Below are 48,182 nucleotides of genomic sequence, written 5' to 3'. Positions count from 1 at the left end.
CAACCACTTGCGCTTCTGATCTCTCATCAGCGGGAGGCGAATTCTACAGCGTTACACGCTGCTGTCAACACCTCTTTTTCAACTTCCTTTTGGCTTCGATGAACTGAAGCAACTTACTGCCGAAAACTGCGCAACTCATTGTTTACCAAGGAGTTTTCCGTTTCGACTGCGCCGGAAGTGGGGCGAATTATAGGCTCCCAGAATTTTACGTCAACCTTTAATTTGGTTTTTCTATCAAGTCGCCCACCAACCTTCATGTCCTTCTATATATAGACAGCCACCCGCATAACACTGAGCAATATATTGCTCAATTCCAAGTAGTTAAGCATCATAGCAGCCTCTGCTACTCAAATATGACATCGGACGTACATCCCAATGACCACCTCTCCCCGCAGCCTGGCTTCGGCATTATTTCCTGTCGGCCTGCTGCTGATCGCCATGGCTTCCATCCAGTCAGGAGCCTCGTTGGCCAAGAGCATGTTCCCGATTGTAGGCGCACAAGGCACTACAACCCTGCGCCTAATTTTCGCCAGTGTGATTATGCTGCTCATATTGCGACCATGGCGCGCCAAGCTGACCGCCAAGTCCCTGCGCACCGTGGTCATCTACGGAATGGCCCTGGGCGGCATGAATTTCCTCTTCTATATGTCACTGCGCAGCGTGCCCCTGGGCATCGCCGTAGCCCTAGAATTCACGGGACCTCTTGCAGTGGCCATTTACGCGTCGCGCCGGGCGGTGGACTTCCTGTGGATTGCCCTCGCAATCGTCGGCCTGCTTCTATTGATCCCCATGGGAGAAGCGAGCAATGGTATCGACTTAGTTGGCGCAGCCTATGCATTAGGAGCGGGAGTCTGCTGGGCACTCTACATCCTGTTCGGACAGAAAGCAGGTAACGACAACGGCGTCCAGACCGCCGCTCTTGGGGTGATGATCGCAGCACTGTTTGTCGCGCCCATTGGCATCGTCCACGCTGGCAGTGCCTTGTTGACGCCTGCGCTGATTCCAATAGCCATCGGCGTCGCCACTCTGTCCACTGCCCTACCCTACACCCTGGAGATGGTAGCGCTGACGCGCCTCCCTGCACGAACTTTTGGCACCCTCATGAGCATCGAACCCGTATTCGGCGCGCTCTCAGGCCTACTCTTTCTGCAAGAGTACTTATCACTGGCACAATGGCTGGCCATTACCTGCATTATCCTGGCCTCGGTAGGCGCGACGCTGACGATGCGCAATGACTCGAAACCACTGGTTCCAGCGGATTGAATCATCTTTGAATGTACCTCTGGCATTTGCCGCTCATTTAGGCCATGTTTAAGCGCTAAACGAATGTCATTCATGGAGTTTTTCGACAAGGACAGCGCGAACACTACACTCGAGAGCGAGTAGAGCCGGCTTCAAGTATTGGGAAGTGGCTATTAAGGATGGGAATGAAGCGAATTTTGATAGTGTTAATGGTCGTAGCCATTGCTGGCTGTGCCGCGACTACCAAGACAGAAGTAAAACGGGGAAAAAGAGGACTGCATATCAACTGTTCCGGCCTGTCCTCCTCTTGGGACCAGTGCTACACCAGTGCAACCAACTCTTGCGGTACCAAGGGATATCGGGTCATCGCCAAGTCCGGTGACAATTCCGAGGAACCCGGGGACTATCCCTTTGGCATCAATCCTGCCGGGTACACCAGCCGCAGCATGATCGTTATCTGTAAGTAATCGCCCCCGAGCAGTCATCCTCGACTGCTCATCGTGCCCAATCAGCTCTCGATTAACACTCATCCTTGAACGCCGCTTGCAAGCAGATCGCAGGCGGCGTTTGCTTCAGATCAGATAGCTGCCGTACGCAGTTGCAACCACTCTAGCCCCGCGCCGCTCAGCAACGAGCTCAAGCGCTCACGCACCTGCGCGTGATACGCGTTGAGCCACGCGCGCTCATCCGTGGTGAGCAGCGACGGCTCAAGACAACGCGTGTCGATCGGGCAAAGCGTCAGGGTTTCAAACGACAGAAACTCACCAAACTCGGTCTTGCCCGCTTCGCGGTTCAGCACCAGGTTCTCGATACGCACACCCCAACGCCCCGGCCGGTACGTACCCGGCTCAATGGAAGTGATCATCCCCGGCTGCATCGCCGTTTGCGGAGCGGCGGCGGCCTGATAAGCAATCACTTGTGGACCTTCATGCACATTGAGGAAATAACCTACGCCGTGCCCAGTACCGTGGCCGTAGTCCACACCATCAGCCCATATCGGCGCACGGGCAATGGAATCCAGCAACGGCGATAGAATCCCCCTCGGGAAATGCGCACGGGACAGCGCAATAACGCCCTTCAGCACCCGGGTGCAGTCTCGTTTCTGCTCCTCACTCGGCGTACCGATAGGCACCATGCGTGTGATATCCGTTGTGCCGCCCAAGTACTGGCCACCCGAGTCGATCAACAGCAAGCCATCACCTTCGATCACCGCATGCTCTTCCTCGGTGGCGTGGTAATGGGGCATTGCGCCATTGGCGTTAAAGGCGGCAATAGTGTTGAAACTCAGCGACACATAGTCGGGGCGACGGGTACGGGCTGCGGTCAGGTGTTCATCAATGGTCAACTCCGTGATGCGCTCACGGCCCAGCGCACTGTCCAGCCAGGCGAAGAATTCGCACAGAGCGGCGCCATCCTGCTCCATGGCCCGGCGGATGTGCTCGGCGTCTGCCAGACTCTTGCGTGATTTGGCCAATGTGGTTGGATTCAATCCTTCGATCAACTTGACGCCAGCATCCAGGTTTTCCAGCAAGCCGGCGGTTACGCGGGCAGGGTCGACGTGCAACCCTGCACCCGACGGCACTGCACGCAAGGCATCCGCGACCTCGCTGTAATCGCGCAACGCCACGCCATCCTGTTCAAGCACAGCACGCAGATCCGCGTCGACTTTACTCAGCGCCACGAACAACGTGGCCTGCTGTTGACTGATCAGCGCAAACGATACAAACACTGGGTTAAATGAAACGTCGCCGCCACGCAGGTTGAACAACCAGGCGATGTCGTCCAGGGTCGCGATAAAGTGCCAGTCGGCGCCCTTCTCTTTCAAACTGGCGCGCAGTGCAGCGAGCTTCTCGCCACGACTAACGGTCGCTTGCGGTGGCAGATGCGCATAAATCGGCTGGTTCGGCAGGCTTGGACGGTCTGTCCAAACCGTATCGAGCACGTCGATATCGGTACGCAAGCGCGCGCCGCGTTCTGCCAGCTTGGCGCTCAAGGTGCGCGCCGAAGCGACCGCCATCACTGCACCATCCACCGCCACCACACCGCCTTCCGGAGTTTGCTCGGCCAACCACTCCAGTGGTCCAGGTTGGCCCGGCTGCAGTTTTACTAGCTCGATGCCGCTGCCCTTGAGCTCCTTGGTCGCTTGTTCCCAGTAACGACTGTCGGCCCACACGCCGGCGAAATCTGCGGTGACAATCAGCGTCCCCACCGAGCCATGGAAACCCGATAACCATTGGCGGCCCTGCCAGTAACCCGGCAAGTATTCGGACAAATGCGGGTCAGCCGACGGCACCAGCAGGGCGTGGATGCCCTCGCGGCTCATCAGTTCGCGGGTGCGCGCCAGGCGCTGGGGAACCGTTCCATGGGTCAAAGGCTGCGTGCTCATTGTGTCTCCTGCTAACCACTAATAATTGTTATGTGAAAATCAGACGGCCCAGAAGGCCGGCGCGCTGGCCAGTGCGGCCTTAATCAATAGCACCGCTTGGTCAATATCCTGCTCGGTAGTGAACCGCCCCAGACTCAAGCGAATGGTGCGGCCGGCCGAGCGGGCGTTATGGCCAAGGGCAAGCAACACGTGGGACGGTGCATTGCTCGCAGAATTGCAGGCCGACGTCGCTGAAAAAGCGATACCGGCGCTCAATGCCGCGGCATTGAACTCACCTTCGCCGAACGTAAGGCTCAGGGTGTGGGGAATACGTTGCGTGGCACTGCCATTGAGGCGTACACCGGCGATCGATGCCAACTGATCCAGCAGGCGTTGCCGCAACGCGACGATCACCGCTTTCTCTTCGGTGAACGACTGCGCCGCCAGCGCAAATGCCGTGCCCATCCCTGCAATCTGGTGGGTCGCCAACGTGCCGGAGCGCAAGCCGCCCTCGTGTCCGCCGCCATGAATCTGCGCCAACACCTTCTGTTGCGCCCGAGGCCCGACGTACAGCGCGCCGATACCCTTGGGGCCGTACAACTTGTGCGCAGAAAACGACATCAAATCCACCGGCCATTGCGCCAGATCGATCGCCACCTTGCCTGCTCCCTGAGCCGCGTCCACATGCAGCAGCGCGCCGTGTTCACGCACCCGCGCGCCGATGCCGGGGATGTCATTCAGAGTGCCAAGTTCGTTATTCACCAGCATCAGCGAAACCAGGAAGGTGTCTTCGCGCAACGCCTCACTGACCGCGTCGACGCTGATCAAACCGTCGGCGTCGGGTACCAGATAGGTCACGGCTACGCCGGCTTCCTGCAACTGTCGCGCGGTGTCCAGCGTGGCCTTGTGCTCGATCTGGCTGGTGATGATATGCCCACCGGCCACACCCCGCGCCTGGAACACGCCTTTGATGGCGAGGTTGTTGGATTCAGTGGCGCCGGAGGTCCAGACGATCTGCTCAGGCTGTGCGCCCACCAACTCGGCCACCTGGCGACGCGCCTGTTCAACCGTTTGCCGGGCCGCCTGGCCGTAAGCGTGGGAACTGGACGCGGGGTTACCGAAATTGGCGTTGAAGCCCAGGCACTCGACCATCACCTGGATGACCCGCTCGTCCACCGGGGTGGTGGCGGCGTAGTCGAAATACAAAGGACGTTTATTCATGACAGTTAAGACTCGCAAAGCAGGTTCCCGAGAGCGGCGTCTCAGGAGCATCGGCCGGAACAGAGGTCGTCATGTCTACCGGATCGAATGCCATTAAAGAAGGACAATTTTAAGTAAATGTGCGTAGGAACGCTCCTGAAATTCAGCTTAACAGGCTGAAGTCGCGCCATGGAAAACAAAAAGCCCGAGGTCCTTAAAGGGCGCCTCGGGCTTTTTGCTGCGCAGAACGCGATCAACTAGGACGACCATGAAGTACGACGTCGCGCTCGGCATTCATTTCACCTTGGCGATCAAAGCCGAAGGACTTCTGTGGCTGACCGGTCAGTGCCGCACGCTGCTGTTGATATTCATCGAACGACAAGCCTCGACGACTCAGCGCTTCAAGAGCCAATTGCTTGGTCTCTTCGGCAGAGTAGGGACGTAATTCTGGCGATGGATGGCTCGCACAGCCGGCGAGTACGGCGCTGACAATCAATAAGCAAACGGCGAGGAATCGGTTCATGGCGGCGGCTCTGCAAAGGAGGTTTCGAGTCAATGAACACAGGCTACTCCCGACGTCATTCGGTGAAAAATCACCGTCCGTGATAGTCGCTATCAACCGCCGAAGCCCCCTCCGATAGCCCTCTCATATATTTCTTTATGATCTATAAATATGGAAATACGTTCATTTACGGAATAACAGTAACCCTCTATAACTAGCTCCAATTCTGCCAGGCACTGTTCGCCAAGCAACTGTTGCCCAGGCAACAGCCATTCAACAAATCACCAGGCAGGCAACAGCAACATTTTTCAGCAGTGAGCCACAGCCCAAGCCAATCAAGGCCTGCAGCCGTTGGTACAGCTCTTGCTCAACACCTTGCACCTCACTTGCTATGAACCACTGTTGAAAAAGGAACTGTTCATGACCCGTCCACTGAATGTCGTTGCCCTCTCCGGCGGAACCTGGCGCCCGTCGCGCACCCTGGTGTTGACCCAAGCCGTTCTGGCCGAATTGGCCACCCTGCTGCCAATCCAGACCACACTGATCGAACTGGGCGACATTGCCCGGCCACTGGGCGGTGCACTGTCGCGCGATGAATTGCCCGCCGAAGTCGAAGCCCAACTGTTGGCCATCGAACAGGCCGACCTGCTGATCGTCGCCGCGCCGGTCTATCGCGGTTCCTACCCTGGCCTGCTCAAGCACCTGTTCGATCTGGTCGGTCTCAACTCCCTGGTCAACACCCCGGTGCTGCTCGCCGCCACCGGTGGTAGCGAACGCCACGCGCTGGTCCTCGATCATCAACTGCGCCCGCTGTTCGCCTTCTTCCAGGCCCTGACCCTGCCGATCGGTGTGTACGCCACCGAAGCCGACTTCACCGACTACCAAATAACCAGTGAGCCCCTGAAGGGCCGGATACGCCTTGCGGCAGAACGTGCTGCACCCTTGTTTGCAGCGCACTCCCCTTCTCTGCTGAAAATCGCTTAAGGATTGGTTATGGATGTTTTCTGGTTTCTGCCGACACATGGCGACGGTCATTACCTGGGCACCACCCAAGGTGCCCGGCCGGTCACTCTCAATTATCTGAAGCAAGTCGCCCAGGCGGCTGACAACCTGGGTTACTACGGTGTGTTGATTCCTACCGGCCGCTCGTGTGAAGACTCCTGGGTCATCGCCTCGGCGCTGGTACCGCTGACAGAACGCCTGCGTTACCTGGTGGCCATTCGTCCCGGCATCATTTCGCCGACTGTATCTGCACGCATGGCCGCCACCCTGGATCGCCTGTCCAACGGCCGTCTGCTGATCAACGTAGTGACCGGTGGCGACCCCGACGAAAACCGTGGCGACGGCAGCTTCCTCGACCACGCTGAACGTTACGAAGTCTCCGACGAATTCCTACGGATATGGCGCCGCGTATTGCAGGGTGAATCGGTGGATTTCGAAGGCAAACACCTGCGCGTGCAAAACGCCAAGGCGCTTTACCCACCGGTGCAGAAGCCTTACCCACCGCTGTACTTCGGTGGATCCTCCGACGCCGCCCACGACCTCGCCGCCGAACAGGTGGATGTGTATCTGACGTGGGGCGAGCCGCCCGCCGCCGTCGCGGAAAAACTCGCCGATGTGCGTGAGCGCGCCGCGCGCCACGGGCGTACGGTGAAGTTTGGCATTCGTCTGCATGTGATCGTGCGCGAAACCGAAGAAGACGCCTGGAAAGCCGCCGACAAACTGATCGAGCACATCAGCGACGACACCATCGCCGCCGCGCAAAAATCCTTCTCGCGCTTTGACTCCGAAGGTCAGCGCCGCATGGCCGCCCTCCACGACGGGCGCCGCGACAACCTGGAAATCGCGCCCAACCTGTGGGCCGGTGTCGGCCTGGTGCGCGGCGGTGCCGGTACCGCGTTGGTGGGCAACCCGCAACAAGTGGCCGAACGCATTAAGGAATACGCCGACCTGGGCATCGAGAGCTTCATCTTCTCCGGCTATCCGCATTTGGAAGAGGCCTATCGCTTCGCCGAACTGGTGTTCCCGCTGCTGCCGGAACCCTACGCCAGCCTCGCTGGACGCGGTATCACCAACCTCACCGGCCCGTTCGGCGAAATGATTGCCAACGATGTACTGCCGGCCAAGGCCTGATCGGCGCAGCGGCGGCACCGGCCCGGGCCGCTGCTGCCAATAAAGAGGAAAACCCGTGACAGCCAAACCCCACAGCGTCCTGCCATCTCCCCTGCAGACCGCCAAACTGCTGGCCGCCGAATTCGCCCTCAGCGCCGTCGAACGCGACGAGCGCGGCGGCACACCCAAAACCGAGCGTGACGCCCTGCGCCACAGCGGCCTGCTGGCCCTGAGCATTCCCACCCAATACGGCGGCCTCGGCGCCCGCTGGAGCGACACCTTGGGCATCGTGCGCGAATTCGCCAAGGTCGACAGCTCCATCGCCCACGTCTTCGGCTTTCATCATCTGATGCTGGCCACCGTGCGCCTGTTTTCACGCCCGGACCAATGGCAACCCTGGTTCGAACAAACCGCCCGCAAGAACTGGTTCTGGGGCAACGCCCTCAATCCATTGGACACGCGCACCGTGGTCAAGGACTTCGGCGGCTGGCGCGAATTCTCCGGCAAAAAGAGCTTCTGCTCCGGCGCCAGCGACTCGGAAATGCTGATCGCCTCGGCGGTGGATGAAAATGCCGGCGGCAAACTGCTGATTGCCGCCATCCCCAGTGGGCGCAGCGGCATCACTCTGCACAATGACTGGAACAATATCGGCCAACGCCAGACCGACAGCGGCAGCGCCAGCTTCGAACGGGTGCGCGTCGAAGAGTCGGAATTGCTGCTCGACCCAGGCCCGCTGAGCACGCCGTTCGCCTGCCTGCGCCCGCTGATCGCACAGTTGACCTTTACCCATATGTTTCTCGGCATTGCCGAAGGCGCATTCGAAGAAGCACGCACCTACACCCTCACCGAAACCCGTGCCTGGCACAAATCCTCGGCCGAGGACGTGCGCCAGGATCCTTACGTGCTCCACCACTACGGCGAGTTCTGGGTGGCCCTCCAAGGCGTGCGCCTGCTGGTGGAGCGAGCCGCCGAGCTACTGGACCAAGCCTGGGCCAAAGGGCCAAACCTCAGCGAACACGAGCGCGGCCAACTGGCAATTGCCATCGCCACCGCCAAGGTCGCCGCCACCCGCCGAGGCCTGGATCTGTGCAGCCGTCTGTTTGAAGTTACCGGCGCACGTTCAACCCATGCCTCCCTGCGCCTGGATCGCCACTGGCGCAACCTGCGCACGCAAACCCTGCACGACCCGGTGGACTACAAGCTCCATGAACTGGGGGACTGGGCGTTGAACCAATCCCTGCCGATTCCTACGTTCTATTCATAAAAAAGAGGTGCCCATGCAGCTTCTAACCCTACCGCCCTCGCCCGCCCTTGCGACCTCGATTCGCGCCACGGCCCAGGTCTTCGAAGACCCGAAATCCCAGGCGCTGCTCGACCATATCCAGCAAGTGGCGCCCAGCGAAGCCAGCGTGCTGATCATCGGCGAAACCGGGACCGGTAAAGAGCTGGTGGCGCGCCACATTCATAACCTCAGCGCGCGGCGCAACCGCCCGTTCGTGGCAGTGAACTGCGGCGCCTTCTCTGAATCCCTGGTGGAGGCCGAACTGTTCGGCCATGAAAAAGGCGCCTTTACCGGCGCCCTCAGCGCCAAGGCTGGCTGGTTCGAAGAAGCCGATGGCGGCACGTTGTTCCTTGATGAGATCGGCGATTTACCGATGCCCATCCAAGTCAAATTGCTGCGTGTCCTACAGGAACGCGAAGTCGTACGCTTAGGTTCGCGCAAGAGCATTCCGATTGATGTGCGCGTACTGGCTGCAACCAACGTGCAGTTGGAAAAAGCCATCAACGCCGGGCATTTCCGCGAAGACCTCTACTACAGACTCGACGTGGTGAGCCTGGAACTGAGCCCGCTGCGCGAGCGCCCCGGCGATATCCTGCCGTTGACCCGGCACTTTATCGAGGCTTACAGCCGACGCCTGGGCTACGGCCCGATCACGATCAGTCGCGAAGCCGAACAAAAACTCAAGAGCTACAGCTGGCCGGGCAATATCCGCGAACTGGAAAACGTCATCCACCACACCCTGCTGATCTGCCGTAACGGCGTGATCGAACGGGATGATTTACGCCTGTCGAACATGCGCATTGAGCGCCAGGACGACAGTCAGCACGGCACCGACAACAGCGCCGAAGCCTTGTTGGAGCGCGCCTTCCAAAAGCTCTTCGAAGAACAGGCTGGCGCCCTGCATGAAAAGGTCGAAGACGCCCTGCTTCGGGCCGCTTACCGTTTCAGCCATTACAACCAGGTGCACACCGCCAACCTGCTGGGCCTGAGCCGTAACGTCACGCGCACACGCCTGATCAAGATTGGCGAATTGGCGGTGAATAAGCGTCGGCCGGGGGAGAACGTGCAAGGTGAACGGATGCTGCATTTATCCATATAGACGGCAATGCAATGCATTGTCATGGCTGCGCTCAAAACTGCGCAGCACCTGGAACGAACCAAAGGTCACCGCCGTGGCCTGATGGGCGCGAATCAGTGTCCAGAAGTCTTCCTCACCCTGCTCAAAACGCTTGAACGCTGCCTCACCGTGCGCTCGGGACGTCCACTGCAGGTAATTAAGCACCCGCCGGCCGTCATCGCTGACCTGCACGCTCGCACTGAGAAATCCGTCATGGCCCTGGGCCAAACGCTCGCTTTGGGTGGACAAGGCCGCCACCAGGGCAACTTGCTGCTGAGGCTCGATATGGAACTCGATCAGCTGAGTGAAGCCGTGATTCTTCTCTGATACCTGCATGAATACTCCCCTTCCACTGTAGGCAGAATCTTGCGATTCGATGCCACGCAGGGTAAAACCTCCAGTTAAGTCAAGGTCAAGCGCTTAATCGGAGTTTTCATGATTACCAAGGAACTCACCGTCGGCCAACTGGCCGCCCGTAGCGGCGTGGCCGTCACGGCCCTGCACTTCTACGAAACCAAGGGGCTGATTCAGAGCAATCGCAACGCGGGCAATCAGCGGCGCTATCCGCGGGATGTATTACGCCGCGTGGTGGTGATTAAGATCGCCCAGCGCTTGGGGATTCCCCTGGCGACGATTGGCGAGGCATTACAGACGCTGCCAAATGGCCGCACCCCCACAGCCAAAGACTGGGAACGTTTGTCGGCACTGTGGCGCGAAGACCTGGACGAGCGCATCAACAAAATGATGCTGCTGCGCGACAAGCTCAACGGCTGCATCGGCTGCGGATGCTTGTCGTTGGAAGCATGCCCGCTGCGCAATCAGGATGACCTGCTGGGTGAGCGCGGGCCTGGTGCGCAATTGCTCGAGCCCAGTTGAGCTTTCTCGTCGTAACCGCCGGAGCCCTTGACTGGCGTGGCCTATCGTGAAAGGCCGGACCTGCGCATCGACAATGCCACCGAGGGCATCGAGCGCTACAAGAAAGCCTTCGGCGGCACCCACGCGTGTTTGTCGTAAAGGGTTCTGGCAGTCATTTTGGGCGGGCCGTTCAACGGCCAAGCCCATCCTACGCAGCGCGCCGGCCCTATCAACGCCTGCTCGGTGATAGCTCGGAACATGTTTCGTGTTCGATAAACGGGTAAAAAACCACCGAATGTGAATCCGAAACATTTTCTTTCATATCCGGGTTAGGGATTTCTCATTCTCATCCGTCTTATTTAGATACAGCCTGTCGCGTCAGCAAAAGCTACGACTGGCCTTTTCCGGGCCTCCCTCGCCCCCTCCGATCAAGACCCTCATTTACATGTCGAAGAAGTCACGCTCCAAACTCTGGTTTCTCGTACATAGCTGGCTGGCGTTGCCCATCTGGTTCTTTGTACTGATCGTCTGCGTCACCGGCACCCTGGCGGTGGTCAGCCAGGAAATCGTCTGGCTGGCCAACCCGGATATCCGCGCGAGCAAACCGTCGGATGACGCCGAACTGTTGAGCTACGACCAAGTGATCAGCGCCATCAAGCGTGCCGAGCCCGAGGTGATTGTCCAATCGCTCAGCCGCCCAGATGAGTCGCACTTCGCCCTGAGTGTCGACCTCAGCTACCCCGACGGGCGCTCGCTTGAGGTCTACGTCAACCCTTACACCGGCGCGATCCAGGGCATCAGCCCGTCGTTCAATTTCCGTCAGTTCACCCGTGCGCTGCACGGCTGGTGGCTGGTGCCGTTCACCAATGGCTACAGCTGGGGCTGGTACCTGGTGTCGTTGCTTGGTCTGCCGCTGCTGGCCTCGCTGGTTACCGGGCTGGTGGTCTACAAGCGCTTCTGGAAAGGTTTTTTCAAACCAACCCTGCGGTTTCGCCACGGTGCGCGAATCTTCTGGGGTGACTTCCACCGCCTGAGCGGTATTTGGTCTATCTGGTTTATCGCAGTCATTTCCATCACCGGCACCTGGTTCCTGATCCAGGCGATCCTGGGGGACAACCAGATTTCAATTTCCAGCGAGCCCATCGTCCCGGTGATCGCCCGTGAAAAAGTACCGTCCTCGGCAGCAGGTGTGCCGGCACCGATGATTCCCCTGGATGAGGCCATCACCATTGCGACCCAGCGCATCCCTGGCCTGGAAGCGAGCTTCGTGCGCATGCCCTTCAACGCCTACAGCCACCTGCAAATCGGCGGCCGCGGCTGGTACCCACTGATGTACCAAACCGCCCAACTCAACCCCTATAGCGGCGAAATCGCTGTCTCGCACCTCCTGTCCGACCGCACCGCACTTGAGTTCGTCACCGAATCCATGCGCCCGCTGCACACCGGCGATTTTGGCGGACTGTGGATCAAGCTGATCTGGGCGTTCTTCGGCCTGGTGCTGAGCATGATGGTCTTGAGCGGCTTGCTGATCTGGACCAAGCGCACCGCCTTGGCCACCCTCAATGCCCTCAAGCGCGAGGCCAAGACCCAGCGCAAGCCTGTTTCCACCCCGGCCTTGCAGGCTGAAACTTCGGAGAGCCACTGATGAGCAAGGTCGCAGCGACACCGCCGACTCCCCTGCGGGCTTTCTGGCTGAAATGGCGATTCCATATCAATGTTCTGCTACTGCTGGTGCCCCTGGGCTTCATGCCCAAGTATTTTGCCGATGCCGCACTGTTTCGCGGTGACGCGGGTATCGGCGAGCGGGTGGCCGGAGAAATACAGGTTGGCCCCTGGAGCCTGACCCTCGCCGAGTTCCGCAATGAGGGCCCAAGCCCGGACCCGGCCGGCCCGATGAAGTTCTTCAACGCCGCCCTGTGCGACACCTGTGCCGACCAGGTCAAGGCTACTTACCTGCGCATCGGCAAGCCACGCAGCCTGCGCGCGGCCGGGGTGATCTTCTTTGGCACACCGTACCGCATGGGCGCTGCCCTGCCCGTCCCTGAACGCACACCTGCCGACGCCGAACTGTGGGTCACCATGGAAGGCTGGGACGGCACGATGCACCAGGGTTCCATCCCGCTGAGCCAGGCCTCGCCTGCCACCATTGCCTGGCTGAACAAGCAAGGAGTCAAACCATGATGATCAAGCACCTGTCCCGCGCCGCGCTGTTGCTGTGCGCGGGTTTAAGTACCGTGGCCCTGGCCCACAACCCTATGTGCGAATGCAAGGAAATCCCAGGCGAGCAGATCCAGTGCAAGGGCGGCTTCTCCGACGGCAGCGGGGCGCCCGGCGTGACCCTGGATGTGATCGGCTACGACGAAACCATCCTGGTGCCCGGCAAGCTCGGCCAGGATTCGACCCTGACCTTCAAGAAGCCATCCGCCGAGTTCTACGTGCTGTTTGACGCCGGCCCTGGCCACGTCGTTGAAATCGACCAAGCGGATATCCAGTCTCAATGAGTACGACACACGTTGTACGTCCCGCGGGCGCTGGCCACGAAACCCTCTACGTCTTGCTGCTGTGCCTGATCATCCTCGCGGTCGCCGGCACGGTGGTGGCGCTGCACGGCGAATCCCAGGAAGTGGCCGCCGTGCCCAGCCACCAGTTGGACGCCCGCCGCGACCTGAGCGCCGCCGAGCAAGGCATCTACGCCGACTTGCGGGTGACCCTGGATGAAATCCACTTGCTGCAGCAAGAGCAAAGCGCCCTGCCGACGCCTGGGCAATTGGCCGAAGAAGGCTTCGCGCCGTTCGCCCAGGATGCGAGTTCAGTCAGCCGTGGCGATCACCGCTGGCAGTTACTGGCGCCTGCGGCCTACTTCGGGTTGAGCCAGGCTCCGACCACCAGCGGTTCACTGCTGATGCGCGTACAAGGCACCGAGCCGGATATCTGGCTCAACCGCCGCAAAGACCTGGCCGCCCCCTCCGACCTCACTGACCAGGCGCTGATCGCGGCCGGCTGGCAGCAAGTGGTCGCGCAATTCGATGCCGGCGTTACCCGCCAGCACCGTCACTGAACGAGAAGACCGATTGCCCATGTCTATTTCATCTCCCCTGTTGCGCCTGGTGCTGGTCAGCCTGCTCAGCCTGATACTCGCCCCGCTGGCCAACGCCGAAGCGGCTAAACGCCTGCGTATCGGCATCACCCTGCACCCTTATTACAGCTACGTGGCCAATATCGTCGGCGACAAGGCCGACGTGGTGCCGCTGATTCCAGCCGGTTTCAACCCACACGCCTACGAGCCGCGCGCCGAAGACATCAAGCGCATCGGCACCCTGGACGTGATCGTGCTCAATGGCGTCGGCCACGACGACTTCGCCGACCGTATGATCGCCACCAGCGAGCGCCCGGACATCCCGGTGATCGAAGCCAACGCCAACGTGCCGTTGCTGGCCGCCACCGGCAATGCCGCGCGCGGTGCGGGCAAGGTGGTCAACCCGCACACCTTCCTGTCGATCAGTGCATCGATTGCCCAGGTCAACAACATCGCCCGTGAGCTGGGCAAGCTCGACCCGGACAACGCCAAGACCTACACCGAGAACGCGCGTGCCTATGGCAAACGCCTGCGCCAGATGCGCGCCGACGCCCTCGCCAAGTTGACCAGCGCGCCTAACCCGGACCTGCGCGTCGCCACTGTGCATGCGGCCTACGACTACCTGCTGCGTGAATTCGGCCTGGAAGTCACCGCCGTGGTAGAGCCGGCCCACGGCATTGAGCCCAGCCCCAGCCAGTTGAAAAAGACCATCGACGAACTGCGCGCCCTGGACGTGAAGGTGATCTTCTCGGAGATGGATTTCCCCTCCACCTACGTCGACACCATCCAGCGTGAATCCGGGGTCAAGCTGTACCCGCTGTCGCATATTTCCTATGGCGAATACAGCGCTGAAAAGTACGAAGTGGAAATGACCGGCAACCTCAACACGGTGGTCCGGGCGATTCAGGAGTCGGGCGCATGACGGCGGCACAATCCCTGAAGGTCGCCAGCGTCGGCCCGACACTCGACTTCGACACAGTGTCCCTGACCCTGGGCCGCACCGTGATCCTCGACGGCGTGAGTTTCCAGGTGCAGCCGGGCAGCATCCACGCGCTGGTCGGCCCCAACGGCGGCGGCAAAAGCTCGCTGATCAAGACCCTGCTGGGACAAACGCCGCATCAGGGTCGCTTGAGCCTGCAGTGGCCGACCACGCCGGGCACAATCGGCTATGTGCCCCAGGCGCTGGAATTCGACCGGGGTTTGCCGATGACCGTGGACGATTTCATGGCCGCCATGTGCCAGCGGCGCCCGGCGTTTCTGGGCTTGTCCAAGCATTACGCCGCGGCGATTGGCGAGGCTCTGGAACGGGTCGGCATGCAGGACAAACGCAAGCGGCGCATGGGTGCACTGTCCGGAGGTGAACGCCAACGCGTGCTGCTGGCCCAGGGCTTGATCCCTGCGCCGCAATTGCTGGTGCTGGATGAACCGATGTCGGCCCTCGATGAAGCGGGCATCCAGGTGTTCGAACGCCTGCTCAGTGACTGGCGCCTCGCCGGCATGACCGTGCTGTGGATCGAGCACGACCTCGAAGCCGTAGGCCGTCTGGCCGACCGCGTTACCGGCCTTAACCGCCGCGTGCTGTTCGACGCCACACCACAGGAGGCGCTCACCCCGGATCGCCTGCTGACCCTGTTCTCCACCCACCCTCGGAGCCCGGCGCAATGAGTTATGAAGCGTTTCGCCTGATGGTCCAGGGCTGGGCCTCTGCCGGTTACCTGCCGGAGGCACTGGCCTATGGTTTTGTAGTCAATGCCCTGCTCGCCGGTTTGCTGATCGGCCCAGTGCTCGGCGGCTTAGGCACGCTGGTAGTGGTAAAGCGCTTCGCGTTTTTCTCCGAAGCCGTCGGCCATGCTGCGCTGACCGGCGTCGCCGTGGGCATTTTGCTCGGCGAACCCTACACCGGCCCCTACGGCAGTCTGTTCGGTTACTGCCTGCTGTTTGGCATCCTGCTCAATTACCTGCGTAACCGCACCGGCCTGGCGCCGGACACTTTGATCGGCGTGTTCCTGTCGGTGTCCCTGGCGCTGGGCGCGAGCCTGCTGCTGATCCTGGCGGGCAAGATCAACGTGCACATCCTGGAGAACGTGCTGTTTGGTTCGGTATTGACGGTCAACGGTAACGATCTGCTGGTGCTGGCGATTGTCGGCTCGCTGGTGATGGCTCTGGCGCTGCCGCTGTACAACCGCATCATGCTCGCCAGTTTTAACCCGCAACTGGCGGCAGTGCGCGGAGTGGCGGTGAAGACCCTCGATTATCTGTTCGTAATTCTGGTGACGCTGATCACCGTCGCGGCAGTCAAGGTCATCGGCGCGATTCTGGTCGGCGCCCTGCTGGTGATTCCAGCTGCGGCGGCGCGCCTGTTGAGCCAGTCGCTCAAAGGTTTCTTCTGGGTCTCGGTGGTGATCGCCACCGTCAGTACCCTGTGCGGGATCCTGCTGCCGATCATCTTCGACCTGCCGATTCCTTCCGGTGCCGCGATCATCCTGATGGCTGGTATCGCTTTCGCTTTTGCCGCCATCGCGCGCGGCACCGTGCCCAGCCTCAAAGGGAACTTTGGATAATGCGCTCTGTTCTTCAGCCTCTCGCCTTGGTCATCGCCTGTTTAATTACTCCGCCGCTGATCGCCGCCGAGGCAGTCAAACCGGCTGCCCACGCCGCCAAACCGGTCAAGGTGCTGGCGTCGCTGCCGATCACTTATGGCCTGGCCGAGGTGCTGCTCAAAGGCACCGACGTGCAGCTTGAGCGCGCAGCCCCGGCCAACCTGCCGGGCTCGCGCCAGGTGTCGTACTTCACCGGCCGTGGCGCCTCCGCACTGAGCGCGCTGGCCCAGGACGCCGACGCCGCCATCGGCCTGCGCTCGCTGTGGGCAGATGATCCGCTGTACCCCGTGGCACGGCGCAGCAACATCCGCATTGTCGAAGTCGATGCCGCACGCCCCGTGGACGGCGGGTTGCCGGGGATCGCCGTGCAGCCGGGCGTCGCTGACGGTTTGAACAGCCAACCATGGCAATCGAGCAATAACCTGGGGCGCATGGCCGATGTCTTGTCCACCGACCTGAGCCGCCTGGCACCGGGCGCCAAGGTGAAAATCGACGCCAATCTGGCTGCACTCAAGCAACGCCTGCTCAAGCTCACCGCCGACAGCGAAGCCCGGCTGGCCGAGGCGGACAACCTGAGTGTGGTCAGTTTGAGCGATCACTTTGGGTATTTGGTCAGCAGCCTGAACCTGGAACTGATCAGCACCGATGCGCGACCTGATGCCGAGTGGACGCCTGAGGCGTTGCACACACTCAGTACTGAATTGAAGGACAACGATGTGGCCGTGGTGCTGCACCATCGCCAGCCGAGTGAAGCGGTGAAAGCCGCCATCACGGCAGGCGGCTCGACATTGCTGGTGCTGAATGTCGACGGTGCAGACCCGGTGACGGAGCTGGAAACCAATGTGGATCAGGTGATCAAGACGCTCAGTCACTGATATGGAGGTGACCAGCACCCTGTTTTAGGGCTGCTTTGCAGCCCAGCGCAGGGCAAGCCTGCTCACTACAGAAGCAAGCTCAGCGCCGGGAGAGCGGTGGTTAAACCACATCCACTCCCACATGAATCGCATCATGCCGCCAGAACTCCAGGTCGCAGTCGATCAAGCGCTGGTGCTGGTCATAGTTAACCCGAGCAATCCGCAAACCCGGGCTGCCCACCGACACGCGCAATGCGGCGGCGGCTTCCACCGGCAGTGACGTCGGCACAATCTCGAAGCGCACCCGTCCGTAGTGCAAGTCGTATTTGCGCACGTACAACTCGGTCATCGACTGATTCAGGTCGCACTCAAGAATCCCCGGGAAATATTGCGGGTTCAGGTAGTGCTCCACATACAACACCAGTCGCCCATCGATCCGCCGGCTTCTGCAAATCTGGATCACGCTGGACAACGCCGGCAGTTGCAGCCATGCACACACCGCCGCCGATGCAGGTTGCAGGCGCGCCGAAATCACTTCGGTGGACGCCACGCGGCCCTGGTCGTTGACCATCGCGTGAAAGTGGCTGCGCTGCATCAGGTTGTAGGCCAATCGTGGCGGCGACACGAACCAACCCCGGCGTTCCTCGCGATAAATCTGCCCTTGGGCCTCAAGTTGTAACAAGGCTTCCCGCACGGTAATTCGGGTGGTACCGAACAACTCGCTGAGCTTGCGCTCGGCGGGCAGTTTGCTTGCAGGCGGCAAAAGTCCATGGTCGATCTGCTCTTGCAGCGCCAGGCCGATGGATGTCACCGCCTTGATTGCCTCATCACGCATCAACGTTACCTATCTGGACTAGACCAGCACCGTTCAGGTGCATAAAAGCTCCGCAATCGGGCCCTTGCGACTGCGTGCAAGCGTAGGCATTGCAGATGACCGACAGATGACAGCCCGCCTCAAGTGCATGCCGCACCTCTTGCAATACACCGGCCAAGTCCAGAGCCTACGGGCACTTGGGCATGGTCTACGCTCAGCCTGTGCCGAGCGACATCGGCGCGTTAAAAACGACAACGACATGAAACTGTCATCCATCGAGCCTAAATTGGCTCAGGTATTGCTCTGACCTAGACCAACACCACCGCAAACGTTCATAAAAACGCAGCGTTGAAAACGCCCAAAGGAGCTTCGGATGAAACAGCTTTTCCTGGCATCACTGTTAGGCTCGACCATTGCCATGTGCACCGCCGCCATGGCCGCTGATACCGATCTAAAAACCTTGGAAGCCGCCGCGAAAGCGGAAGGCGCCGTCAACAGCGTCGGCATGCCCGATGACTGGGCCAACTGGAAAGGCACCTGGGAAGACCTGGCCAAGACCTACGGCCTCAAGCACATCGACACCGACATGAGCTCGGCCCAGGAGATTGCCAAGTTCAAGGCCGAGAAAGACAACGCCAGCGCCGACATCGGCGACGTCGGCGCAGCGTTCGGTCCGATTGCGGTGAAGCAGGAAGTCACCCAGCCGTACAAACCGTCCACCTGGGCTTCGGTGCCGGACTGGGCGAAAGACAAAGACGGTCACTGGGCCCTCGCCTACACCGGCACCATCGCGTTTATCGTCAACAAGAAGCTGTTGCACGGTTCCGAAGTCCCCACCAGTTGGGCCGACCTGCAAACCGGCAAATACAAAGTCTCGGTGGGTGACGTGAGCACCGCAGCCCAGGCCTCCAACGCCGTGCTGGCGGCGGCCATCGCCAACAAAGGCGATGAAAAGAACATCGCGCCAGGCCTGCAGTTCTTCACCAAGATCGCCCAGCAAGGCCGGCTCGGCCTGTCCAACCCGACCATCGCCACCATGGAAAAAGGTGAAGTCGAAGTAGGCATCGTCTGGGACTTCAACGGCCTGAGCTACAAAGCCAAGATGGCCAACCCGGATGACTACGTGGTGCTGATCCCCTCGGACGGCTCGGTGAAATCCGGCTACACCACCATCATCAATAAATACGCCAAGCACCCGAACGCCGCCAAGCTGACCCGCGAGTACATCTTCAGCGATGCCGGCCAACTCAACCTGGCCAAGGGCAATGCGCGTCCGATCCGTGCGGAAACCGACCTGAAACTGCCGGCTGAAATCGCCAAGAACCTGATTCCGGGCGAGCAGTACACCAAGGCCAACCCGCAACCGATCAAGGATGCCGATGCCTGGGAAGCGACTTCCAAGAAGCTGCCGCAGCTGTGGAATGAGCAAGTCATCGTAGAGATGAAGTAAGGGTTTTATCCCACATTGGAGCTCCAGTGGAGATCCAATGTGGGAGGGGGCTTGCCCCCGATGACGGTGGATCAGCTAACAAATCCGTTGCATGACACACCGCTATCGGGGGCAAGCCCCCTCCCACATTTCTGACCCCGTTCCTCCAGAGGAATTGAGCCAAGTCAATCGTTGCGGAGCGCTCTCCCCCATGAAGCACACTGTCATCCTTGTCGTGCTCGACGGCCTGAACTTCGAGGTTGCCCGACACGCCATGGGGCACTTGCAGGCCTATGTCGGCGCAGGACGCGCAGCCCTCTACAATCTGGAATGTGAACTGCCCTCGCTGTCCCGCCCGCTCTATGAATGCATCCTCACCGGCGTGCCACCGATCCAGAGCGGTATCGTGCACAACCAGGTCGCGCGCCTGTCCAACCAGCGCAGCATTTTCCATTACGCCACCGACGCAGGTCTTAGCACTGCGGCTGCGGCTTACCATTGGGTCAGCGAGTTGTATAACCGCACGCCCTTTCTCGCCGCTCGTGATCGCCATACCGACGACACTACGCTGGCGATCCAGCACGGACATTTCTACTGGAATGACCATTACCCCGATTCCCACCTGTTCGCCGACGCCGAAAGCCTGCGACTCAAGCACGCGCCGGACTTTCTGCTGGTGCACCCGATGAACATCGACGACGCCGGCCACAAGCACGGCCTCGACAGCGCGCAATACCGCAACAGCGCACGCTCGGCCGACATCATCCTGGCTGACTACCTGCAAGGCTGGCTCGACGCAGGCTGCCAAGTGCTGGTGACCGCCGACCACGGCATGAACAACGACCGCTCGCACAACGGCCTGCTGCCGGAAGAACGTGAAGTGCCGCTGTTCGTCCTCGGCGATGCCTTCAGCCTGGATGCCAACGCCACGCCGAAACAGACCGACCTGTGCGGCACCGTCTGCGAACTGCTGGGCGTGCCCCACGACAAACCTGTATGCCGGGAGCTATTGAAGTGAATGCCATGACTCGCGGCAAATGGCTGGCATTGCTGTGCCTGGTGCCCTTCGCGCTGTTCTTTATCGTGTTCGAGATCGCACCGCTGGTGTGGGTGCTGATCAACAGCCTGCAAACCGAAGAGGCCGGCTGGGGCCTGGAAAACTTCACCCGGATCTTCAGCTCGAAGTTCTACCGGCAAGCGATCCAGTTCAGCCTGGAGATCAGTTTTTACTCCAGCATTTTCGGCATCATCATCGCCACTCTCGGCAGTTATTCGCTACGCCGCGTCGATGGGCCGCTGCGCAACTTCGTTACCGCCTTCGCCAACATGACGAGCAACTTCGCCGGCGTCCCCCTGGCGTTCGCGTTCATCATTTTGCTGGGGTTCAACGGCAGCATCACTCTCATGCTCAAGCAGGCCGGGATCATTCAGGACTTCAACCTGTATTCCAAGACCGGGCTGATCATCCTCTACACCTACTTCCAGATCCCCCTCGGCGTGTTGCTGTTGTACCCGGCCTTCGATGCGCTGCGTGAAGACTGGCGCGAGTCCGCGTCGTTGCTCGGCGCGAATGGCTGGCAGTTCTGGCGGCACATCGGTTTGCCGGTGCTGACGCCTGCGCTGCTGGGCACCTTCGTGATCCTGCTCGCCAATGCCTTGGGCGCCTACGCCACGGTCTACGCCTTGACCACCGGCAACTTCAACGTGCTGCCGATCCGTATCGCGGGGCTGGTCTCCGGCGATGTGTCCCTGGATCCGAACATGGCCAGCGCCTTGGCCGTTGTGCTGGTGGCGCTGATGACCGTGATCACCGTGGTCCATCAACTGCTGCTCAAGAGGAGCTACCATGTCTCGCGCTGAAGCCGGCCCGGCCTCCCTCTACCACCGCGTGGTGGTGTACCTGCTCTTTGCAATCCTGGTATTGCCGTTGGTGGGCACGTTCGTTTACTCGATTGCCAGTAGTTGGTCGGCAACCATCCTGCCGGCGGGCTTCACCGTGAAGTGGTACGTGCAGCTCTGGAGCGACCCGCGCTTTCTGATGGCCTTCGGGCAGTCGCTGCTAGTGTGCGTGGGCGCGTTGATCCTGTCGGTGGTGCTCATTCTGCCGCTGCTGTTCGTGGTGCATTACCACTTTCCCAAGCTCGACGCGCTGATGAACATCCTGATCCTGCTGCCCTTCGCGGTGCCGCCAGTGGTGTCATCGGTGGGCCTGCTGCAACTCTATGGTTCCGGGCCGTTGGCAATGGTGGGCACGCCATGGATCTTGATCGGCTGCTACTTCACCGTGGCGCTGCCGTTCATGTACCGGGCGATCACCAACAACCTGCAAGCCATCAACTTGCGCGACCTGATGGACGCCTCTCAACTGCTGGGCGCCAGCACTTGGCAAGCGGCGATCTTCGTCGTGCTGCCCAACCTGCGCAAAGGCTTGATGGTGGCGCTGCTGCTGTCGTTCTCGTTCCTGTTCGGCGAGTTCGTGTTCGCCAACATCCTGGTGGGCACCCGCTACGAGACCCTGCAGGTGTACCTCAACAACATGCGCAACAGCAGCGGACACTTCACCAGTGCCGTGGTCATTTCCTATTTCTTCTTTGTGCTGGTGCTGACCTGGGCCGCCAATATCTTGAACAAGGACAAAAGCCAATGAGCTTCGTCAGCGTCCAACACTTGCAAAAGGGCTACTCCGGTACGCCCGTGTTTAGCGATATCAACTGCGAAATTGCCAAAGGCGAGTTCGTCACCCTGCTCGGCCCGTCCGGGTGCGGCAAGTCCACGCTGCTGCGCTGCATTGCCGGTCTGACCTCGGTTGACAGTGGGAAAATTCTGCTTGATGGCCAGGACATCGTTCCGCTGAGCCCGCAGAAGAGAAACATCGGCATGGTCTTCCAGAGCTACGCGCTGTTCCCCAACATGACCGTGGAACAGAACGTCGCCTTCGGTCTGCGCATGCAAAAGGTCAACGCCGACGACAGCCACAAGCGCGTGCAGGAAGTACTGCAACTGGTAGAGCTCAAAGACCTGGCCGGGCGCTACCCTCACCAGATGTCTGGCGGCCAGTGCCAGCGCGTGGCCCTCGCCCGCTCCCTGGTGACACGCCCACGCCTGCTGCTGCTGGATGAGCCGCTGTCGGCGCTGGATGCACGCATTCGCAAGCACCTGCGTGAGCAGATTCGCCAGATCCAGCGCGAACTGGGGCTGACCACGATTTTCGTGACCCATGATCAGGAAGAAGCCCTGACCATGTCCGACCGCATCTTCCTGATGAATCAGGGCAAGATCGTGCAAAGCGGCGATGCCGAGACCCTCTACACGGCGCCAGTTGACGTGTTCGCCGCCGGTTTTATCGGCAACTACAACCTGCTCGACGCCGACAAGGCCAGCCAATTGCTGCAACGCCCGATCAGTGGGCGCATCGCGATTCGCCCCGAAGCCATCGAACTGAGCCGCAGCGGCGAACTGGATGCACTGGTGCGCAGCCACAGCCTGCTGGGCAACGTGATCCGCTACCGCATCGAAGCGCGCGGCGTGGAACTGGTCGTCGATGTGCTCAACCGCTCGGCGGACGATCTTCACCCGGATGGTCAACGCCTGGCACTTTCCATCGACCCCAGTGCGCTGTGTGAAGTAGCCTGATGCAACGATTTACAAAGAGAGCGTGACGGATGGCATTGGTAATTTTTGATCTGGACGACACCCTGATCCACGGCGACTGCGCCACCCTGTGGAGCGAGCAGATGGGCCGCCTGGGATGGGTCGACCCCGAGTCGTTCATGCGCAGGAACAACGAACTGATGGACGCCTACAGCCGCGGCGAACTGGCCATGGAGGACTTCATGGACTTCAGCCTGGAGCCAATGATCGGCCGCACCCCGGAAGAGATCGATCATCTGGTCGAACCATGGGTGGAGGACGTGATTGAACCGCTGATCTACAGCGAGGCCACCAAGACCATCGCCAGGCATCGTGCGAATGGCGACCGGATTTTGGTGATTTCGGCATCGGGAACGCATTTGGTGAAACCGATTGCGGCGCGAATCGGTATTGATGAGGTGCTGGGGATTGATCTGGACGTGAGCCATGGCGTGTACAGCGGCCGTACCGTGGGTGTACTCACCTACCGCGAAGGCAAGATCACGCGATTGCTGGATTGGCTGGAGCAGGAACGTGAGACATTGGATGGCGCGTACTTCTATTCGGATTCGCGCAATGATCTGCCGTTGCTGCTGAAGGTGGATCACCCGCAGGTGGTGAACCCGGATCCGGTGCTGCGCGAGCATGCAGAGAAGGCTGGTTGGCCAATCCACCATTGGATCTGACACCCGCTATCTTGAATTGAAATCCAATCAGGCGAATGTGGAGGGGGCTTGCTCCCGATGCCGGTGGGTCAGATGAAATATTCTTCACTGACACACGGTTATCGGGAGCAAGCCCCCTCCCCATTTGGTCGCATTTCAATTCAAGGTCAGGTCACGCTTTCGTCGATCACCAACACCAACTTCCCTGAAATCTGGTTAGTCGCAAGCTCAGCAAACGCCGCCTCGGCATCCTTGATTGGGAAGGTCTTGGCCAACTGCGGGCTCAAGCGCCCTTCGGCAAACAACGGCCAGACATGCTGGCTCAAGTTACTGACCAGGTCTGCCTTGAACTGATCGTCACGGCTGCGCAGGGTCGAGCCCAACAACTGGATACGCTTGCCCAGCACTTGGGCCAGGTCCAACTGCGCTTCGCGACCGCCCATCAAACCGATCAACACCCAACGACCGTCCAGCGCCAGCAGCTTTAGATCCAGCGCCGCATAGCTGCCGCCGACCGGGTCAAGGATCACATCAAACGGCCCGAAATCCCGCAGCCCTTCGATCCCATCGGTACGTACCACGCCGCCCTGGGCGCCCAGGTCTTCACAGTAGGCCAAGCGTTGCGCCGAGCCGACGCTGACCCAGCACGGGCTGCCAAACGCCTTGCACAGTTGGATCGCCGCCGAGCCCACGCCACTGGCACCGGCATGCAGCAGCACTTTCTCACCGGGCTTGAGGCCCGCCAGTTGGAACAGATTGAGCCATGCGGTGCTGTACACCTCAGGCAGGGCCGCCGCTTCAATCAACGACAGACCTTCCGGCACCGGCAGCACATGGCGAGCATCTACCACCACCTCTTCAGCCATGCCACCACCGGCGAGCAGCGCACAGACTCGATCCCCCACTTGCCACGAGGAACCAGGCCCCACTTCGCTGATCACCCCGGAACATTCCAGGCCCAGCACAGAGCTGGCGCCAGGGGGTGGCGGATAGAGCCCAGCACGCTGTAATAAATCGGCGCGATTAAGACCCGCAGCCGCCACGCGAATGCGAACTTGGCCTACGTCACATGTAGGACTTGGTTCGTCCAACCACTCCACATGACCTTCAACGCCTTGCAATGCTTTCACAGTGCCTCCATAGTGAGTCTGGACTGAGCCCGTAGCAGTAGCGCGGGCTTTTTGCATTATGCGACCGGCCCCTATGGAACCGGCAACTTCAAAGACGGCCTAATATGCGTTATCAATTGCCCCCGCGTCGAATCAGCATGAAGCATCTGTTCCCCAGCACCGCCCTCGCTCTTTTCATTGGTCTCGGCTTCGCGTCGATGTCGACCAATACGTTCGCAGCCAACAGCTGGGACAACCTTCAACCGGATCGCGATGAGGTGATTGCCAGCCTTAACGTGGTCGAGTTGCTCAAGCGCCATCACTACAGCAAGCCGCCGCTGGACGACGCTCGCTCGGTGATCATCTACGACAGCTACCTCAAGCTGCTGGATCCGTCGCGCAGCTACTTCCTGGCCAGCGATATCGCTGAGTTCGACAAGTGGAAGAGCCAGTTCGACGATTTCCTCAAGAGCGGCGACCTGCAGCCCGGCTTCACCATCTACAAGCGCTACCTGGACCGCGTCAAAGCGCGTCTGGATTTCGCCTTGGCTGAGCTGAACAAAGGCGTCGACAAGCTCGACTTCACCCAGAAGGAAACCCTTCTGGTGGATCGCAAGGACGCCCCTTGGCTGACCAGCACCGCCGCCCTCGATGACCTGTGGCGCAAACGCGTCAAGGACGAAGTGCTGCGCCTGAAGATCGCCGGCAAAGAGCCCAAGGCCATTCAGGAGCTGTTGACCAAGCGCTACAAGAATCAGTTGGCGCGTCTGGACCAGACCCGTGCAGAAGATATCTTCCAGGCCTACATCAACACCTTCGCGATGTCCTACGACCCGCACACCAATTATCTGTCGCCAGATAACGCGGAAAATTTCGATATCAATATGAGTCTGTCGTTGGAAGGCATTGGTGCCGTCCTGCAAAGCGACAATGACCAAGTGAAGATCGTGCGTCTGGTGCCGGCCGGTCCGGCAGACAAGACCAAGCAGGTCGCTCCGGCGGACAAGATCATCGGTGTGGCCCAGGCCGACAAAGAGATGGTCGATGTGGTCGGCTGGCGCCTGGACGAAGTGGTCAAGCTGATCCGTGGGCCGAAAGGCAGCGTGGTGCGCCTGGAAGTGATTCCGCACACCAATGCGCCAAACGACCAGACCAGCAAGATCGTGTCCATCACCCGTGAAGCGGTGAAGCTCGAAGACCAGGCGGTGCAGAAGAAAGTCCTCAACCTCAAGCAGGATGGCAAGGACTACAAACTGGGCGTGATTGAAATCCCGGCCTTCTACCTGGACTTCAAGGCCTTCCGCGCTGGCGACCCGGACTACAAGTCCACCACTCGCGACGTGAAGAAGATCCTGACTGAACTGCAGAAGGAAAAAGTCGACGGCGTGGTCATCGACCTGCGCAACAACGGCGGCGGCTCCCTGCAGGAAGCCACCGAGCTGACCAGCCTGTTTATCGACAAAGGTCCGACCGTGTTGGTGCGCAACGCTGACGGCCGCGTGGACGTGCTTGAAGACGAGAACCCGGGCGCCTTCTACAAAGGCCCGATGGCGCTGCTGGTCAACCGCCTCTCCGCCTCGGCCTCGGAAATTTTCGCCGGCGCCATGCAGGACTATCACCGCGCGTTGATCATCGGCGGCCAGACCTTCGGCAAAGGCACCGTGCAGACGATCCAGCCGCTGAACCATGGCGAGCTCAAGCTGACGTTGGCCAAGTTCTACCGGGTTTCCGGGCAGAGCACCCAGCATCAGGGCGTGCTGCCGGACATCGATTTCCCGTCGATCATCGACACCAAGGAAATCGGCGAAAGCGCTCTGCCGGAAGCCATGCCGTGGGACACCATCCGGCCGGCGATCAAGCCTGCTACGGATCCATTCAAGCCGTTCCTGGCACAGTTGAAAGCTGACCACGATACCCGCTCCGCCATGGATGCCGAGTTTGTGTTCATCCGCGACAAGCTGGCCCTGGCCAAGAAGTTGATGGAAGAAAAAACCGTCAGCCTCAATGAGGTGGACCGTCGCGCGCAGCACAGCGATATCGAAAACAAGCAGCTTGTGCTGGAGAACGTCCGCCGCAAGGCCAAGGGCGAAGAACCACTCAAGGAGCTGAAGAAAGAAGACGAAGACGCGCTGCCGACCGAAGCGGATAAAACCAAGCCGGAAGACGATGCATACCTGGCCGAGACAGGCCGGATACTGCTGGACTACCTGAAAATCACCAAGCAGGTAGCCAAGCAGTAAATGATGGCGATTTAACGTGATCGCTCCCCAGAGTGTCATCATATAGACATCATTCTGTCGTGAAATGAAGGACCGCAGGCTCATCGCCTGCGGTCCTTTTTTTTCGATCGAGATCACCATGACCATGACCGAACAGCTGAATGCATTGGGCTCTATCCTGGCTCAACGCAGTTTGCACAGCCTGTTCCAACCGATCATCTGCCTGTCCGAACGGCGCATCCTCGGCTACGAAGCCCTTAGTCGTGGCCCGTCCAACAGCCCTCTGCACTCCCCCGTTGCGCTTTTCTCGGTGGCCAGGCAAACCGGGCGCCTCAGCGAATTGGAAATGGCATGCCGCGAAAGCGCGTGCCGACGCTTCAGCGATCAAAAGCTTCCAGGCAAGCTGTTCCTGAATATCTCGCCGGAATCCTTGATGGAAACGGCGCACCAACCGGGACGCACCCTGCAACTGCTGCGCGACTTCGGCATTCCGCCGAGCCAAGTGGTGATCGAACTCACCGAGCAAACCCCCACCGACGATTTCGACCTGTTGCAAACCGCCCTGCACCATTACCGCAACATGGGCTTTTCAATTGCCTTGGATGATCTGGGTGCCGGCTATTCCAGCCTGCGCTTATGGTCGGAGTTACGTCCGGACTACGTGAAAATCGACCGGCACTTCATCGACGGCATTCATCAGGATGCACTCAAGCGCGAGTTTGTCGGTTCGATCCTGCAAATCGCCAGGGCCTCCCGTGCCCAGGTCATCGCCGAAGGTATTGAATTGCCGGAAGAGCTGGCGGTGTTGACTGAGATGGGCGTCGATCTGGTGCAGGGTTACCTGCTCTGCCGTCCACAGGAACAACCGCCACAAGAAGCACGGCTGATGTTGCCCAAGCCGGACCAGACCACGGTGACGCTCAACGACGAAGGCAGCGACCTCAGCGCCCTGCTCAATGAGCAACCGGCAGTGGATCAAGGCACCGCCACGGCCAAGGTGCTGGAAGCATTCCGCCGCCAGGCCAACCTCAACTCCCTGGCGGTGCTGGATGAGCGTGGGCACCCCGTTGGCATCGTCCATCGGCATTCGCTGTCCGACGCGCTGCTCAAGCCGTTTGCCACTGACCTGTTCGCTCGCAAACCCATCAGCCGCTTGATGAGCGCTGACTTTCTGGCGGTGGAGCTGAGCCAGTCACTGCAGCAGGTCAGCCGCTTGCTGACCAGCCGCGCAAGGCAACGTATCGAGGAAGACTTCATCATCACGCTCAATGGCGATTACCTGGGCCTGGGTCGAGTGATCGATGTGCTTAAGCTGATCACCGAGTTGAAAATCCAACAGGCCCGCTACGCCAACCCGCTGACGCTGCTGCCAGGCAATGTACCGATCCAGCAGTGCCTGACACGGCTGTTGCAGCAACAACGCGAGTCAGTGATCTGCTACGTGGATATCGACAGCTTCAAACCGTTCAATGACATCTACGGCTACGGGCGTGGGGATGAGGTGTTGCTGTGCCTGGCGCAGTGCTTGAACGACCGGGTCGACCCCAGCCGCGACTTCGTCGGGCATATCGGCGGCGATGATTTTTTGCTGGTGCTGGGGCCTCAGGAATGGCGAAAGCGGCTCAACCAGTTGCTGGATGACTTCCATACCCAATGCCGGCGTTTCTACCGCGCCGAGCATCTCGACGCTGGTTGCTTTGTGGCACTGAACCGTCAGGGCGTGCGCCAGGAATTTGCGCTGCTGTCGTTGTCGATTGGAGTGGTGCATTTGTATCCACAGGCCTGTGGACAACTCGATGCCAGCCAGTTGGCGGAATTGGCGTCGCAGGCCAAGCACCATGCCAAGGATGTGGCTGGTTACAGCATCCATGTGATCGACAGCATGGACATGTTGCCCCAGACGCTTTAGGCCTCGGCCGACTCCGGATACTCGTATTCGAACACCCGCACCACTTCGGAGGCATGCCAGGACGCCGCGGCCACGCCATCGGAGGGTCCGCTGAAGCGCCCGAGGCGCTCCACGCATTCAAAGAAGCCGGTACGCGGAAGGCGGCTGGCGCCCTGGCTGATCACCAGGGAGCTGCGCAACGGTTGCTCAGCCTTGGCGTCCAGTGCCGCTAGGTGCTCCAGAGCAGCGGCCAGGGTTTGCATCGCCGGCGTCGGAAACTGCAGGCGCTCCAGCAGCGCGCGGTAAGTCAACAGATGGCGCTGGCGGCGCGCCTGGTCCAGTTCGTTAAGTAACCCATCCCAATGCTGACGGCTGATACGTAGGCTCAAGATTCATCCCTCCAACCTGCAACGCCTAATTCCCAGGCCAGGCTGCGTCGTATCGCGGCATCCGGCTGACGTTCACCACTTTCGATCAATCCGAGATACGACGGGCTGATGCCCACGGTGCGAGCCAGCACTTCAATCGCCAGGCCCTTGGTTTCACGCAAACCGCGCAGGTCTGCGAGCGGGCGCAAGTCCTGGTCAGGTGCGGCTTGGACAGTAGGAGAATGAGGCGGTGAAGGCTGTTGCTGACCGGCAGCTTTTAGCAGCGCCTGGTACTGATCCCATGGCAACACCGCGTACTCGGGTTCGCCATTGCGTGAAATTATCTGAATATCCATGACTGCCCCGTAGGATAACTGCACTTACTGAGTAAGCTCTTTCCTTAGGAGTGTAATCCTAACAGCCACAAAGGTCGCAGGGGATAGCTGCCTCATCCGTTTTTTTGCGGGTTTTCCTTGGCCAGCAAGGCCGGGGTCGCAGGCAAACGCTCAACCACCGCGAGCTTTTCCGGGCGCTGCGCGTCACGCCAGGCGCGAAAAGCGCTCAGTTCGCCCTCTAGGGTCTTCATGACCCACGCAAGTACGGCGATGTCATCGAGCATGCCGAACATCGGGATAAAGTCCGGAATCGCATCAATCGGGCTGAGGAAATACATCAGCCCCGCTACCACCGAGATCAGCGCCTTGGGGCTGATCGCCCGATACTCTCCCCGCCAGTACGCGAGGCACAGGGCCTGGAGCAGTTTGAAATCATCCTTGAGCTTGCCCAGGCGATTGCCCTGGCTTGACCCCTTGGCGGCCACCGCGAACAGCAGAGTCGGCAGGCGCCCACGGCCCAGCAAGCGTGCAGCCATGGGTAGGAAACGGGTGAAATTGAAGGGTGGTTTCATCTGTCACTCCAGTTCCATCAAACAGAAAGGTTATCCACACAAATTGTGGATAACCTTGTGAACAGAGCCTGTTTTACTGGCTGAAAGCCACGGTTTAAAAGGCTTTCAGTCAGATCGGGCGTTTTTTGCGCACATCAAAAAAACCCAAGATTTCATTGACTTGGCGGTTGTGTGCGGCTAGTGGTGCCTTAGCCTTATATCAGACTGCCACTGGCCAGGGATGTTCGTTTGGATTTGCCCAAACCGCAATGTAAGTGCTTCAGAAACAACAACGCCCCGTCGAGACGGGGCGTTGTGTGTTCAGGCGCCTATTACTTCTTGGCGGCTGGTGCGTCAGGAGCTTCAGCCTTGGCTGGGTCCTTGATGGCCAGCAGTTCCAGGTCGAATACCAGCACGGAGTTGGCTGGAATCGCCGGGCTTGGGCTCTGGGCGCCGTAGGCCAGGTCGGACGGGATGTACAACTCGACCTTCTCGCCGACGTGCATCAGTTGCAGGCCTTCGACCCAACCTGGGATCACGCCGCTGACCGGCAGGTCAATCGGGCTGCCGCGATCCACGGAGCTGTCAAAGGTGGTGCCGTTGGTGAGTTTACCGGTGTAGTGAACAGTCACAACGTCAGTCGGCTTAGGCTGTGCGCCGTCAGCTTTCTTGATGATCTTGTACTGCAGACCGGAAGCGGTGGTGACGACGCCGTCTTTCTTGGCGTTGTCTTCGAGGAATTTCTTGCCGGCGGTTGCCGACTCTTCGCTCATTTTGGTCATGCGTTCTTCAGCACGTTTTTGCAGTGCGGCGAACGCTTCAACCAGTTCGTCGTCTTTGAGCTTCTGCTCTTTCTTGCCAACGGCATCTTCGATGCCCTGGGCTACTGCTTTGGAATCCAGGTCATCCATGCCTTCTTGAGCAAGGCTTTTGCCCATGTTCAGGCCGATGCCGTAGGAAGCTTTTTGCGCCGGGGTTTTCAGCTCTACGCTGGTCTGCGAATCACAACCCGCAAGTACCAGGCTAACCAGGGCCACCGCCGCCGCCAACCGATGCTGTTTCATGCTATTTCCTTGTTCATGCGCCAATAGGGCATTCGAATAAAGTCGCGAGCTTATCAGGCGGCCACGACCAATGGCTACCGGCATGTGAGCAGGAAACTTCCGATAAGTTCACGTGTTTAAAAGCATTTTCATTCATGATGGGCGTCCGCGACGGATCGCGGGACCGCCTCTCATAAGGCTCATGGCCACTTGCCGCACTTATGGCGTAGTGGCATAACAACGCTACAACTCGACAAGGATAGTTATCTTGCGCATTTTTTCCCGTGTTTTACTCCTGATATTCGCCATTCTGGTCCTATCACTGGCCGTGGTGCTCTATTACACCGTTAACCCCAAGCTACCGAACTACGTGCCCGTGGAGCAGGTGCACTATCAGGATCAATGGAGCGCCGCCGACCGCCAGACCTATTACTTCACGCCCCAAGGCACCCAGGTAAAAGGCCTGCATTACGACTGGTTCACCGCCCTGGAGCTGCCGTTCTCCGAGGGACGTTTTGCCACGCCAGAGTACCTGGCGCGCTTCGGTTTCCTTGTGGATCCCAAGCAAGTGCCCACCGCGCAAAACCCCGGCAACCTGCCGGTAGGTTTTGCCCGACATAAAAACGCGGGCAGCAACGTTGAGTACTTGGACATCACCTGCGCCGCCTGCCACACCGGCGAGCTGCATTTCAAAGGTCAGGCCTTGCGGATTGACGGCGGTTCGGCCCAGCATGTGCTGCCTTCAAGCGTGCCGACACTACGCGGCGGCAGCTTTGGCCAGGCCTTGGTCGCCAGCCTTGCAGCGACTTATTACAACCCATGGAAATTCGAACGCTTCGCCCGTCAGGTGCTGGGTGATCGTTACGACGCCGAACACAGCCAACTGCGCCAGGACTTCAAGCAGTCGCTGAACAAGTTCCTAAAAGTCGCCTGGAACGATACACACCGCGGCCTCTACCCCACCGAAGAAGGGCCGGGCCGTACCGACGCGTTTGGCCGCATTGCGAATGCCAGCTTCGGCGATGCCATCTCCCCGGAAAATTATCGCGTCGCCAACGCACCTGTGGACTACCCACAGCTGTGGGATATCTGGACCTTCGATTGGGTGCAATGGAACGGCTCGGCCCAGCAACCGATGGCACGGAATATCGGCGAAGCGCTCGGTGTGGGGGCGACCCTGACGTTTTTCGATGGCGCTGGCCAACCGCTTCAAGGCGATGCGCGTTACCCGTCCAGCGTACGAGTGCGCGACCTCCACCTGATCGAAGAAACCTTGCAACGCCTCAAACCGCCCACCTGGCCCGAAGAATTGTTCGGGCCTATCGACAAGCCCCTCGCCGCTCAGGGCCGCGCGCTGTTCGCCGAGAACTGCGCCGGCTGCCACGTGCCCACCGTCAGCCAGGAAGGTGGCCGCCCTGTGCAGACACTGAAAATGCTGCCGGTGGACTACATCGGTACCGACCCCGGCACCGCCACCAACATCGCAGACCAGCGCTATGACCTCAGCGCCCTGCAATGGGACCCTGCGGAGCTGTCCAAGCTGAATGTCCAATTGCACCCGACGTCAACCGAACCCCTGGACCTGAAAAAAATGTCCGTGGCCAAGGGCCTGGCGTACGTCACCGCCTTCGTCGAAGACCACGCTTACCGCGCCGCCGGTGTCACACCGGCCGAACGCCCGCGCCTGGATGGTTTTGGCCTTCCGATTGGCGTGCGCGAGCTGCGTGCCTACAAGGCCCGTCCACTGGCGGGCGTGTGGGCCACCCCGCCATTCCTGCATAACGGTTCGGTGCCGACGATCTACCAATTGCTCTCGCCCCAGGACGAGCGCAGCACCACGTTCTATAAAGGCACCTTCGACTACGACCCTCGCCATCTCGGCTTCGAGACTGCGGCGTTCAAGAATGCTTTTCTGTTCGATACCAAAATTACCGGCAACCACAACAGCGGCCACGAATTCCGTGCAGGCGCTCGTGGCAAAGGCGTCATCGGCCGTGGCCTGCAGCCGCAGGAACGCTGGGCGCTGCTGGAATACCTCAAAGTGCTGGGCGGCCCGCTGGAGCAACAATTGCCATGATGATTCGATCTCGATACGACCAACCGTCCCTGCTCGCCCGCCTGTGGCTGCGCATTGGGAGGTTTCTCGGCAAGACGCTGTTGTGGCTGGCCGGACTGGGCTTGCTCGGCTGGCTGGCCGCTACCGCCTGGTATGCCTGGCAGCACAGCGGGCCGGTGTCGCCAGATGAACACGTCCCGGCAGGTGAAGCCGCGATGACTCAGGGCATCATCCAGACGGCAGTGCGCATCGTTGACCAGCACCGCGAAGGCACGCGCTACCTGCGCGATGCCCATGCCAAAGCCCACGGCTGCGTGAAGGCCGAAGTCAGCGTACTGGCGGATCTCGACCCGGCATTACGCCAGGGTGTATTCGCCGAACCGGGCAAGACCTGGCAGGCCATGATGCGGTTGTCCAACGGCAACGCCTACCCGCAGTTCGACAGCATTCGCGATGCCCGGGGCATGGCGCTCAAGCTGTTGGACGTGCCGGGCAAACAACTGCTGGCCGACCAGCAGACCCGCACGGAACAGGACTTCGTGATGTTTAGCCATCCGAACTTCTTTGTCAGCGATGTGGCGGAATACGCGCAGAACATCGGTGCCCAGGCCGATGGCAAAAAAGTCTTGGCGTTCTTCCCCAAGGCTGACCCACGCACTTGGCAGGTGCGTCATCTATTTATCGCCCTGGCAACCCTGGCACCGGCCCCGGCAAGCCCGACGCAAACTACGTATTTCTCGGTATCGCCCTACAAGTTCGGCGCGGCGAATGCCAAGTTCCGCGTGGCGCCAGACCCGCAGAGCTGCCCGGAATACGTCCTGCCCAAACAGAACCAGGACCTGCCGAACTTCCTACGCAGCGCCCTGAGCCAGCAGTTGTCCACGGACCGCGTGCCGGCGTGTTTCGTGCTGCAGATCCAGCGGCAGAACCCGCAGAAATTCATGCCGATCGAAGACACCAGCATCGAGTGGAAAGAAAGCGATGCGCCCTACGAGAGCGTGGCCAAGGTGCGAATCCCGGCTCAGGACTTCGATACACCCGAACAGAACCTGGCGTGTGACAACCAGTCATTCAACCCGTGGTTCGGCGTGGAAGAACACCGCCCTATCGGTGGTATCAACCGCTTGCGCAAGGCGGTGTACGAGGCCGTCAGCGATTACCGCCACAGCCGCAACGCCCCGTAAAGAGTGCGTAATAATGGGCCCGGCGTCGTAAGGATTGCGTCGGGTCTATTGAGGCGCTTTCGCCGTAACTCTACCGTGGACGCCTACTCCATCACGTAGGACGCCCATCGTGGAAAACTCAACCCTAGGCATGATCGTGCTGACCATAATCGCCGTGTTCGGCACGGCCTCTTTTTGCTTCGAGCATTTGGCCACGCGCCAGCCACGCAAGAAAAAGGTCAGGTAGCCTCAGCGGTCCGTTTCAAGTCGTCCTGACGGGTCGACATTCATGCGTGAGTGAGGTACCAGCGCCAGTCCTGCTCTCCGACTTCAGCATTGAATTGACGGAACTCGCGCCACTTGATTGCCAGGAACACCTTCAGGAATTCAGCGCCCAGCGCCTCACGTGCCCAGGTTGAGCGTTGCAGTGCCTGCAACGCTGTCAGCCAGTCGGTGGGTAGAAAATCGGTCGCCTGTTCATAGCCATTCCCCACAATCGCCGCGCCGGGATCGCTTTGATGAGTGATGCCGTGGTGAATACCCGCCAGTAACGCGGCAGCGGCGAGATAGGGGTTGGCATCGGCACCGCAAATGCGGTGTTCGATGTGCCGACTGATGGCGGGGCCGCTGGGCACGCGGAACGACACCGTACGGTTGTTGACGCCCCAACTCTTAGCCAGCGGCGCGTAACTACCGGTCTGGAAGCGTCGATAGGAATTGGCATGGGGGCAAAATATCGCCAGCGAGTCAAACAAGGTCTCCATCATCCCGCCGATGGAGTGCCGCAACAGTGGCGTACCCTGTGGGTCTTCACTCGCATACAGGTTATTCCCGTGCTCGTCGGCCAGGCTGACGTGCAGGTGCATACCGCTGCCGGCCTGATCGCTGAATGGCTTGGCCATGAAGCACGCTTGCAGCCCATGTTTGTTGGCCACCCCCTTGACCAGGCGTTTGTAACGTACGCCTTCATCAATGGCCTGGAGTGCGTCGAAACGATGCTCCAGCGTCAACTCGACCTGGCCTGGCGCGTACTCGGATATCGCCGTACGTACCGGCAACCCCTGCAGCGCGCACGCCGCGTAGAGGTCATCAAGAAACGGTTGAAGTTGCTCCAGCTCGTATACGCCATAAACCTGTGGAGCAACAGGGCGTACGCCATTGGTCTGCAACGCCGGCTGCGGCCGACCGTTGACGTCGCGTTGTCGGTCCAGCAGGTAGAACTCCAACTCGACGGCCATGACCGGATGGAATCCATCGGCTTTCAGCCGCTCAATGGTGTTCACCAGCACGTGGCGCGGGTCCGCCGGTGCGGCGGGAATACCTTGGGTCGGGTGCATGCTCACCTGCACTTGACCGGTGGGGTTGGTGCGCCAGGGTTGCAAGGTCAGGCTTCCCGCCAAGGGGTACGTCCAACAATCGGCGTCAGCAACATCCCAGACCAAGCCTGTGTCTTCTACGTCTTCACCCTGCACGGTCAAGGCGAGAATGGAACTTGGCAATGGCCGACCATTTTCGTAGATCGCCAGCAGTTCGTCGCGATGCAACAGTTTGCCCCGTGGAACGCCATTCGCGTCGATAAGGAACAACTCGATGCTCAGCACTTCAGGGTGGGCGGCCAGATAATCTACGGCCTCTTTTTTATCCGCAAATTGCATGTCAAACCTCTTAGCGCTTATTCAAGCGACTGGCAGTATTTAAGAACAATGGCGTTTTCAGACGTGCAGTTATGAAGCGATAACCCGCGCGCCAGGTTGCGCAAGCAGGGTGGTCAGCGCGTTATCCAACTCAGCGATCAGCCTGTCGATATCCGCATCACTTGTTTGCGGACAGCACAGGGTCATGTTGTGAAAAGGCGTGATCAGGATTCCGCGGTTGATGAGATAAAGATGCAGCGCCATTTGAAGGCTGTCATGAAAAGCCGCCTCGGCTTGCGCGCCTGTTCTTGGCGAGGTAGCACAGAATTGAAACTCACAACGCGCGCCCAACTCTGTGACAGACCAGTTCAGTTGGTGCCGCTTGAACAACCCTCGAAATCCCTGGGCCAGCCTTGAGGCCAGGGGCAACATGTGCTCGTATGCAGACTCTGTCATGACCTCTTCAAGACTGACGCGCATGCAACGCATCGCCAGGGCATTGGCGGACAGCGTCGTTCCCATGCCACTGTGGCCATGCCCGCCGCTCTCCTCGCTGATGGTCTTCTGGACGTCGCGCATAGCCGAGGCGACTGGCTCGCTAACGCCAAACACCGCGCAAGGAACGCCACCTGCAATGGGTTTACCCACCACGAAAAAGTCGGGTTTCAAATCCCACTGGCGAGTGCATCCACCGAGGCCGGTGGAAATAGTGTGGGTCTCATCAATGACCAACAGGCTGCCATATTTAAGGGTCAGCTCTCGGCACTTTTGCATGAACCCCGGATCCGGCAGGACCATGCCAATGTTCGTCATCGCCGGCTCGCACATCAGCGCGCACACATCGCCCTGGGCTAACGCCGCCTCCAGTGCGGCGACATCGTTGAAGGGGATGGATCGACTGTATTGGCTCAAGTCGTAGGCTTGGCCGACAAGACCTGAACGGTGCACTGTTTTGCCGTCGCGGTAGCGCACCATCACGTCATCCACGGTGCCGTGGTAGCAGCCATCGAACACCAGCAAGACGTTGCGCTGGGTGATCGCGCGCGCCCAGCGCAGCACATACCGGTTGGCGTCAGTCGCATTGGCGGTCACTTGCCAGTAAGGCAGCTCGAATCGCCGAGCCAGCAACTCGCCGCAGACCACCGCGTCTTCGCCCGGCAGCATCGTGGTCAAGCCATTATTCGCCTGCTCGGTTATGGCGCGGACAATAGGATCAGGTGAATGACCAAACATCGTGCCGGTGTCGCCAAGGCAAAAGTCTATGTATTCATGCCCGTCAACGTCGGTGAAGCGCGCCCCTTTTGCACGCTGTACGAAGAGCGGCGAAGGCATCGACCAGTCGCTCATCCAGTGCATGGGCACACCGTTGAACAGATTCGCCTTGGCGCGCTCGGCCAGCGCCAGTGAAGTTGGGTTGTTTTCTATAAACCGGGCACGCTCGGAGGCGGTAAAAGCAGCAATCGCTGATTCACTAATTCCACTTTTCGACATGATCAATACCCTATGTTAATTATCAACTTAATTAAAAGTCCGTTGCTGAATGACAGCCGGATACGGCTCAAAGAACTCAACGGTTCTTTGATACATCGCGCTTTTATAAATCTCGGTTATAGCCCCCCGCCCAATATCGTGGATTGAGCGCGCTGGAGCGTATTCAAACTTAATAATCGCCGTGAGGGGCTTTGTTCTCGACCAGACAGTTACCGCCATCCACCACGAGGACTTCCCCAGTGATGTAACTGGCGTCAGGCGATGCCAGAAATGCAACCGCCGCCGCCACTTCGCGGGGGCTGCCTGCGCGCCCAATCGGGGTGAAGCGCCCCGCCTCGGCTTCAACGGGCGTGGTTGAGCCCGTGGTGATCCAGCCGGGGGCCACGCTGTTGACGGTAATCCCCTGCTTGGCGACTTCAAGCGCAAGCCCCATGTTCATGCCCACCATCGCTGCCTTGGCGGCGCTATAAGCGGCTTCCCCCGGATTGCTCCCTCGGGTGCCCGTGGTGGAACTGATATTGACAATACGCCCGTAACTTCTCGCCCTCATACCGGGCAAAACGGCCCGTGTCAGAAGAAAAGCGGTCGTTACGTTTCTGGCCAGTGAAAGATTCCACTCATGCAGTTCCATCGTTGCCAATTCCGAGAAAACTTCAGGGCTTCCTTGCATGGCCATACCGGCGTTGTTCACCAGAATATCGACCCGCCCCCAGACTGACGCGGCCCATAGGCCGAATTCACCCACCTGACGTTCATCGGTGAGATCAGTTGCCCGGCCTTCAACTTCAAACCCTTCTGCGAGTAACTCTTTAACTCGATCCTCGATGCGGTTGCTGCTAGCGGTGATGATCAATCTCGCGCCCGCTGCACCCAGCCTGCGTGCGATCGCCATACCAATACCCGCTTCACTTCCGGCACCACTGATAAGTGCCACTTGCCCCCTCAAATCAGTATTTAACATGGTGTTCCCCACGTACTTAATTTGTAATGGAAGTGGAAATTAGGCTAATAAATCTGATAAATAAAGACGATCATCATCAGAAAATCTGACAACCACCATGGCGTTTACCAGTGAGTCACTGAAAGTTTTCCTTGCGGTTGTCGACAGCGGCTCCTTTTCTGCCGCCGCACGCAAATTGGGCCGGGTACCCTCGGCCATCAACATGGCGGTGTCGCAGCTTGAAGCAGAGCTGGATTTATTACTTTTTGACCGATCAACCCGCAAAGCCATTCCTACAGCCGCCGCCAAAGCACTTGAGCCCCAGGCACGACAGGTCGCCAGCCAGCTAAACCTGCTGGACGCCCATGCTCTCCAGCTTCATCAAGGGTTGGAGGAGCGCCTGGTCCTTGCGATGGCGCCGGAGTTGCAAACAGGCGTATGGAATCGTCCGCTGTCCATTATCGCCAGCGAGTTCCCCACGCTTGAAATCGAGATTCGCTCCGCGTCCCATCCGGAGGCGATGCGCATGCTCCATGAGGGACGTGTGCAATTGGCGCTTGGATTTGAACGACCAGGGCTCGACGAGCGGGAGACGTTTCTTGAGGCGGGAAGCCAGTTGCTGGTGGCCGTTGCCTCTCCTGATCATCCTGCCGCCGCCGGCAAGAAAAGCCCCTTAAGTGAAGAGCAACTGGTCAACGTTCGGCAGATCATCGTGGCTACTGGAGGACCTACCGACTCTGATCCACGTGTTGTGCTGTCACGGCGCATTTGGCACAGCGACAATTACCTGGCAACGCTGGACCTGGTGCAGCAAGGATTGGGCTGGGCTTATCTTCCACAGCCGCTGGTACAACCCTTGATCACTTCGGGTGCATTGACGGAGGTGGTGTTTGACTACATGCCAAGTCAGATGCGGTTATGGGTCGATATCATCTGGGTAAAGAATCGCCCCCTGGGGCTGGCAGCGAGTCGCTACCTGAGCCTGATGCGCAAGATTGCCGAGGGCGAGCCGCGTCGGGTTTGAGAAAAAATACTCGCCGTATGGCTCATTGCGGCCACTGCTCAAGCAGTATCGAGACGAATTTTTCCGCTGCCGGCGAGAGCGATGCCCCGCGGCGGTAGACCAGTCCCAATGAGCGGTTTACCACTGGCTCGATCAACGGGACGCTGACCAAAGTGGGATGATCTTCCGCCGGCATGGCCAGGCTCGGCATCGCCGAAACCCCCAGCCCAGCCTCCACCAGCCCCAGCGAAGTAGAGAGGTGCTGGACTTCGTAGAACCATTGCGGCCGCCAACTCAAGCCAGACAACGCGTGATCGAGCAGCATCCGGTTACCGCTCAGGCGCCCTACCCCGATAAGACGGTAATCGCTCAATTCAGACCAGGTGACCGAACTGCGTCCGGCCAATTCATGATCACGCCGGCACGCCAATACAAAAGGTTCGCTGACCAATGGGACGAACTCAATGTCCGGGTGCTGCCCACTCATCATATTGATACCGAAGTCGGCTTCCCCGCGCAGTACCGCTTCAAGCCCCTCATTGGCACTCAAATCCAGCAGACGGATGCGGATTTTTGGATAGCGCTCGTTATAAAGGCGGATCACTGAGGGCAAAAAATAGAATGCGGCAGTAGGGATGCACGCCAGGGTGACACGGCCAATCTGGCGTTCGGCCAATTCACGGATATTGAGGATCGACTCATCGAAGTCGTCCAGCAACCGACGTGCCTTTGGAAGAAAGTCACGGCCGACGCTCGTGAGGCTGACCTTGCGCGTGGTGCGATCAAGCAATGCGGTGCCCAACCCCTCTTCCAGCTTTTTTATCCGCCGACTGAGTGCGGGTTGAGACAGGTGCAAGGCATCAGCTGCTTCGTGAAAGCTCCCAAGTTCGGCGATTTTCACGAATGATCGGATATCGTTTAGCTCATATTCCATGTCTTATCTCGTCAGCAGAAAGCGTCAAAAAGAAATTCAGCGTAAATTTATCATTCGCAAAACGCAATAATCGCTTCAATTTTTGCATTTGAAACATTTTTTAAAGCTTGAGACTCTTGCTCCAAGAACATCAATTACACCGATTGATCAACAAGAGTCAGTGTCATGCAAAGAATTCCCTGTGTGCTGATGCGTGGTGGTACCTCAAAAGGTCCGGTTTTTCTCGACTGGGACTTGCCCGCAGCCGTTGAGGCCCGTGACGAACTGCTACTCAACCTGATGGGCTCCGGCCATGAACTGGAGATCGACGGAATTGGCGGTGGCAATCCGCAAACCAGCAAGGTTGCGATTGTCAGCCCTTCGCTGCACCCGGATGCGGACGTTGATTACTTGTTCGTTCAAGTGATGGTTTCACAACGCCGGGTCGACAGCGCACCCAACTGCGGCAACATGCTGTGCGCGGTTGGCCCGTTCGCCATCGAACAGGGCCTGGTCAAAGCCACCCAAGAGCGCACTCGTGTGCGTATTCGCAACGTAAACACTGGGACGTTCATCCATTCCGAGGTGTACACACCGAATGGCAAAGTCAGTTATGAGGGTGATACCGCCATTGATGGCGTGCCCGGTACCGCAGCGCCGGTGCAATTGACCTTCCTGGATGCAGCCGGCAGCAAGACTGGCAAACTCTTTCCCACCGGCAACACGCAAGACGTCATCGACGGCATTGCGGTGACCTGTATCGACATGGCGATGCCCATGGTGCTCGTCGAGGCCAGCCAACTGGGCAAGCGTGGCGATGAGACCCCTGCGGAACTGGACGCTGATAAAGACTTCCTGCGACGCCTTGAGACACTGCGGCTTCAGGCCGGCTTGGCCATGGGCTTAGGCGATGTCAGCAACAAGGTAATCCCCAAGCCGGTCCTGGTGTCGCCTGCGAAAGCCGGCGGTACGATTCAGGTTCGCTATTTCATGCCACACAGCTGCCACCGCGCGCTGGCCATTACGGGCTCGATTGGTTTAGCTACCGCGTGCGTGATAGAGGGCAGCATCGTCGCGCAGATGCTCGGCGGGATCAGTACGCCGCGCCTTGAAGCGGTGCGCATCGAACACCCGAGCGGCGGAATTGATGTCGTATTGTCCTACACCGGCGTCAACGGTGAGACAATTCAAGCGTCCGTCGTACGCACCGCGCGCAGGCTTTTTTCCGGTTACGTCTACGCCACTGACTCTCAGCGCCTCGCCGGATAATTCCGGCGGTCGTTGGCATTTTTGCATCCGCACAATTCTAAAAATGGGTGATGCCATGAAAGTTGTTAAATCGCTCTACTTCCAGATTCTCTGCGCCGTGGTGCTCGGCATCGTGGTTGGGCATTTCTGGGCCCAGCAGGCCATTGCACTCAAACCGCTGGGTGACGCGTTCATCAAACTTATCAAGATGATGATTGCCCCCGTGGTGTTCTGCACCATCGTCACCGGTATCGCCGGGATGAGCGACAAACGCTCGCTCGGACGCCTGCTCGGCAAAACCATGCTGCTGTTCTTCGTCCTGACGGTGATCAGCCTATTGATTGGCCTGGTCGCGGTGTACGTGTTCCAGCCGGGCGCCGGCATGAACATTGATCCCACCCAGTTGAGCACTAAAGGATTGGCCCAATACACGGAGTCGGCCGCAAAGCTTGGGGTTGTGGAGTTTTTCATGCACATCATTCCCGAGACTTTTATCGGCGCCTTCAGTAAAGGTGAGGTGTTGCCGGTGCTGTTTATTGCGGTGTTGTCCGGCTTTGCCTTGTCGTCGCTGGGCGAGCGTGGCAAACCGGTACTCGACGTGCTCGAATCCGCCTCGCAAATGGTCTTCAAGATCTTTTCTTACCTGATGCGTTTTGCACCGGTCGGCGCTTTTGGAGCCTTGGCGTTCACTGTCGGCCAGTACGGCATCACCTCGCTGGGTTCGCTGGCGAAGTTGATCATGACCTTGTACATCGCCTGCGGCTTTTTCGTCTTCGTGGTACTGGGTAGCATTTGCCGCGCCAACGGCTTCAGTCTGTGGAAACTGCTGCGCTACTTTCGGGAAGAGTTCCTGGTGGTACTCGGCACCTCTTCCACGGAACCTGTGATGCCGCGCATGCTGGAGAAACTCGAAGCACTGGGTTGCAAAAAAGGCGTCGTGGGCCTGGTACTGCCCACCGGCTACTCGTTCAACCTGGACGGCACGGCCATCTACCTCTCGTTGGCGGCGATTTTCATTGCCCAGGCCTGCAACATCGACCTGAGCCTGACGCAAATCATCACCATGCTGGCGATCATGCTGTTGTCCTCCAAAGGTGCCGCCGGCGTTACTGGCAGCGGGTTCGTGGCGCTTGCCTCGACCCTGACGGTCATTCACGACATCCCCTTGGCCGGCCTGGCATTGCTGATCGGCGTTGACCGCTTCATGTCTGAAGCGCGCGCCCTGACCAGCCTGGCCAGTAACGCTGTAGCAACGGTAGTGATTTCGATGTCTGAAAACGCCTGCCACCGCGAAACGCTGAACCGGATGCTCGACGCAAAATCTTCCGAGGCACCAGGAAACGCCTGGAAAGATTTGAAGGTCGCCAAACGCGCCTAGAGAAAACCGGATAACACCTCCCCCCTGACTTGACTGACCCCCCTCCCCGCCAGGCGCCGTTGTGCCGCCCGGCGGGTCAGGGCTCGTGCGCCTCGGCGTCAGCCATTTTTACGATAACAACAAGAGAATCGTTCTATGCTCGCTTTCCTTGGCTTGGCCATGGTGGTCGTATTCACCTTCCTCATCATGACGAAACGCTTGTCGCCGATCGTCGCACTCACTGTGGTGCCTATTGTCTTCGCGGTCATAGGTGGCTTCGGCGGCACCACCGGCAAGATGATGCTAGACGGCCTGAAAATGGTCGCACCGTCTGCCGCACTGCTGTTGTTTGCCATCCTGTTCTTCGGCCTGATGATCGACGCAGGCTTGTTCGACCCGCTGATCCGCAAAATCCTGAAGCGGGTCAATGGCGACCCGATGAAGATCGCGGTAGGCACTGCCTTACTGTCGTTACTGGTGGCTCTCGATGGCGACGGCACAACGACCTACATGATTACCTGCGCAGCGATGCTGCCGCTGTATAAACGTATCGGCATGAACCCGATGATCCTCGCGACCATCTCCATGCTGTCGCTGAGCATCATGAGTGGCATGACGCCCTGGGGCGGCCCCGCGACACGGGCTATTGCCGCGCTGGGCCTGGATGCCGGTGAATACTTCGTGCCGTTGCTGCCGACCATGATCGGCGGTGCCCTGTGGGTGATCTTCACGGCCTTCATACTGGGTCGCGCAGAGCGCAAGCGTATCGGCAACGTGCAACTGCAAAGCGGCGGCGGCGATTGCTACATCAACGCGATTCTTGAGGACACGCCCCACAAACGTCCGAAGCTGGCCTATGTCAATCTGGTGCTGGTGATAGCGGTGATGGCGGCCCTGGTGATGGGGCTGATGCATTCCGCGATCCTGTTCCTGATCGGCTTCGTGCTCGCGCTGATGATCAACTACCCGCAATTGGACATTCAGAAAGAACGCATCCTGGCGCACTCGGGCAATGCCATGACTGTGGTGTTGCTGGTATTTGCCGCCGGGATCTTTGCCGGGATCTTCTCCGGCACAAAGATGGTGGATGCCCTGGCACAGACCCTCGTCGACTGGATCCCGCCGTCCTGGGGTCACCTGTTTCCATTGGTGGTTGCGATCACCAGCATGCCGCTGACCTTTGTACTGTCCAATGACGCTTACTATTTTGGTGTGGTGCCGATCCTGGCCAATGCCGCCGCCGCTTATGGCATCGACCCGGTGGAAATCGCGCGCGCCTCGATCCTGGGGCAGCCCGTTCACCTCATGAGTCCGCTGGTGGCCTCGACCCTGTTGCTGGTGGGCATGGTCGATCGCGATATTGGCGACTTCCAGAAAGCCACCGTCAAATGGGCTGTGCTGACCTCTCTGGTCGTCACCGCGCTGGCCTTGTTGACCGGGGCCATCAGCCTGTTCACCTGATTCACCCACAACCTCTGCTGCCTTCCATCGCGCCTCACTCACGAGGCGCGTGTCGCCCTGTACCCCAAATAACAACAACGAGTCATTTGCCATGAACCATGTGTATACCCGTCGGGCTTTGTTTTGCGCGTTAGGCCTGGTACCCGTCGCAGGGGCCAACGCCGAAGGTTTTATTGATGACAGCAAACTCAAGCTGCAACTGCGCAACGTGTATTTCAACGAGAACTTTCGCGACGAGCACGGCTTGAGCGCACGGGCTGCGCGCACCGCAAAAAGCGAACGCACCGAGTGGGCCCAGGGATTTCTGCTGGACTATCAGTCTGGATTTACCGCCGGCACCCTCGGCTTCGGCGTGGATGCCCTGGGGCTGTATGGCGTAAAGCTTGATTCAGGTCGCGGTCGCAGTGGTACCGGGCTTATGCCGGTGCATGATGACGGGCGAGCGGCCGACGAGTTTGCCAGCGCCGGCGCTACCGCAAAAGTCAGGTTCGCCAAAACCACCGTCAAGTACGGCACCTTGCTGCCCAAGACGCCGGTGCTGATTTACAACGATGCACGCTTGTTGCCCCAAACCTACCAGGGCACCCAGGTCAGCAGCACCGACATTGAGAACCTGACCGTCACCGGCGGGCATCTGGACCGTTTCAAATTACGGGACTCCACCAACAGCGTGCCGATCGTGCCTGATGGCTACAGCGGGGAAAAATCGGGAGATTTCAATTACGCCGGGGCCGAGTACAAATGGGGTAAGAATGTTCGCCTGAGCTATTTCTACGGGGAGCTGGAGAACTTTTACCGACAGAACTTTGCCGGCATCCAGCACGACCTTCCGCTTGCCGGTGGCGTGCTGACCAGCGACCTGCGCTACTTCAACAGCGTTGATAGCGGCTCTGCCTACGCAGGCAAAATCGACAATGACATGCTCAGCGGCCAGTTGTCCTACGTGATCGCAGGCCATACCGTCGGAGGCGGCTACCAAACCCTTCGCGGTGATGCCGGTTTACCCTACATCAGCGGCGCAACCGTCTACTCATTCAGTAATGCGGGCATCGGCAAATTCATTGAGGAGGATGAGAAGACCTGGATGCTCAACTACGGCTACAACTTCGCCGCCGTCGGCGTGCCCGGCTTGACCTTTTCAACGCGCTACCTGAGCGGCAATGACGGCAAGTCCACGACCACGGTCAAGGAATGGGAGCGTGATACCGAGCTGGCTTACGTTGTGCAAGCCGGCACGTTCAAGGGGCTGGGCGTGCGCATGCGCAACTATGTCTACCGCTCTGAGTTCTCCCGCGGCCGCGACAGCAATCGCCTCTACCTCACCTATGACATCGCCCTTTGGTAAGTCGACGATCGCGGCCCTTGCGGCCGCGTTCATACAGATTCAGGTGAGGAACCCCAAGCATGCTGTTTAAAAACAAAGTACTGATGCTGGTGCTGGCCCCGGTGGTGCTGTTGTCCACGGTGCTGGCGCTGACAACGAGCACCACTCTGCTGTCGAGCGCCGAGCAAGAAGTCACGGTGACTCGGGAACGCCTGCTTGATGAAAGCCGGGAGCGCTTGAAAGACTACGCCAACCTTGCCCGAACCTCAGTAGCGGAACTGTATGCGCAGGCAGAGACGGGGGACAAAGCAACGCGTGCGCTGGCGATCGCGCGACTGTCCCAAATGAAGTATGGGGACGACGGCTATTTCATCGGTTACGACAGTCAGGTCGTACGCCTGTTTCGGGGCGACAGCCGCGAAGGCGTCGGCACTAACATGAGCGACCGCAAAGACAAGAATGGAATTTACCTGAACCGGGAAATGGTGGCCGCAGCGAAGAACGACACCCACTTCGTCAATTATTCAGGCGCCCTGATCAATACGGATAAAGTCGTTCCCAAGCTTGCTTACAGCTTTTACCTGCCTGCTTGGGACATGGTCGTGGTCACCGCGATTAACCTGGACAGTATCGAAAGCCAGGTTGCCAAAGTACGAGGGGAAATCCATCAGCGCGTGCGCAGCCTTGTCTATGGGATAACCGTCATCGCCTTGGTTGCGCTCGGAATCACCGGCGTGCTCGCCTTGTTATTGGTTAAAAGCAGCCTGCGCCCCCTGTCACGGATTCGTGAGCACCTTGATGAGATCGCAGCGGGCGAAGGCGATCTGACGCGGCGCTTACCCATCAGCCGCGACGAGTTCGGCCAGGTGGCCGTGTCGTTCAATGCCTTCGCGGATAAGATTCATGGGCTGGTCAGCCAGATCGTCGGCATGGCCCGAGAGCTGAATGCATCGGTCACCCAAGTGGCCGAACAGAGCAAATGCATCGATCTGGTTATGGAACAGCAGCGCCAGGAAACCGATCAGGTCGCCGCAGCAATTAATCAAATGTCATCCGCGGCGCAAGAGGTAGCCATCAGTGCCCAGAGCGCTTCAGATGCAGCAGGCGAAACCGATTTGCAGGCCCAGCACGCCAGACAGGTCGTCAATGAAAGCATCGCCCGACTGGGCACCCTGACCGAAGACTTGTCCGCGGGAGGCGTCTCGTTGAAAAGCCTGCAAGGCGATGTAGAAGGCATTGTCACGGTGCTTGATGTCATCCGCTCAATCGCCGAACAAACCAACCTTCTGGCACTTAATGCCGCGATCGAAGCGGCACGAGCCGGGGACGCGGGGCGCGGATTTGCAGTGGTTGCCGATGAAGTACGCGCGCTGGCAAGCCGGACGCAACTTAGTACCCAGGAAATTCAAGCGATGATCGAGCGCCTTAACCTGGCCACAACCAAGGTCGTCACTGCGATGAGCCATTCAGGCGCAGCAGGTCATGGTGCCAGCCTGCACGCGGAACAAGCCGGGCAATCGCTGGGCAAAGCGGTCGAGTTGATCGTCACTATCAATACGATGAACGCGCACATCGCCAGCGCCGCGCAAGAGCAGACATCGGTCGCCGAAGAAATCAATCGAAGCGTCCATCAGATAGCCCACGCGATTGAAAACGTCGCAGACCAGACGCAAAGCGGCGTACACACAGTCGATGAACTGTACGCCATCGGTCATCGCCTTGAGGGCTTGTTGAGGCAATTCAAGATTTAACCGGGACGTCGGTTTGTTCAGGTTGCAACGTTGCAAGCGCTGGGCTCATTGCCCGATATCGCCACTTAGCAAGTGGATCGGCTGACACACAGCTGTCCTATCGTCGAAATGGACAACGAGTCCTACCGCCTGCAACACAGCACCTTGGCCGCCCAGAGAAAGATCAAATCGTGTGAACGAAAGCGCAAGGACAAAGAGGGTATCGAGGACGATGAGCCGTTTGAACTGCACCGTAGACACCGTTCAGCAGGCCTGCATGCGGTGGGGCCAGATGAGTCTTCAGCGAAGACACTGCTGCTAAGGTCATCCACAATTATTGGGACAACAATCAGCAATCGGCCGTGGATCAATTTTCAAGTGGCTGGAGGTGGAATCCAGTGGATTCCAGAAACGAAAAAAGCGGCACAAGGCCGCTATTTCCGTGGCTTCCAGGCGCTCAGTGGGCCTTGGCGGAAGCAAATATGGCGCAGCGGACGGGACTCGAACCCGCGACCCCCGGCGTGACAGGCCGGTATTCTAACCGACTGAACTACCGCTGCGCGTAACACATGAAGCGAATGGTGGGTGATGACGGGATCGAACCGC

Annotated in this window: 45 protein-coding genes, 1 tRNA gene and 1 pseudogene; 32 read left to right on the top strand and 15 right to left on the bottom strand. The window is 59.3% G+C overall.

Annotated elements, in window-relative coordinates; translation table 11 throughout:
• Nucleotides 1-375 precede the first annotated feature (375 nt).
• Together rhtA and G9Q84_RS27800 are read left to right on the top strand one after the other, a co-directional pair.
• The gene (rhtA, locus tag G9Q84_RS27805) at nucleotides 376-1,263 is read left to right on the top strand and encodes a threonine/homoserine exporter RhtA (protein WP_181644439.1); all 888 of its coding nucleotides are present in this window, start codon (nucleotides 376-378) and stop codon (nucleotides 1,261-1,263) included.
• Between the two features lie 164 nt (nucleotides 1,264-1,427).
• On the top strand, nucleotides 1,428-1,709 hold the full coding sequence (locus G9Q84_RS27800; protein WP_032886026.1) for a hypothetical protein: 282 nt from the start codon (nucleotides 1,428-1,430) through the stop codon (nucleotides 1,707-1,709).
• 110 nt (nucleotides 1,710-1,819) lie between these two features.
• Here G9Q84_RS27800 and G9Q84_RS27795 read toward each other — a convergent pair whose 3' ends face one another.
• From G9Q84_RS27795 to G9Q84_RS27785, 3 genes are all read right to left on the bottom strand, one after another.
• Entirely contained in the window at nucleotides 1,820-3,628 is a 1,809-nt protein-coding gene (locus tag G9Q84_RS27795; RefSeq protein ID WP_181644438.1) for an aminopeptidase P family protein, read from the bottom strand.
• 39 nt (nucleotides 3,629-3,667) lie between these two features.
• Nucleotides 3,668-4,828 (bottom strand): cysteine desulfurase family protein, encoded by a 1,161-nt coding sequence (locus tag G9Q84_RS27790; protein WP_181644437.1) that lies wholly within the window; start codon nucleotides 4,826-4,828, stop codon nucleotides 3,668-3,670.
• Between the two features lie 232 nt (nucleotides 4,829-5,060).
• A complete protein-coding gene (locus G9Q84_RS27785) occupies nucleotides 5,061-5,330 on the bottom strand; it encodes a hypothetical protein (protein WP_181644436.1) in 270 nt (89 codons plus the stop codon).
• A gap of 399 nt (nucleotides 5,331-5,729) precedes the next feature.
• Between G9Q84_RS27785 and msuE the strand changes: the two genes are divergently transcribed.
• From msuE to G9Q84_RS27765, 4 genes are read left to right on the top strand one after another with little or no spacing between them, the layout of a single operon-like run.
• On the top strand, nucleotides 5,730-6,293 hold the full coding sequence (msuE, locus tag G9Q84_RS27780; protein ID WP_095184335.1) for an FMN reductase: 564 nt from the start codon (nucleotides 5,730-5,732) through the stop codon (nucleotides 6,291-6,293).
• 9 nt (nucleotides 6,294-6,302) lie between these two features.
• On the top strand, nucleotides 6,303-7,442 hold the full coding sequence (gene ssuD, locus G9Q84_RS27775) for an FMNH2-dependent alkanesulfonate monooxygenase (protein WP_032886023.1): 1,140 nt from the start codon (nucleotides 6,303-6,305) through the stop codon (nucleotides 7,440-7,442).
• A gap of 55 nt (nucleotides 7,443-7,497) precedes the next feature.
• Nucleotides 7,498-8,685, top strand: a complete 1,188-nt coding sequence (locus tag G9Q84_RS27770) for an acyl-CoA dehydrogenase family protein (RefSeq protein ID WP_181644435.1) — start codon at nucleotides 7,498-7,500, stop codon at nucleotides 8,683-8,685.
• Between the two features lie 13 nt (nucleotides 8,686-8,698).
• Nucleotides 8,699-9,802 (top strand): sigma-54 interaction domain-containing protein, encoded by a 1,104-nt coding sequence (locus G9Q84_RS27765; RefSeq protein ID WP_122755846.1) that lies wholly within the window; start codon nucleotides 8,699-8,701, stop codon nucleotides 9,800-9,802.
• Here the strand turns inward: G9Q84_RS27765 and G9Q84_RS27760 are convergent.
• Nucleotides 9,791-10,156, bottom strand: a complete 366-nt coding sequence (locus G9Q84_RS27760; RefSeq protein WP_122755845.1) for an antibiotic biosynthesis monooxygenase — start codon at nucleotides 10,154-10,156, stop codon at nucleotides 9,791-9,793. The two genes, G9Q84_RS27765 and G9Q84_RS27760, sit on opposite strands and share 12 nt — an antisense overlap.
• A gap of 99 nt (nucleotides 10,157-10,255) precedes the next feature.
• On the opposite strand from G9Q84_RS27760, the gene soxR reads away from it, so the two are divergent.
• From soxR to G9Q84_RS27715, 9 genes are all read left to right on the top strand, one after another.
• A complete protein-coding gene (gene soxR, locus G9Q84_RS27755) occupies nucleotides 10,256-10,696 on the top strand; it encodes a redox-sensitive transcriptional activator SoxR (protein WP_032886019.1) in 441 nt (146 codons plus the stop codon).
• Between the two features lie 424 nt (nucleotides 10,697-11,120).
• Nucleotides 11,121-12,320, top strand: coding sequence for a PepSY-associated TM helix domain-containing protein (locus tag G9Q84_RS27750; RefSeq protein ID WP_099603147.1), 1,200 nt, complete (start codon nucleotides 11,121-11,123; stop codon nucleotides 12,318-12,320).
• Nucleotides 12,320-12,856, top strand: coding sequence for a hypothetical protein (locus G9Q84_RS27745; RefSeq protein WP_032886017.1), 537 nt, complete (start codon nucleotides 12,320-12,322; stop codon nucleotides 12,854-12,856). The genes G9Q84_RS27750 and G9Q84_RS27745 overlap by 1 nt, the downstream gene beginning before the upstream one ends.
• A complete protein-coding gene (locus G9Q84_RS27740; RefSeq protein WP_032886016.1) occupies nucleotides 12,853-13,176 on the top strand; it encodes a hypothetical protein in 324 nt (107 codons plus the stop codon). Before G9Q84_RS27745 ends, G9Q84_RS27740 begins: the two co-directional genes overlap by 4 nt.
• Nucleotides 13,173-13,733, top strand: coding sequence for a DUF6162 family protein (locus G9Q84_RS27735; protein ID WP_032886014.1), 561 nt, complete (start codon nucleotides 13,173-13,175; stop codon nucleotides 13,731-13,733). Before G9Q84_RS27740 ends, G9Q84_RS27735 begins: the two co-directional genes overlap by 4 nt.
• A gap of 19 nt (nucleotides 13,734-13,752) precedes the next feature.
• Nucleotides 13,753-14,673 (top strand): metal ABC transporter substrate-binding protein, encoded by a 921-nt coding sequence (locus tag G9Q84_RS27730; RefSeq protein WP_181644434.1) that lies wholly within the window; start codon nucleotides 13,753-13,755, stop codon nucleotides 14,671-14,673.
• A complete protein-coding gene (locus tag G9Q84_RS27725; protein WP_032886012.1) occupies nucleotides 14,670-15,416 on the top strand; it encodes a metal ABC transporter ATP-binding protein in 747 nt (248 codons plus the stop codon). The genes G9Q84_RS27730 and G9Q84_RS27725 overlap by 4 nt, the downstream gene beginning before the upstream one ends.
• Complete coding sequence (locus G9Q84_RS27720; protein ID WP_032886010.1) at nucleotides 15,413-16,312, top strand: metal ABC transporter permease; 900 nt, start codon at nucleotides 15,413-15,415, stop codon at nucleotides 16,310-16,312. The genes G9Q84_RS27725 and G9Q84_RS27720 overlap by 4 nt, the downstream gene beginning before the upstream one ends.
• Nucleotides 16,312-17,226, top strand: a complete 915-nt coding sequence (locus G9Q84_RS27715) for a metal ABC transporter solute-binding protein, Zn/Mn family (protein ID WP_181644433.1) — start codon at nucleotides 16,312-16,314, stop codon at nucleotides 17,224-17,226. Before G9Q84_RS27720 ends, G9Q84_RS27715 begins: the two co-directional genes overlap by 1 nt.
• A 100-nt stretch (nucleotides 17,227-17,326) precedes the next feature.
• Here the strand turns inward: G9Q84_RS27715 and G9Q84_RS27710 are convergent, their stop codons facing one another.
• On the bottom strand, nucleotides 17,327-18,040 hold the full coding sequence (locus G9Q84_RS27710) for a UTRA domain-containing protein (RefSeq protein ID WP_032886008.1): 714 nt from the start codon (nucleotides 18,038-18,040) through the stop codon (nucleotides 17,327-17,329).
• Between the two features lie 352 nt (nucleotides 18,041-18,392).
• On the opposite strand from G9Q84_RS27710, the gene G9Q84_RS27705 reads away from it, so the two are divergent.
• The 6 genes from G9Q84_RS27705 to G9Q84_RS27680 all read left to right on the top strand — a co-directional run bounded on the left by G9Q84_RS27705 (nucleotide 18,393) and on the right by G9Q84_RS27680 (nucleotide 23,764).
• Complete coding sequence (locus G9Q84_RS27705) at nucleotides 18,393-19,469, top strand: ABC transporter substrate-binding protein (RefSeq protein ID WP_032886007.1); 1,077 nt, start codon at nucleotides 18,393-18,395, stop codon at nucleotides 19,467-19,469.
• 190 nt (nucleotides 19,470-19,659) lie between these two features.
• Nucleotides 19,660-20,466 (top strand): alkaline phosphatase family protein, encoded by an 807-nt coding sequence (locus tag G9Q84_RS27700; RefSeq protein ID WP_181644432.1) that lies wholly within the window; start codon nucleotides 19,660-19,662, stop codon nucleotides 20,464-20,466.
• Between the two features lie 5 nt (nucleotides 20,467-20,471).
• Nucleotides 20,472-21,308: an ABC transporter permease gene (locus G9Q84_RS27695; protein WP_163033160.1), complete on the top strand. Its 837-nt coding sequence runs from the start codon at nucleotides 20,472-20,474 to the stop codon at nucleotides 21,306-21,308.
• Nucleotides 21,295-22,095, top strand: a complete 801-nt coding sequence (locus tag G9Q84_RS27690) for an ABC transporter permease (RefSeq protein WP_032886004.1) — start codon at nucleotides 21,295-21,297, stop codon at nucleotides 22,093-22,095. Before G9Q84_RS27695 ends, G9Q84_RS27690 begins: the two co-directional genes overlap by 14 nt.
• Nucleotides 22,092-23,081, top strand: a complete 990-nt coding sequence (locus G9Q84_RS27685; protein ID WP_032886002.1) for an ABC transporter ATP-binding protein — start codon at nucleotides 22,092-22,094, stop codon at nucleotides 23,079-23,081. Before G9Q84_RS27690 ends, G9Q84_RS27685 begins: the two co-directional genes overlap by 4 nt.
• A 29-nt stretch (nucleotides 23,082-23,110) precedes the next feature.
• Complete coding sequence (locus G9Q84_RS27680) at nucleotides 23,111-23,764, top strand: HAD family hydrolase (RefSeq protein ID WP_032886000.1); 654 nt, start codon at nucleotides 23,111-23,113, stop codon at nucleotides 23,762-23,764.
• 146 nt (nucleotides 23,765-23,910) lie between these two features.
• Here G9Q84_RS27680 and G9Q84_RS27675 read toward each other — a convergent pair whose 3' ends face one another.
• On the bottom strand, nucleotides 23,911-24,873 hold the full coding sequence (locus G9Q84_RS27675) for a zinc-binding dehydrogenase (protein ID WP_181644431.1): 963 nt from the start codon (nucleotides 24,871-24,873) through the stop codon (nucleotides 23,911-23,913).
• Nucleotides 24,874-25,010: 137 nt separating this feature from the next.
• Between G9Q84_RS27675 and G9Q84_RS27670 the strand changes: the two genes are divergently transcribed.
• Together G9Q84_RS27670 and G9Q84_RS27665 are read left to right on the top strand one after the other, a co-directional pair.
• Complete coding sequence (locus G9Q84_RS27670) at nucleotides 25,011-27,092, top strand: carboxy terminal-processing peptidase (RefSeq protein WP_177326425.1); 2,082 nt, start codon at nucleotides 25,011-25,013, stop codon at nucleotides 27,090-27,092.
• Between the two features lie 118 nt (nucleotides 27,093-27,210).
• Nucleotides 27,211-28,980, top strand: a complete 1,770-nt coding sequence (locus G9Q84_RS27665; protein ID WP_095184334.1) for a bifunctional diguanylate cyclase/phosphodiesterase — start codon at nucleotides 27,211-27,213, stop codon at nucleotides 28,978-28,980.
• Here G9Q84_RS27665 and G9Q84_RS27660 read toward each other — a convergent pair.
• From G9Q84_RS27660 to G9Q84_RS27645, 4 genes are all read right to left on the bottom strand, one after another.
• A complete protein-coding gene (locus G9Q84_RS27660; RefSeq protein WP_005786715.1) occupies nucleotides 28,977-29,348 on the bottom strand; it encodes a hypothetical protein in 372 nt (123 codons plus the stop codon). The two genes, G9Q84_RS27665 and G9Q84_RS27660, sit on opposite strands and share 4 nt — an antisense overlap.
• A complete protein-coding gene (locus tag G9Q84_RS27655; protein WP_099603161.1) occupies nucleotides 29,345-29,683 on the bottom strand; it encodes a helix-turn-helix domain-containing protein in 339 nt (112 codons plus the stop codon). Before G9Q84_RS27655 ends, G9Q84_RS27660 begins: the two co-directional genes overlap by 4 nt.
• A 92-nt stretch (nucleotides 29,684-29,775) precedes the next feature.
• On the bottom strand, nucleotides 29,776-30,234 hold the full coding sequence (locus G9Q84_RS27650; RefSeq protein ID WP_010211619.1) for a YkvA family protein: 459 nt from the start codon (nucleotides 30,232-30,234) through the stop codon (nucleotides 29,776-29,778).
• 311 nt (nucleotides 30,235-30,545) lie between these two features.
• Nucleotides 30,546-31,277, bottom strand: coding sequence for a BamJ family beta-barrel-assembly machinery protein (locus G9Q84_RS27645; protein ID WP_032885995.1), 732 nt, complete (start codon nucleotides 31,275-31,277; stop codon nucleotides 30,546-30,548).
• Between the two features lie 247 nt (nucleotides 31,278-31,524).
• Between G9Q84_RS27645 and G9Q84_RS27640 the strand changes: the two genes are divergently transcribed.
• The gene (locus G9Q84_RS27640; protein WP_181644430.1) at nucleotides 31,525-33,333 is read left to right on the top strand and encodes a di-heme-cytochrome C peroxidase; all 1,809 of its coding nucleotides are present in this window, start codon (nucleotides 31,525-31,527) and stop codon (nucleotides 33,331-33,333) included.
• Entirely contained in the window at nucleotides 33,330-34,496 is a 1,167-nt protein-coding gene (locus G9Q84_RS27635) for a catalase family protein (RefSeq protein WP_181644429.1), read from the top strand. Before G9Q84_RS27640 ends, G9Q84_RS27635 begins: the two co-directional genes overlap by 4 nt.
• Before the next feature lie 266 nt (nucleotides 34,497-34,762).
• Here the strand turns inward: G9Q84_RS27635 and G9Q84_RS27630 are convergent, their stop codons facing one another.
• The 3 genes from G9Q84_RS27630 to G9Q84_RS27620 all read right to left on the bottom strand — a co-directional run bounded on the left by G9Q84_RS27630 (nucleotide 34,763) and on the right by G9Q84_RS27620 (nucleotide 38,561).
• A complete protein-coding gene (locus G9Q84_RS27630; protein ID WP_122764336.1) occupies nucleotides 34,763-36,130 on the bottom strand; it encodes a glutamine synthetase family protein in 1,368 nt (455 codons plus the stop codon).
• A 69-nt stretch (nucleotides 36,131-36,199) separates the two neighbouring features.
• Nucleotides 36,200-37,600 (bottom strand): aspartate aminotransferase family protein, encoded by a 1,401-nt coding sequence (locus G9Q84_RS27625; protein ID WP_131699177.1) that lies wholly within the window; start codon nucleotides 37,598-37,600, stop codon nucleotides 36,200-36,202.
• A gap of 169 nt (nucleotides 37,601-37,769) precedes the next feature.
• Nucleotides 37,770-38,561 carry an SDR family NAD(P)-dependent oxidoreductase gene (locus G9Q84_RS27620; protein ID WP_181644428.1) on the bottom strand — a complete coding sequence of 264 codons (792 nt, stop codon included), beginning with the start codon at nucleotides 38,559-38,561 and terminating at the stop codon, nucleotides 37,770-37,772.
• A 97-nt stretch (nucleotides 38,562-38,658) separates the two neighbouring features.
• Here G9Q84_RS27620 and G9Q84_RS27615 point away from each other — a divergent pair, with 97 nt between their 5' ends.
• Nucleotides 38,659-39,564: a LysR family transcriptional regulator gene (locus tag G9Q84_RS27615; RefSeq protein ID WP_032885989.1), complete on the top strand. Its 906-nt coding sequence runs from the start codon at nucleotides 38,659-38,661 to the stop codon at nucleotides 39,562-39,564.
• A gap of 22 nt (nucleotides 39,565-39,586) precedes the next feature.
• Here the strand turns inward: G9Q84_RS27615 and G9Q84_RS27610 are convergent, their stop codons facing one another.
• On the bottom strand, nucleotides 39,587-40,477 hold the full coding sequence (locus G9Q84_RS27610; protein ID WP_032885988.1) for a LysR family transcriptional regulator: 891 nt from the start codon (nucleotides 40,475-40,477) through the stop codon (nucleotides 39,587-39,589).
• Nucleotides 40,478-40,642: 165 nt separating this feature from the next.
• On the opposite strand from G9Q84_RS27610, the gene G9Q84_RS27605 reads away from it, so the two are divergent.
• The 6 genes and pseudogenes from G9Q84_RS27605 to G9Q84_RS27580 form a co-directional block, all read left to right on the top strand.
• A complete protein-coding gene (locus tag G9Q84_RS27605) occupies nucleotides 40,643-41,725 on the top strand; it encodes a 4-oxalomesaconate tautomerase (RefSeq protein ID WP_032885987.1) in 1,083 nt (360 codons plus the stop codon).
• 43 nt (nucleotides 41,726-41,768) lie between these two features.
• Complete coding sequence (locus G9Q84_RS27600; protein WP_032885986.1) at nucleotides 41,769-43,082, top strand: dicarboxylate/amino acid:cation symporter; 1,314 nt, start codon at nucleotides 41,769-41,771, stop codon at nucleotides 43,080-43,082.
• 135 nt (nucleotides 43,083-43,217) lie between these two features.
• On the top strand, nucleotides 43,218-44,522 hold the full coding sequence (locus G9Q84_RS27595; protein ID WP_032885984.1) for a CitMHS family transporter: 1,305 nt from the start codon (nucleotides 43,218-43,220) through the stop codon (nucleotides 44,520-44,522).
• A 91-nt stretch (nucleotides 44,523-44,613) separates the two neighbouring features.
• The gene (locus G9Q84_RS27590) at nucleotides 44,614-45,867 is read left to right on the top strand and encodes an OprD family porin (RefSeq protein ID WP_032885983.1); all 1,254 of its coding nucleotides are present in this window, start codon (nucleotides 44,614-44,616) and stop codon (nucleotides 45,865-45,867) included.
• Nucleotides 45,868-45,926: 59 nt separating this feature from the next.
• Nucleotides 45,927-47,597, top strand: coding sequence for a methyl-accepting chemotaxis protein (locus tag G9Q84_RS30035; RefSeq protein WP_181644427.1), 1,671 nt, complete (start codon nucleotides 45,927-45,929; stop codon nucleotides 47,595-47,597).
• 72 nt (nucleotides 47,598-47,669) lie between these two features.
• Nucleotides 47,670-47,819: pseudogene (locus tag G9Q84_RS27580) on the top strand (AAA family ATPase); the annotation flags it as partial.
• Nucleotides 47,820-48,059: 240 nt separating this feature from the next.
• On the opposite strand, the gene G9Q84_RS27575 reads toward G9Q84_RS27580, so the two are convergent.
• Nucleotides 48,060-48,136, bottom strand: a tRNA-Asp gene (locus tag G9Q84_RS27575).
• Nucleotides 48,137-48,182 lie beyond the last annotated feature (46 nt).

The sequence above is a fragment of the Pseudomonas sivasensis genome, assembly GCF_013778505.1.
Lineage (GTDB): Bacteria > Pseudomonadota > Gammaproteobacteria > Pseudomonadales > Pseudomonadaceae > Aquipseudomonas > Aquipseudomonas sivasensis.
Note: the sequence above shows the minus strand (reverse complement) of the source record. Positions and strands in the feature narration are given on the sequence as shown.

Coding starts and splice junctions, on each gene's coding strand:
- ssuD (WP_032886023.1), top strand. CDS start 6,303: ATGGATGTTTTCTGGTTTCTGCCGACACATGGCGACGGTCATTACCTG.
- G9Q84_RS27745 (WP_032886017.1), top strand. CDS start 12,320: ATGAGCAAGGTCGCAGCGACACCGCCGACTCCCCTGCGGGCTTTCTGG.
- G9Q84_RS27690 (WP_032886004.1), top strand. CDS start 21,295: ATGTCTCGCGCTGAAGCCGGCCCGGCCTCCCTCTACCACCGCGTGGTG.
- G9Q84_RS27735 (WP_032886014.1), top strand. CDS start 13,173: ATGAGTACGACACACGTTGTACGTCCCGCGGGCGCTGGCCACGAAACC.
- G9Q84_RS27620 (WP_181644428.1), bottom strand. CDS start 38,561: ATGTTAAATACTGATTTGAGGGGGCAAGTGGCACTTATCAGTGGTGCC.
- G9Q84_RS30035 (WP_181644427.1), top strand. CDS start 45,927: ATGCTGTTTAAAAACAAAGTACTGATGCTGGTGCTGGCCCCGGTGGTG.
- G9Q84_RS27610 (WP_032885988.1), bottom strand. CDS start 40,477: ATGGAATATGAGCTAAACGATATCCGATCATTCGTGAAAATCGCCGAA.
- msuE (WP_095184335.1), top strand. CDS start 5,730: ATGACCCGTCCACTGAATGTCGTTGCCCTCTCCGGCGGAACCTGGCGC.
- G9Q84_RS27645 (WP_032885995.1), bottom strand. CDS start 31,277: ATGAAACAGCATCGGTTGGCGGCGGCGGTGGCCCTGGTTAGCCTGGTA.
- rhtA (WP_181644439.1), top strand. CDS start 376: ATGACCACCTCTCCCCGCAGCCTGGCTTCGGCATTATTTCCTGTCGGC.
- G9Q84_RS27680 (WP_032886000.1), top strand. CDS start 23,111: ATGGCATTGGTAATTTTTGATCTGGACGACACCCTGATCCACGGCGAC.
- G9Q84_RS27790 (WP_181644437.1), bottom strand. CDS start 4,828: ATGAATAAACGTCCTTTGTATTTCGACTACGCCGCCACCACCCCGGTG.
- G9Q84_RS27705 (WP_032886007.1), top strand. CDS start 18,393: ATGAAACAGCTTTTCCTGGCATCACTGTTAGGCTCGACCATTGCCATG.
- G9Q84_RS27595 (WP_032885984.1), top strand. CDS start 43,218: ATGCTCGCTTTCCTTGGCTTGGCCATGGTGGTCGTATTCACCTTCCTC.
- G9Q84_RS27795 (WP_181644438.1), bottom strand. CDS start 3,628: ATGAGCACGCAGCCTTTGACCCATGGAACGGTTCCCCAGCGCCTGGCG.
- G9Q84_RS27665 (WP_095184334.1), top strand. CDS start 27,211: ATGACCATGACCGAACAGCTGAATGCATTGGGCTCTATCCTGGCTCAA.
- G9Q84_RS27760 (WP_122755845.1), bottom strand. CDS start 10,156: ATGCAGGTATCAGAGAAGAATCACGGCTTCACTCAGCTGATCGAGTTC.
- G9Q84_RS27725 (WP_032886012.1), top strand. CDS start 14,670: ATGACGGCGGCACAATCCCTGAAGGTCGCCAGCGTCGGCCCGACACTC.
- G9Q84_RS27635 (WP_181644429.1), top strand. CDS start 33,330: ATGATGATTCGATCTCGATACGACCAACCGTCCCTGCTCGCCCGCCTG.
- G9Q84_RS27700 (WP_181644432.1), top strand. CDS start 19,660: ATGAAGCACACTGTCATCCTTGTCGTGCTCGACGGCCTGAACTTCGAG.
- G9Q84_RS27715 (WP_181644433.1), top strand. CDS start 16,312: ATGCGCTCTGTTCTTCAGCCTCTCGCCTTGGTCATCGCCTGTTTAATT.
- G9Q84_RS27730 (WP_181644434.1), top strand. CDS start 13,753: ATGTCTATTTCATCTCCCCTGTTGCGCCTGGTGCTGGTCAGCCTGCTC.
- G9Q84_RS27590 (WP_032885983.1), top strand. CDS start 44,614: ATGAACCATGTGTATACCCGTCGGGCTTTGTTTTGCGCGTTAGGCCTG.
- G9Q84_RS27740 (WP_032886016.1), top strand. CDS start 12,853: ATGATGATCAAGCACCTGTCCCGCGCCGCGCTGTTGCTGTGCGCGGGT.
- G9Q84_RS27605 (WP_032885987.1), top strand. CDS start 40,643: ATGCAAAGAATTCCCTGTGTGCTGATGCGTGGTGGTACCTCAAAAGGT.
- G9Q84_RS27695 (WP_163033160.1), top strand. CDS start 20,472: ATGACTCGCGGCAAATGGCTGGCATTGCTGTGCCTGGTGCCCTTCGCG.
- G9Q84_RS27750 (WP_099603147.1), top strand. CDS start 11,121: ATGTCGAAGAAGTCACGCTCCAAACTCTGGTTTCTCGTACATAGCTGG.
- G9Q84_RS27630 (WP_122764336.1), bottom strand. CDS start 36,130: ATGCAATTTGCGGATAAAAAAGAGGCCGTAGATTATCTGGCCGCCCAC.
- G9Q84_RS27685 (WP_032886002.1), top strand. CDS start 22,092: ATGAGCTTCGTCAGCGTCCAACACTTGCAAAAGGGCTACTCCGGTACG.
- G9Q84_RS27720 (WP_032886010.1), top strand. CDS start 15,413: ATGAGTTATGAAGCGTTTCGCCTGATGGTCCAGGGCTGGGCCTCTGCC.
- G9Q84_RS27800 (WP_032886026.1), top strand. CDS start 1,428: ATGAAGCGAATTTTGATAGTGTTAATGGTCGTAGCCATTGCTGGCTGT.
- G9Q84_RS27650 (WP_010211619.1), bottom strand. CDS start 30,234: ATGAAACCACCCTTCAATTTCACCCGTTTCCTACCCATGGCTGCACGC.
- G9Q84_RS27655 (WP_099603161.1), bottom strand. CDS start 29,683: ATGGATATTCAGATAATTTCACGCAATGGCGAACCCGAGTACGCGGTG.
- G9Q84_RS27785 (WP_181644436.1), bottom strand. CDS start 5,330: ATGAACCGATTCCTCGCCGTTTGCTTATTGATTGTCAGCGCCGTACTC.
- G9Q84_RS27600 (WP_032885986.1), top strand. CDS start 41,769: ATGGGTGATGCCATGAAAGTTGTTAAATCGCTCTACTTCCAGATTCTC.
- G9Q84_RS27625 (WP_131699177.1), bottom strand. CDS start 37,600: ATGTCGAAAAGTGGAATTAGTGAATCAGCGATTGCTGCTTTTACCGCC.
- G9Q84_RS27615 (WP_032885989.1), top strand. CDS start 38,659: ATGGCGTTTACCAGTGAGTCACTGAAAGTTTTCCTTGCGGTTGTCGAC.
- G9Q84_RS27765 (WP_122755846.1), top strand. CDS start 8,699: ATGCAGCTTCTAACCCTACCGCCCTCGCCCGCCCTTGCGACCTCGATT.
- G9Q84_RS27670 (WP_177326425.1), top strand. CDS start 25,011: ATGAAGCATCTGTTCCCCAGCACCGCCCTCGCTCTTTTCATTGGTCTC.
- G9Q84_RS27710 (WP_032886008.1), bottom strand. CDS start 18,040: ATGCGTGATGAGGCAATCAAGGCGGTGACATCCATCGGCCTGGCGCTG.
- soxR (WP_032886019.1), top strand. CDS start 10,256: ATGATTACCAAGGAACTCACCGTCGGCCAACTGGCCGCCCGTAGCGGC.